This window comes from Nonomuraea sp. K271 (assembly GCF_009908215.1).
GTDB classification, from domain to species: domain Bacteria; phylum Actinomycetota; class Actinomycetes; order Streptosporangiales; family Streptosporangiaceae; genus Nonomuraea; species Nonomuraea longispora.
This window is the reverse complement of record NZ_JAAAHR010000010.1, coordinates 1-57469: the sequence shown is the minus strand read 5'-3', so window position 1 is coordinate 57469 and position 57469 is coordinate 1. Positions and strand designations below refer to the sequence as shown.

At 71.3% G+C, this 57469-nt stretch carries 50 protein-coding genes and 1 pseudogene (1 of these 51 cut by a window edge); 30 read left to right on the top strand and 21 right to left on the bottom strand.

From position 1 onward, the window contains the following. Positions 1-636, top strand: partial view of an NAD(P)-dependent alcohol dehydrogenase gene (locus GUY59_RS05430; protein WP_138199108.1) — the 3' portion only. 405 nt of this gene lie to the left of the window's left edge; 636 of the gene's 1041 nt are visible here — the last part of the coding sequence; its start codon lies beyond the left edge, outside the window; its stop codon occupies positions 634-636. A 10-nt stretch (positions 637-646) separates the two neighbouring features. On the opposite strand, the pseudogene GUY59_RS47315 reads toward GUY59_RS05430, so the two are convergent. From GUY59_RS47315 to GUY59_RS05405, 4 genes and pseudogenes are all read right to left on the bottom strand, one after another. Beyond that, positions 647-2766 (bottom strand): annotated as a pseudogene (locus GUY59_RS47315) (ABC transporter ATP-binding protein). Further along, positions 2763-3677, bottom strand: coding sequence for an ABC transporter permease (locus GUY59_RS05415; RefSeq protein WP_138199105.1), 915 nt, complete (start codon positions 3675-3677; stop codon positions 2763-2765). The pseudogene GUY59_RS47315 and the gene GUY59_RS05415 overlap by 4 nt, the downstream one beginning before the upstream one ends. Next, complete coding sequence (locus tag GUY59_RS05410; RefSeq protein ID WP_132631090.1) at positions 3670-4650, bottom strand: ABC transporter permease; 981 nt, start codon at positions 4648-4650, stop codon at positions 3670-3672. Before GUY59_RS05410 ends, GUY59_RS05415 begins: the two co-directional genes overlap by 8 nt. A gap of 6 nt (positions 4651-4656) precedes the next feature. After that, positions 4657-5784: a serine hydrolase domain-containing protein gene (locus tag GUY59_RS05405; protein WP_161714417.1), complete on the bottom strand. Its 1128-nt coding sequence runs from the start codon at positions 5782-5784 to the stop codon at positions 4657-4659. 219 nt (positions 5785-6003) lie between these two features. Here GUY59_RS05405 and GUY59_RS05400 point away from each other — a divergent pair, with 219 nt between their 5' ends. The 3 genes from GUY59_RS05400 to GUY59_RS05385 are packed head-to-tail and all read left to right on the top strand — an operon-like array spanning position 6004 to position 11155. Further along, positions 6004-7605 (top strand): N-acyl-D-amino-acid deacylase family protein, encoded by a 1602-nt coding sequence (locus tag GUY59_RS05400; protein ID WP_138199103.1) that lies wholly within the window; start codon positions 6004-6006, stop codon positions 7603-7605. 16 nt (positions 7606-7621) lie between these two features. After that, positions 7622-9391 carry a serine hydrolase gene (locus tag GUY59_RS50540; RefSeq protein ID WP_252374822.1) on the top strand — a complete coding sequence of 590 codons (1770 nt, stop codon included), beginning with the start codon at positions 7622-7624 and terminating at the stop codon, positions 9389-9391. A gap of 27 nt (positions 9392-9418) precedes the next feature. Further along, entirely contained in the window at positions 9419-11155 is a 1737-nt protein-coding gene (locus GUY59_RS05385; RefSeq protein ID WP_138199102.1) for an ABC transporter family substrate-binding protein, read from the top strand. A gap of 7 nt (positions 11156-11162) precedes the next feature. On the opposite strand, the gene GUY59_RS05380 is transcribed toward GUY59_RS05385, so the two are convergent. After that, positions 11163-12758, bottom strand: a complete 1596-nt coding sequence (locus GUY59_RS05380) for a helix-turn-helix domain-containing protein (protein WP_236666864.1) — start codon at positions 12756-12758, stop codon at positions 11163-11165. 208 nt (positions 12759-12966) lie between these two features. On the opposite strand from GUY59_RS05380, the gene GUY59_RS05375 reads away from it, so the two are divergent. From GUY59_RS05375 to GUY59_RS05335, 9 genes are all read left to right on the top strand, one after another. Then, positions 12967-13425 (top strand): sensor histidine kinase, encoded by a 459-nt coding sequence (locus GUY59_RS05375; RefSeq protein ID WP_138199100.1) that lies wholly within the window; start codon positions 12967-12969, stop codon positions 13423-13425. Next, positions 13422-14066: a response regulator gene (locus tag GUY59_RS05370; protein ID WP_138199099.1), complete on the top strand. Its 645-nt coding sequence runs from the start codon at positions 13422-13424 to the stop codon at positions 14064-14066. Before GUY59_RS05375 ends, GUY59_RS05370 begins: the two co-directional genes overlap by 4 nt. Positions 14067-14175: 109 nt before the next feature. Beyond that, positions 14176-14868: a GntR family transcriptional regulator gene (locus tag GUY59_RS05365; RefSeq protein WP_161714416.1), complete on the top strand. Its 693-nt coding sequence runs from the start codon at positions 14176-14178 to the stop codon at positions 14866-14868. Then, a complete protein-coding gene (locus GUY59_RS05360) occupies positions 14865-15935 on the top strand; it encodes an ABC transporter substrate-binding protein (protein ID WP_132332195.1) in 1071 nt (356 codons plus the stop codon). Before GUY59_RS05365 ends, GUY59_RS05360 begins: the two co-directional genes overlap by 4 nt. 8 nt (positions 15936-15943) lie before the next feature. Further along, complete coding sequence (locus GUY59_RS05355) at positions 15944-16999, top strand: ABC transporter ATP-binding protein (RefSeq protein ID WP_138199098.1); 1056 nt, start codon at positions 15944-15946, stop codon at positions 16997-16999. After that, the gene (locus tag GUY59_RS05350; RefSeq protein WP_138199097.1) at positions 16996-17856 is read left to right on the top strand and encodes an ABC transporter permease; all 861 of its coding nucleotides are present in this window, start codon (positions 16996-16998) and stop codon (positions 17854-17856) included. The genes GUY59_RS05355 and GUY59_RS05350 overlap by 4 nt, the downstream gene beginning before the upstream one ends. A 9-nt stretch (positions 17857-17865) precedes the next feature. After that, complete coding sequence (locus tag GUY59_RS48325; RefSeq protein ID WP_201760531.1) at positions 17866-18657, top strand: ABC transporter permease; 792 nt, start codon at positions 17866-17868, stop codon at positions 18655-18657. Between the two features lie 33 nt (positions 18658-18690). Next, entirely contained in the window at positions 18691-19338 is a 648-nt protein-coding gene (locus GUY59_RS05340) for an RraA family protein (protein WP_132332200.1), read from the top strand. Between the two features lie 23 nt (positions 19339-19361). Further along, on the top strand, positions 19362-20168 hold the full coding sequence (locus GUY59_RS05335) for a carbon-nitrogen hydrolase family protein (protein WP_171055291.1): 807 nt from the start codon (positions 19362-19364) through the stop codon (positions 20166-20168). A 139-nt stretch (positions 20169-20307) separates the two neighbouring features. Here the strand turns inward: GUY59_RS05335 and GUY59_RS05330 are convergent, their stop codons facing one another. From GUY59_RS05330 to GUY59_RS05315, 4 genes are all read right to left on the bottom strand, one after another. Next, positions 20308-21246 (bottom strand): sulfotransferase, encoded by a 939-nt coding sequence (locus GUY59_RS05330; protein WP_161714415.1) that lies wholly within the window; start codon positions 21244-21246, stop codon positions 20308-20310. A 457-nt stretch (positions 21247-21703) separates the two neighbouring features. Beyond that, positions 21704-22042: a histone-like nucleoid-structuring protein Lsr2 gene (locus tag GUY59_RS05325; RefSeq protein WP_138199095.1), complete on the bottom strand. Its 339-nt coding sequence runs from the start codon at positions 22040-22042 to the stop codon at positions 21704-21706. A 186-nt stretch (positions 22043-22228) separates the two neighbouring features. Beyond that, positions 22229-22525 carry a DUF3817 domain-containing protein gene (locus GUY59_RS05320; protein ID WP_132332205.1) on the bottom strand — a complete coding sequence of 99 codons (297 nt, stop codon included), beginning with the start codon at positions 22523-22525 and terminating at the stop codon, positions 22229-22231. Between the two features lie 32 nt (positions 22526-22557). Beyond that, the gene (locus GUY59_RS05315) at positions 22558-23559 is read right to left on the bottom strand and encodes a helix-turn-helix transcriptional regulator (protein ID WP_138199094.1); all 1002 of its coding nucleotides are present in this window, start codon (positions 23557-23559) and stop codon (positions 22558-22560) included. A gap of 71 nt (positions 23560-23630) precedes the next feature. On the opposite strand from GUY59_RS05315, the gene GUY59_RS05310 reads away from it, so the two are divergent. The 5 genes from GUY59_RS05310 to GUY59_RS05290 all read left to right on the top strand — a co-directional run bounded on the left by GUY59_RS05310 (position 23631) and on the right by GUY59_RS05290 (position 28301). Then, a complete protein-coding gene (locus GUY59_RS05310) occupies positions 23631-24431 on the top strand; it encodes a DinB family protein (protein ID WP_138199093.1) in 801 nt (266 codons plus the stop codon). Positions 24432-24433: 2 nt separating this feature from the next. Next, positions 24434-25108, top strand: a complete 675-nt coding sequence (locus tag GUY59_RS05305) for an alpha/beta fold hydrolase (protein ID WP_138199092.1) — start codon at positions 24434-24436, stop codon at positions 25106-25108. 78 nt (positions 25109-25186) lie between these two features. Continuing rightward, positions 25187-26554: a serine hydrolase domain-containing protein gene (locus GUY59_RS05300; RefSeq protein WP_138199091.1), complete on the top strand. Its 1368-nt coding sequence runs from the start codon at positions 25187-25189 to the stop codon at positions 26552-26554. 44 nt (positions 26555-26598) lie between these two features. Continuing rightward, positions 26599-27336 carry a TetR/AcrR family transcriptional regulator gene (locus GUY59_RS05295; RefSeq protein ID WP_138199090.1) on the top strand — a complete coding sequence of 246 codons (738 nt, stop codon included), beginning with the start codon at positions 26599-26601 and terminating at the stop codon, positions 27334-27336. Further along, a complete protein-coding gene (locus GUY59_RS05290; protein ID WP_138199089.1) occupies positions 27333-28301 on the top strand; it encodes a pyridoxal-phosphate dependent enzyme in 969 nt (322 codons plus the stop codon). Before GUY59_RS05295 ends, GUY59_RS05290 begins: the two co-directional genes overlap by 4 nt. A gap of 22 nt (positions 28302-28323) precedes the next feature. Here GUY59_RS05290 and GUY59_RS05285 read toward each other — a convergent pair whose 3' ends face one another. Continuing rightward, positions 28324-31128 carry an AfsR/SARP family transcriptional regulator gene (locus tag GUY59_RS05285; RefSeq protein ID WP_138199088.1) on the bottom strand — a complete coding sequence of 935 codons (2805 nt, stop codon included), beginning with the start codon at positions 31126-31128 and terminating at the stop codon, positions 28324-28326. A 215-nt stretch (positions 31129-31343) separates the two neighbouring features. Here GUY59_RS05285 and GUY59_RS05280 point away from each other — a divergent pair, with 215 nt between their 5' ends. Beyond that, the gene (locus GUY59_RS05280; protein WP_252374821.1) at positions 31344-31949 is read left to right on the top strand and encodes a pyridoxamine 5'-phosphate oxidase family protein; all 606 of its coding nucleotides are present in this window, start codon (positions 31344-31346) and stop codon (positions 31947-31949) included. Between the two features lie 112 nt (positions 31950-32061). On the opposite strand, the gene GUY59_RS05275 is transcribed toward GUY59_RS05280, so the two are convergent. Next, positions 32062-33210 (bottom strand): PucR family transcriptional regulator, encoded by a 1149-nt coding sequence (locus GUY59_RS05275; RefSeq protein ID WP_138199086.1) that lies wholly within the window; start codon positions 33208-33210, stop codon positions 32062-32064. A gap of 99 nt (positions 33211-33309) precedes the next feature. Between GUY59_RS05275 and GUY59_RS05270 the strand changes: the two genes are divergently transcribed. Genes GUY59_RS05270 through GUY59_RS05255 form a run of 4 tightly spaced genes read left to right on the top strand, consistent with a single transcriptional unit; the run spans position 33310 to position 37914 of the window. Beyond that, on the top strand, positions 33310-34599 hold the full coding sequence (locus GUY59_RS05270) for an MFS transporter (RefSeq protein WP_138199085.1): 1290 nt from the start codon (positions 33310-33312) through the stop codon (positions 34597-34599). Between the two features lie 19 nt (positions 34600-34618). Then, positions 34619-35617: a dimethylarginine dimethylaminohydrolase family protein gene (locus tag GUY59_RS05265; protein WP_138199084.1), complete on the top strand. Its 999-nt coding sequence runs from the start codon at positions 34619-34621 to the stop codon at positions 35615-35617. Between the two features lie 9 nt (positions 35618-35626). Further along, positions 35627-36241 carry an urease subunit gamma gene (locus tag GUY59_RS05260; RefSeq protein WP_138199083.1) on the top strand — a complete coding sequence of 205 codons (615 nt, stop codon included), beginning with the start codon at positions 35627-35629 and terminating at the stop codon, positions 36239-36241. Continuing rightward, a complete protein-coding gene (locus GUY59_RS05255) occupies positions 36238-37914 on the top strand; it encodes an urease subunit alpha (protein WP_138199082.1) in 1677 nt (558 codons plus the stop codon). The genes GUY59_RS05260 and GUY59_RS05255 overlap by 4 nt, the downstream gene beginning before the upstream one ends. A 187-nt stretch (positions 37915-38101) precedes the next feature. Here the strand turns inward: GUY59_RS05255 and GUY59_RS05250 are convergent, their stop codons facing one another. Beyond that, positions 38102-38728 (bottom strand): LysE family transporter, encoded by a 627-nt coding sequence (locus GUY59_RS05250; RefSeq protein WP_138199081.1) that lies wholly within the window; start codon positions 38726-38728, stop codon positions 38102-38104. Positions 38729-38870: 142 nt separating this feature from the next. Between GUY59_RS05250 and GUY59_RS05245 the strand changes: the two genes are divergently transcribed. Then, positions 38871-39794: a LysR family transcriptional regulator gene (locus GUY59_RS05245; RefSeq protein ID WP_138199080.1), complete on the top strand. Its 924-nt coding sequence runs from the start codon at positions 38871-38873 to the stop codon at positions 39792-39794. A gap of 67 nt (positions 39795-39861) precedes the next feature. Here GUY59_RS05245 and GUY59_RS05240 read toward each other — a convergent pair whose 3' ends face one another. From GUY59_RS05240 to GUY59_RS05220, 5 genes are all read right to left on the bottom strand, one after another. After that, positions 39862-41424, bottom strand: a complete 1563-nt coding sequence (locus GUY59_RS05240) for a carbohydrate-binding protein (RefSeq protein WP_442938956.1) — start codon at positions 41422-41424, stop codon at positions 39862-39864. A 115-nt stretch (positions 41425-41539) separates the two neighbouring features. After that, positions 41540-43510, bottom strand: a complete 1971-nt coding sequence (locus GUY59_RS05235) for a beta-galactosidase (RefSeq protein WP_161714414.1) — start codon at positions 43508-43510, stop codon at positions 41540-41542. After that, positions 43507-44343 carry a carbohydrate ABC transporter permease gene (locus GUY59_RS05230; protein WP_161714413.1) on the bottom strand — a complete coding sequence of 279 codons (837 nt, stop codon included), beginning with the start codon at positions 44341-44343 and terminating at the stop codon, positions 43507-43509. The genes GUY59_RS05235 and GUY59_RS05230 overlap by 4 nt, the downstream gene beginning before the upstream one ends. Continuing rightward, a complete protein-coding gene (locus GUY59_RS05225) occupies positions 44340-45215 on the bottom strand; it encodes a carbohydrate ABC transporter permease (protein ID WP_132332220.1) in 876 nt (291 codons plus the stop codon). The genes GUY59_RS05230 and GUY59_RS05225 overlap by 4 nt, the downstream gene beginning before the upstream one ends. Continuing rightward, positions 45212-46495 carry an ABC transporter substrate-binding protein gene (locus GUY59_RS05220; RefSeq protein ID WP_201760529.1) on the bottom strand — a complete coding sequence of 428 codons (1284 nt, stop codon included), beginning with the start codon at positions 46493-46495 and terminating at the stop codon, positions 45212-45214. Before GUY59_RS05220 ends, GUY59_RS05225 begins: the two co-directional genes overlap by 4 nt. A 71-nt stretch (positions 46496-46566) precedes the next feature. Between GUY59_RS05220 and GUY59_RS05215 the strand changes: the two genes are divergently transcribed. The 6 genes from GUY59_RS05215 to dgoD all read left to right on the top strand — a co-directional run bounded on the left by GUY59_RS05215 (position 46567) and on the right by dgoD (position 52363). Further along, the gene (locus GUY59_RS05215; RefSeq protein WP_236666863.1) at positions 46567-47253 is read left to right on the top strand and encodes a FadR/GntR family transcriptional regulator; all 687 of its coding nucleotides are present in this window, start codon (positions 46567-46569) and stop codon (positions 47251-47253) included. Continuing rightward, positions 47250-48806 (top strand): alkaline phosphatase D family protein, encoded by a 1557-nt coding sequence (locus GUY59_RS05210; RefSeq protein WP_201760528.1) that lies wholly within the window; start codon positions 47250-47252, stop codon positions 48804-48806. Before GUY59_RS05215 ends, GUY59_RS05210 begins: the two co-directional genes overlap by 4 nt. A gap of 9 nt (positions 48807-48815) precedes the next feature. Continuing rightward, positions 48816-49496 (top strand): hypothetical protein, encoded by a 681-nt coding sequence (locus tag GUY59_RS48320; protein ID WP_236666862.1) that lies wholly within the window; start codon positions 48816-48818, stop codon positions 49494-49496. Between the two features lie 116 nt (positions 49497-49612). After that, positions 49613-50446, top strand: a complete 834-nt coding sequence (locus GUY59_RS48315) for a discoidin domain-containing protein (protein ID WP_330849135.1) — start codon at positions 49613-49615, stop codon at positions 50444-50446. Then, the gene (locus GUY59_RS05200; protein ID WP_138199075.1) at positions 50443-51183 is read left to right on the top strand and encodes an SDR family NAD(P)-dependent oxidoreductase; all 741 of its coding nucleotides are present in this window, start codon (positions 50443-50445) and stop codon (positions 51181-51183) included. The genes GUY59_RS48315 and GUY59_RS05200 overlap by 4 nt, the downstream gene beginning before the upstream one ends. A gap of 34 nt (positions 51184-51217) precedes the next feature. After that, entirely contained in the window at positions 51218-52363 is a 1146-nt protein-coding gene (gene dgoD, locus GUY59_RS05195) for a galactonate dehydratase (RefSeq protein WP_138199074.1), read from the top strand. A gap of 80 nt (positions 52364-52443) precedes the next feature. Here the strand turns inward: dgoD and GUY59_RS05190 are convergent, their stop codons facing one another. The 4 genes from GUY59_RS05190 to GUY59_RS05175 all read right to left on the bottom strand — a co-directional run bounded on the left by GUY59_RS05190 (position 52444) and on the right by GUY59_RS05175 (position 57186). Next, positions 52444-53787, bottom strand: a complete 1344-nt coding sequence (locus tag GUY59_RS05190; RefSeq protein ID WP_138199073.1) for a High-affinity nickel-transporter — start codon at positions 53785-53787, stop codon at positions 52444-52446. Beyond that, positions 53784-55085, bottom strand: a complete 1302-nt coding sequence (locus GUY59_RS05185) for a tetratricopeptide repeat protein (RefSeq protein WP_138199072.1) — start codon at positions 55083-55085, stop codon at positions 53784-53786. Before GUY59_RS05185 ends, GUY59_RS05190 begins: the two co-directional genes overlap by 4 nt. Positions 55086-55110: 25 nt before the next feature. Beyond that, entirely contained in the window at positions 55111-56487 is a 1377-nt protein-coding gene (locus tag GUY59_RS05180; RefSeq protein WP_138199071.1) for a DUF4331 domain-containing protein, read from the bottom strand. 75 nt (positions 56488-56562) lie between these two features. Continuing rightward, complete coding sequence (locus GUY59_RS05175; protein ID WP_161714412.1) at positions 56563-57186, bottom strand: hypothetical protein; 624 nt, start codon at positions 57184-57186, stop codon at positions 56563-56565. Positions 57187-57469 lie beyond the last annotated feature (283 nt).

Below are 57469 nucleotides of genomic sequence, written 5' to 3'. Positions count from 1 at the left end.
GTCCGCGACCGCTTCGCCTACCCGCTGCCGGCGGGCCTCGACCCGGCCGCCGCCGCTCCGCTCCTCTGCGCCGGGGTCACCGTGTGGGAGCCGCTCAGCGCGCTCGGCGTGGGGCCCGGCACCCGCGTCGCCGTGGCGGGGCTGGGCGGTCTCGGCCACCTCGCGGTCAAGCTGGCCGTGGCGCTGGGCGCCGAGACCACGGTCGTCACCAGGTCGGCGGGCAAGGCCGGCGACGCGCGCGGGCTCGGCGCCCACGACGTGCTCGTCTCCACGGACCCGGACCGGACGGTGGGGGCGCGGGACCGGTTCGACGTCGTCATCGACACCATCTCCGCCCCGCACGACCTCGCCCCCTACCTGCGGCTCGTGGCCATGGACGGGACTCTCAGCCTCGTCGGGCACCTCGGGCAGGTCACCCTGCAGGCGATGGACCTGCTGGTCGGCCGCAAGAAGCTCAGCTCCGCGGGCAGCGGCGGCCGGCCCGGGACCGCCGCCCTGCTGGACTTCTGCGCCGGGCACGGCGTCACCGCCGACGTCGAGGTGCTCCCGTCGGCGCGCGTCAACGAGGCCCTCGACCGCCTCGAACGCAACGACGTGCGCTACCGCTTCGTCCTCGACCTGTCCGACCTGTCGTGAACACCGGCCGTCACCTTGCGGCCTCCGGGTAGTGGCAGGCCGCCGGGTGGCCGTGGCCCCGGTCGGCCAGCTCCGGCGCCTGCTCGACGCAGGCGCGCCGCTCCTCCGTGGTGAGCTGCGAGAACGTGGGACAGCGCGTACGGAACCTGCACCCGCTCGGCGGGCTGACCGGATTCGGCATGTCCCCTTCGAGCACGATCCGCTCGCGAGCTCTGATCCGTTCACGCCGCGGGTCGGGCACGGGGATGGCCGAGATGAGCGCCCGCGTGTACGGGTGCGCGGGCCGGTCGAACAGCTCGTCCCTGTCGCCGATCTCCACCACGCGGCCCAGGTACATCACGGCGACCCGGTGCGCGATGTGCCGCACCACGGACAGGTCGTGGGCGACGAAGAGGTAGGCGAGGCCCAGCCGCCGCTGGAGGTCCTCCAGCAGGTTCACCACGCCGGCCTGGATCGACACGTCGAGAGCCGACACCGGCTCGTCCAGGACGAGCAGCTCGGGCCGCATCGCCAGCGCCCGTGCGATGCCGACGCGCTGCCGCTGCCCTCCGGAGAACTCGTGCGGGTAGCGGTTGCCGTGCTCGGGGTTGAGCCCGACGTCGGCGAGCAGCTCCCGCACCCGGCCGGGTCCGTCCTGCCGGTAGGTGCCGTGGATGCGCAGCGGTTCGGCGATCGCGTCGCTGACGGTCATGCGGGGGTCGAGGGAGGCGTACGGGTCCTGGAAGACGATCTGCATGCGCTGGCGCAGGCGGCGCATCTCCGCGGCCGGGACGGCGCCGAGGTCCTGGTCGTCGAGCAGCACCCGCCCCGAGGTCGGCGGCTGCAGGTTGAGCACGGCCCGCCCGGTGGTGGACTTGCCGCAGCCCGACTCACCGACCAGGCCGAGCGTCTCGCCGTGGCGCAGGTCGAACGAGACCCCGCACACGGCGTGCACGTCGCCCGTCGTCCGCCGCAGAAGACCCTTGCCGCGCACCGGATAGTGTTTGACCAGGTCACGCACGGACAACAGCGGTCGCCCGCTCATGGCGCACCTCCAGCGGCAGGGTCGTCGGCAGCGTGGTCGGCAGCGTGGTCGGCAGCGTGGTCGGCAGCGTGGTCGGCTGGGTCGCCGGACGACGTCACGAAGACGTCTTCTGGCCGCTTCCCTTCCAGGTCGGCGGAGAAGTGGCAGGCGGCCAGGTGTCCGGGTTCCGAGGTGGCGACCGGTTCCGGCTCGGCCGTCTCGCAGACCTCCTGGCGCATCGGGCAGCGCGGCGCGAACGGGCATCCGGGCGGCAGGTCGAGCAGCGACGGCGGCGATCCCGCGATCGGCGTCAACCGCTCGCCCCTGCGGCCGTCGTCGAGCCGGGGCAGGCTGCCGAGCAGACCCAGCGTGTACGGCATCCGCGGCGTGTAGTAGATGTCGTCGACGCCGCCCAGCTCCACGGGACGGCCGGCGTACATGACGAGCACCCGGTCGGCGGCCCCGGCGACGACGCCGAGGTCGTGGGTGATCAGCACCATGGCGGCGTCGGTGGCGGCCCGCGCGGTCTCCAGCGCCCTGAGCACCTGGGCCTGCACGGTGACGTCGAGCGCGGTGGTCGGCTCGTCGGCGATGATGACGTCCGGCGAGTTGGCCATGGCGGTGGCGATGACGACGCGCTGGCGCATGCCGCCGGAGAACTGGTGCGGGTAGTCGCGGGCGCGTTCGCGGGGCCGGGGGATCTGCATCAGGGCGAGGAGTTCGACGGCGCGTTCGCGGGCCTGCGCCGCGCTGACGTCGTTGTGCGCCCTGACCGCCTCGGCGATCTGGTCGCCCACGGTGTAGACCGGGTTGAGCGAGGTCATCGGGTCCTGGAAGACCATCGCGATGCGGCCGCCGCGCAGGGTCCGCATCCGCTTGTCGGGCACGCCGATCAGCTCCTGACCGTGGAACCTGACCGAGCCACCGATCCGCGCCGAGACCGGCAGCAGGCCCATCACCGCCATCGAGGTGACCGACTTGCCCGAGCCGGACTCGCCGACGATGCCGAGCACCTCGCCGCGCCGCAGCTCGTAGCTGACCCCGCGCACTGCCCTGACCAGGCCGTCCTCCGTGGGGAACGACACGGTGAGGTTCTCGACCTGGAGCACCGCCTCGTGTTCGCTCATGAGCGCGCCTTCCGCTGGGTCGGGTCGAAGGCGTCGCGCAGCCCGTCGCCGATGAAGTTGATGGACAGGGCGATCACCACGATGAACGCGCCGGGGAAGTAGAACAGCCACGGCCGGGTGCTGACTGCGGTGTCGGCCTCGCTGACCAGGAGACCGAGCGAGGTGTCCGGCGGCTGCACGCCGAGGCCGAGGAACGACAGGGCCGTCTCGACGAGGATGGCGGCGGCCACGAGGATGGTGACGTTGACGATGATGGGGCCGAGCGCGTTGGGGATCAGATGCCTGAAGATGATCCAGCGGTCGGTGGCGCCCAGCGCGCGGCTCGCCTCGATGTACTCCTTCTCCCGCAGCGACAGCACGACGCCGCGCACGACGCGGGAGACGTACGCCCACTGGAGGGCGGCGATGACGAGCGCGACGAACCACCAGGAGCCGTTGGTCGCGCGGGTCAGCACGGCGGCCACCGCCAGCAGCGGCAGCGTGAGGACGAGGTCGGCGATCCGCATCATCACGCTGTCGGTGATGCCGCGGTAGTAGCCGGAGAAGGCCCCCCACAGCGTGCCGACCAGCCCGGCGAGGAACGCGATGAGCAGCGCGATCTCGACCGAACGTTGGGTGCCGCGCAGCACCTGGGCGAACGTGTCGTGGCCGAGGTTGTCGGTGCCGAACGGATGCTCCAGTGAGGGCGGCTGCGACACCGCCGAGGTGATGTCGGCGTAGTCGTAGCGCCAGAGCGCGCCGCCCGCGAAGGCCAGCAGCACGACGGCGACGAACAGCACCAGGCTGGTCACGGCGGCCTTGTGCCGCAGGAAACGGCGCAGCACCAGTTCGCCCTGGCTGCGCCGGCGCACCACGGCGGCCGGCTGCGCGCTCGATGAGGGGCAGGGCGCCGCCTCGGTGTGCTCACTCATGGCGGATCCGGGGGTCGAGGAGGGCGTACAGCAGGTCTGCGATCAGGTTGAAGACGATGACCGCGACGGCGATCACGAGCAGCCAGGCGAGCACCGCGTAGGCGTCGCGCTGGTTGACGGAGGTGACGAGGAACTCGCCGAGCCCGCGCCACTGGAAGACCGTCTCGGTGATCACGGCGCCGGAGATGAGCGTCGCGAAGTCGAGCGCGGTGACGGTGGTCATGGGGATGAGCGCCGTGCGCAGGGCATGCCGTACGATCACACGCCGCCTCGACAGCCCTTTGGCGCGGGCGAACAGCACGTAGTCGCTGTTGAGCACGTCAAGCATGGACGCCCGCTGGAACCGGCTCCACGCGCCGAACGAGAGCAGCGCCAGCGAGATCGTTGGCAGCACCATGTGGCCCGCGGTGTCGGCCAGCTGCGCCCAGGCGCCGCCCTCGACGATGACGGATCTGTCCCCGATCGTGTACACGACCTGATCGCCGAGCAGGTTGTTGAGCGAGATCCCGCCCTGCTTGAGCAGCACGGCGAACCAGAACGACGGCATCGACAGGAACAGGAACGCGGCGAACGTGAACCCGTAGTCGATGCCCGAATACTGTTTGACCGCGCTGATCACGCCCACGACCACGGCGAGGACGAGGGCGAGGAGCACGGCGACGGCGACCAGCCGCAGGGTGACCCCGAACCGGGCGGCGATCTCGTGGCCGATGTCCACGTTGGTGCGCACGGAGGGGCCGAAGTCGCCCTGCGCCACGCCGGTGATCCAGGTCCAGTACCGCTGCAGCGGCGGCTCGTCCAGGTGCAGCCGTTGCTCCTCGACCGCGATCACCTGCGGCGACGGCGGCGGGTTGCGGCCCTTCAGACCCGCGAGCGGGTCACCTGCCATGGTCACGAGCAGGAAGACGACGAAGGTCGACGCCACGATCACCGGGATGGAGATCAGGAGCCGGCGGAGTGTGTACGTGAGCACGGGTCGCTACCAGATCTCTCGCACGGCGTCGAAAATCTTGGGCGCGCTGCGGTCGATCGCGGGATAGGTGGTCTGGTCGTTGCTCAGCAGGACGACGGAGATGTCCTGGTCCGGGAACAGGGCGTGCATCGTACGGAACCCGCCCATGCCGCCGTTGTGCCAGATGTACGGCTTGCCGTCGTGTTTCTGGACCACCCAGCCGCACGCGTAACCGTCGAGCTCGGGGGTGAACATCATCCGCAGCGTCTCCGGGCGGAACAGGCCGGGACGCGACAGCGCCGCGTCCCATACGGCGAGGTCGCGCGCGCTGCCCGTCAGCCCGCCGGCGCCCGTCAGCCACGGCAGGCTCCACTGGTACGCGCGGCGCACCCCGTCGGTCTCGGCGTAGTAGCCGAGGGCGACGTCCCGGCTGCCGCGCGCCGGATATCCCTGGGTCGTGTCGCGCATCCGCAGGGGACCGAAGAAGTGGCGCTGCAGGAACCGGCCGAGAGGCATCCTGGCCACCTTCTGCACCACCAGCGCGAGCAGCAGGAAGTTGCTGTTGCTGTAGGCGTACTTCGATCCGGGCTCGAACTGGAGCGGCAGCGACTCCAGTTTCGTGACGACCGCCGAGTGGTCGGTCTCCCCGGAGGCGACGAAGGCGTCGTACGCCGGCTGGAACAGCGGAAAGTCGTTGTAGTCGGGAATGCCGGTCACCTGGTGCATCAGCTGGAGCAAGGTGACGTCGGCGGCCCGCCGGTAGCCGGGCAGGAACGTGCCGAGCCGGTCGTGGACCGACAGCTTGCCCCGCTCGTGGAGCAGCAGGACCGCGGCCGCCGTGAACCCCTTGCTGATGGAGCCGAGGTTGTAGACGGTGTCGAAGGCGGGCCGCCGCCGGCCGCGCGGCAGGTCGAGCACCTCGTCGAGCTGCTCCACCTTGAAGAAGTCCTCGCCGGTGAAGCGGTCGGGCAGGCCGCGGTCGCGCAGGCCGTAGCCCTTCGCGAACACGGTACGGCCCTTCTTGCTCACGGCCACGGTGACGCCGACGCCCTCCGGCTCGATGGCGGCGACGATCTCGTCGATGCGACGGTGCCAGTCGGGGCGATGCCGGCCGGACGAGGCGGCCCGCGCCCCCGGGATCACCCCGGCGCTCATCACCGCCCCACCCACACCGGCGAGAGACGCCTTCAACAGCGTCCGCCTCGTGGCTGCGCTCTCCATGCTCGACCTCCGTGTCGTCGTACCGCACACGCCTAGGAGCTCAGTGCAGTCCACCGGCCGGGCAGGCTCTTCGTGGAGAGGGACGTAAAGTCGCCGCCGAGTTCGTGCGATCGGATGAACTGCTGCGTGGTCCCGGCGTCGCAGGATGCTCGCATGTCGACGACCCTGGTGATTCGCGGTGGCACAGTCCATGACGGCAGCGGCGGGCCCGGCCGCGTGGCCGACGTGTTCGTCGAGGGCGACCGGATCCTCGCGGTCGGCCCGGGCGGGGCCGAGGCGGACGCGCCCGTGCTCGACGCCACCGGCCTGGTGGTCGCGCCCGGATTCGTGAACGTGCTCAGCCACGCGTACTTCACGCTGGAGCGGGACGGCCGCGGGTTGTCGGACCTCTACCAGGGCGTCACCACCCAGGTCTTCGGCGAAGGGATCTCGATCGGCCCGCTCACCGCCGCCATCAGGGCGGAGCTCGAACCCGGCATGACGCCCGATGACCCGCCGCTGACCTGGGAGCGCCTGTCGGAGTTCCTCGCCCACCTCGAAGCCAAGGGGGTGGCCCAGAACGTCGCGAGCTTCGTCGGCGCGCACAACATGCGCATGATCGGGGCGGGCGCGGACGACCGGCCGATGACCGCGGCCGAGCTCTCCCACGTCCGGGGCGTCCTCGACGAGGAGATGGCCGACGGCGCGCTGGGCCTGGGGTCGGCGCTCATCTACCCGCCGGGGTGCTTCGCCCCGACCGACGAGCTGGTGGCGTTGTGCGAGGTCGTCGCGCGGCACGGCGGCATGTACATCTCCCACATGCGCAGCGAGGGCGACCACTTCCTCGACGCCGTGGACGAGCTGATCGAGATCGGCCGCCGGGCGGAGCTGCACGCGGAGATCTACCACCTCAAGACGGCGGGCCGGCACAACTGGCCGAAGATGGAGCGGGCCATCGAGCGCATCGAGGCGGCCAGGGCCGCAGGCCGGCCGGTGACCGCCGACGTCTATCCCTACCTCGCCGGGCAGACCCAGCTCGCCGCCTCGATCCCGCCGCAGTTCCACGACGGCGGCCACGGGGCGCTCGTGGCCAGGCTCGCCGACCCGGGCGAACGGGCCCGCATCCGCGAGGCCGTCGTCACGCCGTCGGAGCGCTGGGAGAACCTCTACCTCGCCGCCGGCGGCGCGAGCGGCGTCATGCTGCTTCCCGACCCGGACGGGCCGGTGGCGGAGCACCGCGGGCTCAGCCTGGCGCAGGCGGCTGAGGCGGACGGCGCCGACCCGGTGGAGCTGCTGCTGCGGCTGGTCGAGCAGGAGCCGGCGCTGCACGCGATGTACTTCATGATGAGCGAGGACACCCTGCGGACGGCCCTGCGCGAGCCGTGGGTGTCGGTCTGCTCCGACGCCCCCACGTTCGCCGCCGAACCGCCGGACTCCGACGTGCCCACCCATCCGCGCGCCTACGGCAGCTTCGCCCGCATCCTCGGCACGTACGTGCGCGAGCAGTCGCTGCTCACCCTCGGCGAGGCCGTGCGCCGGATGTCGGGCCTGCCGGCGGGCAACCTCGGCCTGCGCGACCGCGGCGTGCTCGCCCCCGGGAACTACGCCGACGTCGTCGTGTTCGACCCGAGCACGGTCGGCGACGTCGCGACGTACGACAACCCCCACCAGTACGCGACCGGGATGCGGCACGTGGTGGTCAACGGACAGACCGCGCTCGCCGACGGCGTACCCACCGGGCGCCTGCCCGGCCGGGCTCTGCGGCGCCGGCGCTGAGACGACAGGAGAAACCGTGAAGGAGCAGGTGGAGCAGGTTCTCGGCGAGGTCGGCGCGCGGGCGTGGGCGCACGCCGTCGACCTCGACAGCGGCGAGGAGATCGGGTACGGCGAGGACGGGCTGGTGGTGCTGGCCAGCGTCTTCAAGATCCCGGTGCTGGTGGAGTTGTTCCGGCGGTTCGGCGACGGGCGGCTCGACCCCGCCGCGCGGATGGACGTACCCGTCGAAGGGCGTTCGGCGGGTCCGACCGGGTTGTCGGTGATGGCCGACCCGATCGAGCTCTCGCTGCGCGACCTCGCCTACTGGATGATGAGCGTCAGCGACAACGCCGCCACGGACCTCCTTGTGGACCTGCTCGGCACCGGGGCGATCAACGCCACCCTGCGCGAGCTCGGCCTGAGCGTCACCCGGGTGGACGGCACCTGCGACGACATCTACCAGAGCATCTACGAGGACGTGCCGGACCTGCAGGCCGGCCCCGAGGTGTGGCGCGCGGCCCGCGCGGTGGACCCGGAGCGGTCCCTGCAGGCAGGCACCCCCCGCGAGATCACCCGGCTGCTCGCCGCCATCTGGAACGACACGGCGGCGCCTGCCGAGCAGTGCGCCGAGATGCGCCGCATCCTCAGCCTGCAGGCCTGGCCGCACCGCCTGCGCTCCGGGTTCACCGAGCCCGACGCGCGGGTGAGCGCCAAGACGGGCACCCTGCGGTTCTGGCGCAACGAGGTCGGCGTCGTCGAGCTCGGCGGCCGTAGGTACGCCGTCGCCGTCTTCGTACGGTCCGACTCCTACGAATACCGCATCCCCGCCGCGGACGCCTGCGTCGGCACGGTGGCCAGGCTGGCGGTCGACCACCTGCGCGGGACCGCCACCCGCCTGCGGCCCCGGAGCACCGCCAGGGCGGCGACCCCCGGCGAGATCCGCGACCACGCCCGCGAGCTGGGCGCCGACATCTGGCTGCACGCGCGCGACCTGGCGACCGGCAGATCGGTGGGCGTCGGGGAGAGCACTCCGGTGGTCACCGCCTCGGTGCTCAAGGTGCCGGTCGCCCTCGAACTGGCCCGCCAGTCGGTGGCGGGCGAGGTCGACCTGACCGAGCGGATCACGGTGCCGCCTGGCGGAGTGCCGTCGCCGTACGGGTTGTCGGTGCAGCGCGACGACACCGTCATCTCGTACCGGGATCTCGCCCACCTGATGATCGTGATCAGTGACAACGTGGCCACCGACCTCGTGATCGACCGGGTCGGCAAGGACCGCGTGGCGGCGCTGCTGGCCGAGCTGGGCCTCACCGCGACGGCCGTGCCGCAGGACTGCGCGGAGATCCTGGCCTCCCTGGAGGAGGACCTCGGCATCGACTACCGCGACGACGAGCGGGAACTGGCCGGCGTGCCGCTGGAACGCCTCCAGGCGCTGCGGGCGCTGGTGCCCGAGCGTACCTGCCGGACGACGCCCGAGGAGATCACCCGGCTGCTGGCCGGCATCTGGCGTGACGAGGCGGCCCCGCCCGAGGCGTGCGCGCTCGTACGCGGCTGGATGGGCGACCAGATCTGGCCACACCGGCTGACCAGCGGATTCCCCGGGGACGACATCGTGATCAGCGGCAAGACGGGCACCCTCCCGCTGGTCCGCAACGAGGTCGGCGTGGTCGAGTACGCCGACGGCGGCAGGTACGCCGTCGGCGTCTTCACCCGGGCCGGCGACCCCGCACCCAACGCCCCCCACCTCGACGCGCTGATCGGCTGGGCGGCGGCCAACGCCGTCGCGCAGCTGCGCGACGAACGTCCCTGACCCTTCCCTCTGCATCTGGAGCAGACCATGGCTTTCCGCAGGAAGCACTCCCTGGCCCTGACGACGAGCGCCGTGGCACTGCTGCTCGCCGCCTGCGCGGGCGGAGGCGGCACGGCGTCCGGCGACGGCCGCGTCTCCGGCGACGTGAACACGGTGAACACGGTGAACACCGCCAAGGTCGCCACGGGCGGCACGGCGACCTACAGCATCACCTATCCGATCTCCAACTGGAACGTGCTGAACTCCGCCGGCGCGACCTACTCGGTGCTCGACATCTCGGGCGTGCTGCTGCCCAGCGCGTTCATGATCAAGCCGGACCATACGCCGGTCCGCAACGAGACGATCGTGACGAGCGCGGAGAAGGTCGGCGACTCGCCGCAGACGATCAAGTACACGATCGACCCGAAGGCGGTCTGGTCCGACGGCAAGCCGATCACGGCGGACGACTTCGTCTACACCTGGCGCGCCCTCGACCCGCGCGAGTGCCCCAAGTGCCAGGCGTCCAACACGGCCGGGTACAACCGGATCAAGTCGGTCAAGGGCTCGGACGGCGGGCGCACGGTGACCGTCGTCTTCGACAAGCCGTACGTCGACTGGCAGGCGTTGTTCTCGCCGTTCCTGCCGGCCCACGTCGCGAAGACGTACGGGGCGACCGACACCGCCGAGGGCCTGGAGAAGAGCTTCAACGAGGGGTTCGCCAAGTCGGTGCCGAAGTTCTCGGCGGGCCCGTTCCGCATCCAGGAGTACACCTCCGACGGCTCCGTGGTGATGGTCCGCAACGAGAAGTGGTTCGGCCCGCCGCCGAACCTGGACAGGCTGGTCTTCCGGCTCATCACGGATGTCGCGCAGCAGCCGACCTCGCTGGCGAACGGGGAGGTGGACGTCATCTACCCGAACCCGCAGGTGGACATCGTCCAGCAGGTCGAGGAGCTGCCCGGGGTCCGCTACCAGGTGACGCCGGGCGCTTCCGTCCACAAGCTGTGGCTGAACCTCAACGCCCGCGCTCTGCAGGAGGTCGCCGTGCGCAAGGCGATCTTCCAGGCGGTCCGCGTCCAGGACGTGATCGACAAGACGATCGGGCAGTTCGACGACACCGCGAAGCCGCTGCTGAGCCACATGTTCGTGGACGGCGCGCCCGGCTACTCCGACGTGGTGAGCGAGTACGACTACGGCGTCGGCGACGTCGAGAAGGCGAAGAAGACGCTGACCGACGCGGGATACACCGGTGTGGGGTCGAAGCTCGCGGACCCCGACGGCAAGGCCGTGCCCCCGCTGCGCATCGTGGTGCAGGCGGGAGACCAGCTGCGCGCCAGCGAGGCGCAGCTCGTCAAGGCGGCTCTGGCGCCACTGGGCCTGGACGTGCAGGTTGCCACCGTGGCCAACACGATCGAGGCCGTACAGGAAGGAAACTGGGCGATGACGGTCGCCACGGTGACGCAGTCGCCGTTCTCCGCGACCAGCAACATCCCTTACTACCTGAGCTGCCCCGACGACGAGACCTTCTGCCGGTTCAACCTCAACAACTACGGCAACCCCAAGGTCGACCGGCTGCTCAACGAGGCGCTGTCGGCCACCGGCGCGGAGGAGGCGACGAAGAAGCTGCAGGAGGCCGACAGGATCGTCTCGTCGGACTACGCGATCCTGCCGCTCTACCAGAACAGGTCGTTCCTCGCCTACAGCGCGAAGCTCGGCAACGTCCGCGACAACAGCCTGGGGTTCCCGACCTACAACACCGAGCAGTGGGGCCTGCTGGGCGAGTCGTGACGGGTCGTCACCGGGACCGGGCGGATCCATTCTCCTTGACCACGCCCCGGTCCCTGGCGACGCGGAAGAGGCGCAGCTGCAACGTCGCGGCGAGCCGCGCGTCGGCGTCGGTGAGGTCGATGCCGGTGATCTCGCACACGCGGCGAAGCCTGTACCGGAACGAGTTGGGGTGCAGGTGCATGGCGGCGGCCGCCTCCGCGACGTTGCCGAAGGCGTCGAGGTAGGCCGACAGGGTGTCGACGAAGCCGCTATCGTGTTCGGCGTCGTAGTCCACCAGCGCCCCGAGCGAGCCGAGGTGCAGCTCGCCGTCCTCGGCGACGAGGTCGGCCAGGCGCAGGAGCAGCGACTCCACCTGCACGTCGCTGTAGCGGGCGATGCGCCTGCCGCGGCGGTCGGTCTCCAGCACCCGCAGCGCCCGGTCGGCCTCGCGGCGCGAATGGGTCACCTCGGCGAGTGACGTGGTGGCCCGCCCGACCCCGATGACGGCGTCCGTACGGGCTCCCACCCGGGCGAGGAAGTCCACCGCCAGCCGGACCACTGACGCCGTGCCGTCACGGTCTCCGCTCGCGCCGACCGGCAGCACGACGTACGTGGTCCCGCCGAGCAGGGCCGCGGCCGAGCGCGGGTGCACGGCGGCGAAGTGCAGGGCGAGGGCGTCGCGCAGCCGTTGCATGGCCGCCTCGGTGTCCGCGGCGTCGCCCGTGACGACCCGGGCGGCCATCACGCAGAGCCGGCCGTCGGTGAGCCCGAGGCGGTTGGCCGCCTCCGGCGCTCCCGGCCCGCCCTCCAGCACCATGGCCACCAGGTCGGCGCTGAGCCTGCGTCCGACGTCGGCCCCCGCCCTGGCCCGGAGCATGTGCAGCGCCACGATCTTGGCCGAGTCGGCGAAGGCCGCGGCGCGCGCCTCGGACAGCGGCTCCTTGACCACGGCCCACATCGAGCCGAGCACCTCGTCCCCGGCCCTGACGACGATCGCGACGCGCGGCATCATGTCCTCGGCCAGGGGCTCCACGTAGACGGGGGTGCCCTTGGACAGCTCGCGAAACGCCCCGCGCCGCTCCAGCAGCTGCGTGTAGCGGTCGGGCACCTGCCGGCCGAGGATGGTCTCGACCCGGCCCTGGTCGGCGCAGTGCTGGTGGCCGGAGAAGGCCAGCACGCGCGAGGCGCGGTCCTCGATCGTCACCGGCGCGTCGAGCAGCGCCCCCACGGCGTTGGCGAGGGCGAACAGGTCACCGGCCGGCGCCCCGGCGAGCAGGTCGGCCCCGCCGGTGACGTCGGTCGTGGCCGGAGGCAACGCCCTCAGCATGGCGGCCACGTGCGACCACGAGGCTGCGCGGTTGAGCCCGAACAGCGCCACGCCGCTGTCGCGCACCGCCGCGGCGACGGATTCGTCCGCGGTCACCGGGTGCTTGACGACGAGCCCCACCGCACGGTGCTCGCCGAGGCGTCGCAGGAGCTCGGCGATCGCGTCGTTGTCGTGCAGACCCACTCCGAGCACCAGCTCGCCCGGTTCGACGATGAGTTCGTCGCCCGGACCGTAGATCGCCACGCCCGTCAGCTCGCCGTCGAGGTCCCCCGGAGACGCGATGAGATCGAGCAACATGCGTCCGAGGTCGTCGAGCAAGCGCGAGAGCCGCGCTCTTGGTGAAACCATCGCTGCCCGATCCTAAGCCCCACTTCGGGCAAAAGGCCAGGTCTTCGGCGTCCGAGCTCCGCGCGGCCCTCGGTCAGTCCCACCGGAAGAACACGGCCGCGACGACGCCGCCGACGAGGATCGTCGCGGACAGGCTCACCAGGCGCGTCACCGCGACGTGGAGCGGGCCAGGGAGCACGTCGAGCGGGCCAACCGGGTGGCGCGCGACCTGCTGGGCGACGTACGCGCCACGGTCGGCCGGCTGCGCACCGAGTCGTCCGACCTCACGAAGGCCCTGCGGCAGGTCGTGCGTGACCTGCCCGGCCTCGAGGTGTCGATCGAGGTCGCGCCCGAGGTGCAGGCAGGCGAGGAGCACGTCGCGGCGCTCGTACGAGCCGTGCAGGAGATCGTCACCAACACGATCAGGCATGCCGGCGCCCGCGAACTGTGGATCGAGGTCGAGTCCGACGGCGACGCGGTGCGGCTGACCGCGGTGGACGACGGCCGTGGCGCGGCCGATCCGGTGCTCGGCAACGGGCTGCGCGGGCTGGCCGAGCGGTTCGAAGCGCTCGGCGGCGAGGTCAGCGTCGACGGCCGGAGCGGGTTCCGGGTGACGGCTCAGGTGCCGGCGTCGTGACCCGGGTCGTGGTGGTCGACGATCAGACGCTCGTCCGTCAGGGGATCCGCAGCCTGCTGGAGGTCGCCGACGTCGAGGTGGCCGGCGAGGCCGACGACGGGCGGGCGGCGATCGAGGTCATCGCGGCCACCAGGCCGGACGTGGTGCTGCTCGACCTGAGAATGCCGCGCTACGACGGGATCTGGACGCTCGAACGCCTGCGCGAGCGCGGCATCGAGACGCCGGTCCTCGTGCTGACGACCTTCAACGACGACACGCTCGTGCTGCAGGCGCTCCGGGCGGGCGCGCGCGGCTACCTGCTCAAGGACGTGACCTTGGAGCAGCTGACCAGGGCCGTGCGCACGCTGGCCGGCGGGGGCACGCTCGTCGCGCCGTCGATCACCGACCGGCTGCTGCGCGCGATCCGCTCCGGCCCCCCACCGGCCGGCGGCGACGCGGCACCGGTGCGGGAGCTCACCGAGCGCGAGCTCGCAGTGTTGCGGCTCGTGGCCGAGGGCTACGCCAACCGGGAGATCGCCAAGGCGTTGTTCCTGGCCGAGGGCACGGTGAAGAACTACGTGTCCACGATTCTGCTCAAGCTCGACGCCCGTGATCGCACCAACGCCGTGCTGCGCGCCCTGCACGAGGGCATCCTGCGCTGACGGTCCTTCGATGACCGATCGCGGTAGCTGAGCTCAGGGTCTTGACCTGGGCGTGGAGTGTCTCGTACTTTCCTTGTACTTCAGATATATCGAGGGTATACGGATGACCTTGACCGGACGGACAAAGACGGAGCAGGCGTACCACGTGCTGCGCAGGGCGATCGTCACAGGGGACCTCGCCGAGGACATGCCCCTGGATGACGCGATGCTCTCGACCCGCTACGGGTTCGGGCGCACCCCCATCAGGGAGGCGCTCAAGAAGCTGGCCGACGAGCAGTTCGTCAACTACCCGCCGCACCGCACCCCTTACGTGCGCGGGATCCGGGTCAGGGATCTGTCCAGGCTGTACGAGTCGCGCCACCTCCTGGAGGAGCCCGTGGCACGGCTGGCGGCCAGGCGCGCCACCCTCGCGCAACTGGACGAGCTGGAACGGATCTGCGATCGCATCGACGACGAGATCGTGGCCGGCCAGCCGTACGAGGCCATCGAGTACGACCACCAGTTCCACCTGGAGATCGCGAAGTCGACCGACAACCCGTTTCTGGCGGAGGCGGTGAACCGGCTCAACTGCGGATCCCTGCGGATCTGGTACATGGCCCACAGCACGCTCGGCATGGAGAACACCAACGAGGACCACCGGGCGATCCAGGCCGCACTCAAGGAGAAAGATCCGGACAAGTCGGAAACGTTGGTGCGGCAGCACATCGACAAGTCGTATTCACGGCAGATGGCGCTGCAGCAGCTCGACCCCGTGATCGTCGCCCCGTCGTCGGCCCGGTCGTCACAAGGAGAACCACCATGAAGTTGAAGCCGCTGGCCGGCGGGCTGCTCGCCATCGCGCTGGCCACGGTGGCGGGCTGTTCCGGTAGCTCCAGCACCCCCACCAACAACGCGCCCGACTCAGGAACCATCACCGTCAAGGGATATTCGGGAATCTTCGAGGACGTCTTCAAGAAGTCGGTCATCGAGCCGTTCCAGAAGAAATACCCGAAGATCAAGGTGAAGTTCGTCGGCTCGGCCAACTCCGCCGAGAACCTGGCGTCCCTGCGCGCCGCGCGGAACAGTCCCGACACCGACGTCTCGATCATGGACATCTCCACCTCCGGCACCGGTAACAAGTCCGAGGTGTTCCAGCCGCTCGACCCGGCCAAGGTGCCGAACATGAAGGACATCGACCCGCGCGGCAAGGTCGAGGGGAACTACGGCCCCGCGGTGACGTTCGACAGCCTCGTCCTGCTCTACAACGAATCCGTCAGCCCCGCCCCCACCTCGTGGAACGCCCTGTGGGACCCCAAGTACAAGGGCAAGGTCGTGGTGCCGGCCCAGCCGGACATCCAGGGCGCCGGCCTCATGCTCATCGAGAACGCCAAGGCGGGCGGCGACTACACCAAGTCCGTCGACCAGGGCGTGGCCCGGCTCAAGCAACTGGCGCCGAACGTGCAGACCTGGTCGCCCCAGCCCGACTCGTACACGCTCGTGCAGTCGGGGACCGCGGCGCTGGCCGTCGGCTGGAACGCCCGCGGCCAGTACTACGCCGACGAGAGCCACGGCAAGCTGAAAGTGGCCATCGTGGACGAGCAGACCATTTTCCAGATCAACACCATCAACCTGGTGAAGGACTCGCCGTCTCCCGCCGCCGCGCAGACCTTCATCAACTACACGCTGAGCCCCGAGTCGCAGGAATCCTTCACCGAGGCCATGTACTACGCACCCACGAACACCAAGGCGAAGCCGAGCGAGAAGGCGCTGAAGCGCACCTCGCTCGACCCGGCGAAGTCCGCGGAGATCCTCCAGGTCGACTGGACGCAGGTGGCCGCCAACCGCGAGAAGTGGACGCAGCTGTGGCGCCGCGAGATCCTGGCGAGCTGAGGCGACAGATGTCCTTCCTGCAGCTCGACGACATCGTCAAGAAATATCCAGGGGTGGAGCGTCCCAGCGTCGCGGACTTCACGCTGGGCATCGACCAGGGCGAGTTCGTCTCGCTCCTCGGCCCTTCCGGGTGCGGCAAGACGACGACCCTGCGGATGATCGCCGGCCTCATCGAGGCGACCTCGGGCCGCATTCACCTGGACGGCAAGGAACTGACCAGGACCCCCGTCCACCAGCGCGGCATGGGCCTGGTCTTCCAGAACTACGCGCTCTTCCCCCACCTGAACGTCGCGCGCAACGTCGCCTTCGGCCTGGAGATGCGCCGCACCTCCAAGGCGGAGGCCAAGCGGCGGGTCGAGGAGGCGCTCGACCTGGTCAGGCTCGGCCACCTGAGCGGCCGCCGCATCAAGCAGCTCTCCGGCGGCCAGCAGCAGCGGGTCGCGCTCGCCCGCGCCCTGGTCATCGAGCCGGCGGTGCTGCTGCTCGACGAGCCGCTGTCCAACCTGGACGCCAAGCTGCGCGACACCATGCGCGAGGAGATCCGCTCGATCCAGCGCAAGCTGGGCATCACCACCGTCTTCGTCACCCACGACCAGGACGAGGCGCTGGCCGTGTCCGACCGCATCGTGGTCATGTCGGAGGGCGTCATCGAGCAGGTCGGGACGCCCGAGCAGATCTACGAGCACCCCGCCAACCGGTTCGTCGCCAACTTCATCGGCCGCGCCAACCTCTTCGACGCCCAGATCACGCACACCGCGGGCGGCGTCGCGGAGCTCGACGTGGCAGGGCTGGGACAGATGCGGGCCGTGGACGACCAGGGCGCGAAAGGGCCCGCGACCGTGCTGGTCCGCCCGCACCGCATGCAGGTGAGCAAGGCGGCGGCCGACGACGCCCACGGCACCGTCGAGACGGTCGTCTACGTGGGCGACTCCATCGAGTACGGCGTGCGGGTCGGGGACAACACCGTGTCCGTCCAGTCCGTGGCCGGCGCGGCGGAACGCCTGGAGCGCGGAGCGACCGTGCGGCTGTCCTGGCAGACCGAGGACGCCCTGGTACTGACATGAGTGCGAAGACCCGCTCCGCCCGGCTGACCGTGCTGGGCCTGACGGTTCCCGGGCTGCTCGGCCTGGCCGTCTCCTTCGTGCTGCCGCTGGCCTGGCTCCTGCGGATGAGCTTCAACCGCGGGGACTCCACCGGATACATCGAGGAGACGTTCACCCTCGACTCGTACGCGCAGTTCGTCGGCGACTCCTACTACTGGGACATGGCGTGGGAGACCACGCTGCTGGGCCTCGGCGTGACGGTGCTGACGATCGTGGTGTCGTACCCGATCGCGTTGTTCCTGGTCAGGACCGAGTCCAGGTTCAAGGGCATCCTGGTGGCGCTGGCCGTCGCGCCGCTGCTGACGAGCTCGGTCGTCCGTACGTACGGATGGCTCGTCCTGCTCGGCAACCAGGGTGTGGTGAATGAGGCGCTCATGGGCGCCGGCCTGGTCGACCAGCCGCTCGCGCTGATCAACAACCGGATCGGTGTGTACATCGCGCTGGTCGAGATCATGATGCCTTACATGATCCTCTGTCTGCTCGCGGGCTTCGGCCGGTTCAATCCGGAGCTGGAGCACGCGGCGCAGAGCCTCGGAGCCAACCGCTGGCGCACCTTCTGGCGGATCGTGTGGCCGCTCAGCATGCCCGGCGTGCTGACCGGGGCGCTGCTGGTGTTCGTGCTGACGATCAGCTCGTTCGTCACGCCGCGGCTGGTCGGCGGCGGAAAGGTCTTCTACCTGGCCACCGAGATCTACGACCAGGCGACGGCGACGCTCAACTGGCCGTTCGCGGCGGCGATCGCGTTCATCCTGCTCGCGCTCTTCGCCGTCGTCATCGTCATCTACCAGCGGGCGCTGCGGCGCATCGAGGCCCAGTAGGGGGACGGCGTGACATCCAAGTTCAGAGGCTGGCCGACCAGGCTGGTCGTGACCCTGCTGTACCTGTTCCTCCTGGCGCCCATCCTCATGGTGCTGGTCATCTCGTTCGACGCGCAGTCGACGATGTCCTTCCCGCCGCGGGGTTTCACCTTCCAGTGGTACGAGCGCCTGGCCCAGAACGCGGAGTTCATCCACGGCTTCCAGGTGAGCGCCGTGGTGGGCGTGGGGGTGGCGCTGCTGGCGCTGCTGATCGGGGTGCCCGTCGCGATAGCGCTGACGCGGCACGAGTTCCGGTTCCGCGAGGTCATGTCCGGATTTTTCCTGTCACCGCTGATGGTGCCGGCCATCGTCCTCGGGCTCGCGCTGCTGCTGGTCCTCGCCCCTCTCAAGATCACCGGCACGTACGGCGGGCTCATCGTCGCCCACCTGGCCATCACGGTGCCCTACGTCGTCAGGACCACCTCGATGAGCCTGATGACCATGAACCGCTCGTGCGAGGAGGCCGCCCGCACCCTGGGGGCGTCCCCCTGGCGCACCTTCACCCGCGTGACCCTGCCGCTCATCGCCCCCGGGGTGCTGGCCGGCGGCGTGATCGCCTTCCTCATCTCCTTCGACGAGGCGGTGATCTCCCTCTTCGTCGTCGGGCCGCAGGCCACCACTCTGCCCGTCGAGATCTTCCACTACGTGGAGAGCCGGACAGATCCGCAGATCGCGGCGCTGTCGGTCGTACTGATCGCCATCAGCGTGCTGTTCATGGTGATCATCGAACGGGCGGCCGGCCTGAAGAAGGTCCTGCGCTAGGACCTGCAGATATCAGTTGTCAGGAGTTGTTTCATGTTCGTCCGTCATCCGTCCGCCCCCTCGATCGATCCCCGCATCGCCGAGGCCCTGAGCCAGGTCTGCACCTCGACCCTCGGCCACCTGCGCGATCACGGTTTCCCCCGAGGGCTGACGCCCAACGGGCGGCCGCTGAAGTTCGTCGGCACCGCGGTGACGGTGCGCCTGCCGCATCTCGACTCGACCGCCGTGCACGTCGCGGTCGACGACCTGCGGCCCGGTGACGTCCTCGTCGTCGAGCAGAGCGGTGACGAGCAGCGGTCGTGCTTCGGCGGGCTGGTGTCGTTCACGGCCAAGACCAGGGGAGCGGTGGGCGCCGTCATCGACGGGCGGATCAACGACATCGAGGAGATGGCCGGGTACGGGTTCCCCGCCTACTCGCGGGGTATCGCCGCCCACACCACGCGGATCTCCGGCATCGAGGGGTCCATCAACGTGCCCGTGTCGATCGGCGGCGTCGTGGTGTCCCCGGGTGACGTGGTGTTCGCAGACTCCGACGGGGTGGCGATCCTGGACCCGGCCGAGGCACTGGAGATCGCGGCGGTGCTGAAGAAGAAGGAGGACGCCGAGATCCCCGCCCGCGAGGCGATCGCGGCGGGCGGCCGCATTTCCGACTACTCAGGCGCGGCCAAGTACTTCGCGTGACCGCCGTTCGTTAAGGAGTTCAGATGAGCATCAAGATCGCTGTGGCCCAGTTCGGCGCCACCACCGACAAGGAGTCGAACCTCGCGAAGGTGCAAGGGCTGATCGAGCGCGCCGCCGGCGAGGGGCTCGACCTGGTCGTGCTGCCCGAGAACGCGATGTACAGCAACCCCGACGTCACCGCCGACATCAGCGGCGCCGTGGAGACGCTGGACGGCCCGTTCGTGTCCGCGGTCGGCGAGGCCGCCAAGCGCCACGGCATCGCGGTCGTCGCCGGCATGACGGAGAAACTGCCGGAAAACCCGCGCGCCTCCAACACCGTGGTCGCCTTCGACGCCGACGGCCGGCGCATCGGCGTCTACCGCAAGGTGCACCTCTACGACGCCTTCGGCTACAAGGAGTCCGACCGCATCCAGCCCGCGGAGTTCACGCCGCTGACCTTCGCCATGGGCGGGCTCACGTTCGGCGTGATGACCTGCTACGACCTGCGCTTCCCCGAGATCGCCCGGCTGCTCGTGGACGCCGGCGCGAACGCCGTCATCGTGCCCGCCGCCTGGGTGGCCGGCCCCGCCAAGGAGGACCACTGGATCACGCTCGCCCGCGCCCGCGCGATCGAGAACACGTCCTACATGGTCATGGCGGGCCAGTCCGGCCCCAACTGCACCGGCCAGAGCATGATCATCGACCCGATGGGCACGATCGTCGCGTCGGCCGGCGAGTCGGAGGGCCTCGCGTCGGGCCCCCTGTCGGCCGAGCGGATCGAGCAGGTGCGGGCCAAGAATCCCAGCCTGGCCAACCGCCGCTTCACGGTCGCCGCCCTCGCGTCCCCGTAAGGCGGGGGCCGGCGCTCACTCGCGTGGCAACGGCGGCAACCGGCCCCTCCAGGGCCGCGGCCGCGGAGGGGAAGTGCTGCCGCGGCACCCCTCGGCCTGACGACGGTCACGGTGGGCCGGCGCCCCGCCGGTGTACGGGTCAGCGCAGCGGGTAGCCGTAGCGCAGCATGCCGGGGGCGGTGAAGGCGGTGACCATGCGGCGGCGGGACGGGCGCATCGCCGAGCGCCACTCCTCGTCCGCCCTCAGCGGCACCACACCCGTACGGATGCGCATCGGGTTGCCCGCCACGCTGTGGTCGGCGGGCAGGTCGATCGTGCCGTCACCGAGGAACTGGGTGCCGGCCCCCGGTAGGCCGGCGAACTCCAGCACCCGCGACAACTCGCGCTGCGGCCGGGCCACGAAGTCCTCGTAACGCAGGAGTGTCCAGGGGGTGCTGGTCAGGCGGAACGCCTCGATGGCGGCGTTGAAGGCCAGCCACTCGGCGGCGGTCTGCGCCGGTGAGTGGGTGGCCATCAGCCTGCCGTTCTTGTCGGCGCGCTGGACCTTGCGCGACCAGGAGTGCACGACGCCGTGCGGGCCGCGTACGAGCTGGACGATGCGCAGGTCGATGCCGGAGACTCGGCGCAGCAGCAGCGCCGAGGTGGGGAACTTGGAGGAGTCGACGATCAACCGGCTCCCGCTGACCTCGGCGATTCCCCGGTAGACGGCGGCCATGGTCTCGGCGTACCGGTGGACGCGTTGGCCGAAGGCTCCCGTGGAGCCCGGCAGGACGTGGCGCGGGACGTGCCTGATGCGCATGACGGAGCGGTGCAGCCGGGCCATCTCGGCGGCGTCGACGTTCCGCCAGCCGCCGAAGGCGGCCTGGCCGACCTCCTGCCAGAAGGCGCACCGGCGGAACCTCTTGCTGCATCCGCAGAGCTGGTTCTTGGTCACGCCCTGGGTCCAGAGGTAGCGCAGTTCGCCGACGCAGGTCGCGCCCTCGGCCGCGCCGAGCGCGCGGGAGACCAGGGTGCTGCCCGACCTGCCATGGCCTCCGACGAACAGGATGCGGATCGGCTGCGGGGGAGTGGGTGCCATGGTCATACCTGAGGGCCCGGTGAAGGGCGGGTGGCGGATGGACAACTGGGGGAATGAGTGGTGTTCGGGGTCATCAACACCCCAACGTAGGGTCCAACGCCCGCTGCCCGATACCGCTTCTGAGATTTGGGGCCCGTGGCCCCACGCGGGAGTGGTGACGTCGAGGCGGCGAGGTCCGCGGTCGGAAGGGCCGGCACCGCCGGTCTCAGGGCCCGTCGACAAGCCAGGCGTCGCCCGCGGTGAAGGGCCGCCGGCGCGGTCGCGATTAACCTTTATTCAAAGCGGCGCCGGTAAACCGCTGGCTGCCTTTGTTCTGCACCGGCGGCGGTGGGCCGTGCTCCATGAACTCGGCTCTGGCCGCAATTCCCTGACTTATGGAGATGCGCTCGCCCGCGCGGCTCGATGGTGCCGGCGGCTCCGTTTCCAATAGGGCGGCGCCGGGCCCGGGCGTGTCCGCTCAGTGGGCCGCTTCGTACTGCTGCACGATGGTGGCGGCGATGCGGCCGCGCTCGCTCACCGGGAGCCCCTGAGCCTTGGCCCACCGCCTGATCTCGGTGGACTTCTCACGGCTGATGGACCGGGACGAGCCGCCGGTGCCACGCCGCCCACGGGTCCGCTCCGCGCGGACCGCCCGGGCCTTGGTGATGAAGGGCGCCAGGGCCTTCTCCAACTTCTCCCTGTTCTCGCCGGACAGGTCGATCTCGTAGTTAGTGCCGTCGAGGGCGAACGCGGTGGTCCCCTCGGCTTCACTTCCGTCGATGTCGTCGATAAAAGTTTCAACGATGCGCTTCGCCATGATGCTGCTCCAAGGACGCTATGGTTGCAGCGTACTGTAGCCGCCTTCAGCACTATATGCATCGTCCGGGGCCAGGTGAGCCGCGTTTCACATGACCTGTCCGAGAGGCGCGGAGATCGGTGAAGTTGAAGAAATATTCAGGACGCCCCTATTCACAAGGGGAACCGGCACTGGTGGCCGGTGCGATCAGGCGGTCCGGCCGACCGCGGCGCGCGCCGCCATCCGGCGTTCGAACCACAACGAGGTGAACGGCGGCACCGAGCACGCCAGGCCCAGCACCACGGCGCCCCTGCTCCAGCCCGCCTCCCGCGCCGAGAGCACCACGCCGAGCCCGTACAACACGAACATCGCCCCGTGGATCGGCCCGAACACCTTCACGCCGAGCTCGCCGGTGGCGGTCACGTACTTGAAGAACATCCCGGCCAGCAGGCCCGCCCACGAACACGCCTCGGCCACCGCCACAATACGGAACCAACGCAGCATGCTTCACCTTTCGCCCGAACGGAGTTCGTACTCTACAGGTCGTAGAGCTCGGTTGGCTCGGTGGGCCGCCGGGCGGGATCGTCCGCCACGGCGGCGGCGAAGCGGGAGGCCAGCGCGGCGGCCGCCGCCCGCAGCTCCGGTCCGCCCTCGACGCGGAAGGCGAGCGGTACGCAGGCCAGCCACTCCTGCGCGTACATCGTGGGGTTGCTGGTGCTCCCGGTGAGCACGCACCCTTCGCCCAGCGGTTCGAGGCGTCCCATGGGAGGCCGGATCCAGGGCGCCACCTCGGCGGGCGGGGCGTCGAACACCACCCGCGTGGGGAACTTCCATCCCGTGCCCAGGTTCTCCTCCAGCGCCGCGACCGGGTCGAGGTCATCGGGCGGCTCGAACGTGTACGCGGTCCGCCGCAGCCCGCGGATCCGGTCGACCCGGTAGGTACGGATCGCGCCCGCGTGGTGGGAATGGCACAGCAGGTACCAGCGCCCGTGGCGGACGACGACCGCCCAGGGATCGACGTCGGCCTCCCACTCGTTGCCGGACTCGCTCCGGTAGGCGACCACGAGGCGGCGCCGGTCCGCGACGGCGGCGACGAGCGCGCTGGTGGTGGCCGGGTCAGGCCGGGCGGAGCGCGGGTCGGGCGCGGCCGACGCGTGTTCGCGCAGCGCCGCCGCCTGCCTGCCGACGCTCTCGGGAAGAGCACGGATGACCTTGCTCAGGGCGGCGCCGACGAGGTCGTCGGCGTCGGCGGCGGCCGGCTGGCCGTCGAGCACCGCCATGACGAGGCCGAGGGCCTCGGGCTCGGTGAAGGCCACGGGCGGCAGCCTGGTGCCGCGCCCGAGCCGGTAGCCGCCGTAGGGGCCCCTGGCCGACTCGACGGGGATGCCCGCCTCCCGCAGGATGCCGATGTACCGGCGTGCGGCCCGCTCCGTGACGCCCAGGCGGGCGGCGAGCTCTCCGGCGGTCACGCCGGGGCGGCCCTGGAGGGTCTCCAGGGCGCGCAGGGCCCGTGCGGTGGGGCTGAGGTCGGCCGGCACACGAGCAGACTAAGTGGTCGTGGCGGGAACCGGAAGTAAATCGTCCGGAACCGGTCCTATCGTCTGGTCGCATGACGGAGTTCCACGAGCAGAACCTCAGCGGCGCACGCTTCGAACGCGTGAAGCTCCGCGACGCCACCTTCGCCGGCGTGTCACTCAACGGCGCCCGCCTGCGGGGGGTCGACTTCAGGCAGGCCGACATCCGCGACGTCATGTTCAACGGCAGCCGCCTGCGCGGCGTCGAGCTGGTCGACGTCGAGATCACCGGCGAGTTGCGCAACGTCGTCGTGAACGGCGTCGACATCGCCCCGCTCGTCGAGGCCGAGCTGGACCGCCGCATGCCGGAGCGGGCGAAGATGCGTCCAGAGGACGTCGACGGGTTCCGGGAGGCGTGGGCGGTTCTGGAGCGGTTGTGGGAGGGCACGGTCGCGCGTGCGCGGACGTTCCCGGAAGCGGCGCTCCACCGCGGCGTCGACGAGGAGTGGTCCTTCATCCAGACGCTGCGGCATCTCAACTTCGCGAGTGCCGCCTGGGTGGGCCGGATGGTCCTCGGTGATCCCTCGCCGTGGCACCCGCTGGACCTGCCGTGGGACGACGCCCCCGGGTGGGACGGCATCCCGTGGGACCGCGAGGCGCGGCCCTGCCTCGACGAGGTGCTCGCGGTCCGGCGCGAACGCCAGGCGATGGTCCGCGGCGTCATGGAGACGCTCACGGACGAGCGGCTCGCGTCGAAGGTGACGCGTACGGAGCCCGGCTGGCCCCAGGAGGAGAACTTCCCGCTCAAGGGCTGTCTGGCCATCGTCCTCAACGAGGAGTGGGAGCACCGGCTCTACAGCGAACGTGATCTGACCGCACTGCAGAAAGAAGACTGACCATGGACATCGTGCTCATCGGCGGCCTGTGGCTCGACGGATCGACGTGGGACGAGGTCATGCCCGAGCTCAGGGCGCTCGGCCACCGTCCCGTGCCGGTCACCCTGCCGGGCCAGGGCGACGGATCCGTGTCGGCCACGCTCGACGACCAGGTGGCGACCGTGCTCGCGGCCGTGGACGCGGCGCCGGGCAGGCCCCTGGTGGTGGGGCACTCCGCCGCCTCCACCCTGGCGTGGCTCGCCGCCGACGCGCGGCCGGAGCGGGTCGCCAAGGTGGCGCTCGTCGGCGGTTTCCCTGCCGCCGACGGCGACCGCTACGCCGACTTCTTCGAGGTGAAGGACGGCGTCATGCCCTTCCCCGGCTGGGGTCCGTTCGAGGGGCCTGACTCCGCCGACCTCGACGAGGAGGCCAGGCTGCGCTTCGAGGCCGCCGCGATCCCCGTCCCCGAGGGGGTGTCCAAGGGGCTGGTACGCCTGACGGACGAACGACGCTATGACGTGCCTGTCGTCCTCGTGTGCCCCGAATACACCCCCGCCCAGGCGCGGGAGTGGCTGGACGCCGGCGACCTCCCCGAGCTGGCCAGGGCCAGGCACGTCGACCTGGTCGACATCGACTCGGGCCACTGGCCCATGATCACCAGGCCGGCCGAACTCGCCCGGCTGCTCGCCGCGGTCTGATCAACCTCATTTGCACATAGTTCAGAAACTGCGTAACCTCCGTGTTTAACTAAGTTCAAATCACGGAGGTGCACGCGCATGGCACAGGAGGAACTGGCCGGCTTCGTCACGGAGGCGGCCACGGAGTTCGGGCTTCCCGGCGCGGCCGCCGGGGTCCTGACGGGCGGCAGGGAGTTCCACGCCTCCCACGGCGTGACGAGCCTCGACAACCCGCTGCCGGTCGACGAGCGCACGTTGTTCCACATCGCGTCCGTGACCAAGACCTTCACGGCGACGGCGCTGATGCGCCTGGCCGCCGAGGGAAAGGTGGCGCTGGACGCGCCGGTGCGCCGGTACGTGCCCGCGTTGAGGCTCCCCGACGAGCGGGCCGCCGCCCGGATCACCGTGCTGCAACTGCTCAACCACACTGCGGGCCTGGACTGGAACGTGGTCGACACCGGCGACGACGACTCCCTGGTCGCGTTCGTGGCGAAGCTGGCCGGGCTCAAGCCGATCGCGGCGCCCGGGGCCAGGGCCTCCTACAGCCAGGCCGGCTACAACCTGGCGGGGCGAGTCGTCGAGCAGGTCACGGGCTCGCCCTTCGAACAGGCCGTCGCCTCGCTGGTCCTCCGACCGGCCGGGCTGTCGAACACCTTCTTCGAGCCGGACGACGTCATGGTCCGGCGCTTCGCCGTGGGCCACAACCGGGCGGAGGACGGCGGCCTCCGGTTCGCCCAGCCGTGGGGGGCGTGGCGGGCCGGCTCGCGTGCCAACCGTCCTGGCGGAGGCATCGTGTCCTCGGTGAGCGACCTGCTGCGCTGGGCCCGGTTCCACCTCGGCGACGGAGGCGGCGTGCTGCCCGCAGTGACGCTGCGCCGCATGTGGGAGCCGACGGCCGAGCTGCGGGCGAGCACGCTCGGCGATGCCTTCGGCATCTGCTGGTTCCTGCGCGACGTGGACGGCGTCCGTACGATCGGGCACGGCGGGTCGGGCAACGGCCAGTTCGCCGAACTGCTCATCGCGCCCGAGAACGACTTCGCCGTGGTCTCCCTCGCCAACGCCGGCCCCGAGGGCTACCTCTTCAACCAGGCTGTCGTCCGCTGGGCGCTGGAGCATCACCTCGGCGTGACCGAGCGCGACCCCGTGCCGATCCCGTACGACGAGGCGAGGGCGCGGGCGGTCGCGGGCCGCTACGAGAACGACGCCATGAACCTCGACGTCGCCTCCGACGGGCTCAGGCTCACGCTCGCGGTCGGGATCAAGCCGGAAATCCGCCAGGCGTCGCAGGTCGACATGCCCCCGGACCATCCGCCGGCCGCCCTCGGCCTGCTGCCGAACGAGGAGTACATCATCACCGAGGGTGGACTGAAGGGGCAGCGTGGCTTCTTCACCCGCGACGGGAGCGGCGCGGTCACGGGCGTGGACCTGGCCGGCCGAATCTTCGGCCGGGTCGGCGCCACGACGTGAGCGTACGTGCCGAGCACGGGCAGGAGCTCCGATAGCCTCACGTCATGCCGCGTGACACCCTCACCAAGGAGCAGATCGTCCGGGCGGCCATCGAGGTGCTGGACGCCGAGGGCGTGCACGGGCTGAACATGCGGCGGCTCGGAGCCCAGCTGGGCTGTGCCGCCACGGCGGTGTACTACCACGTGCGGAGCAAGGACAAGCTGGTGGTGCTCGCCGCCGACCACGTCTTCGGCGAGATCGCCCTGCCGGACCTCGAAGCGGTCGGATGGCGCGAGGCGGCGGCGGCGCTCGCCCGCGGGGCCTACTCCATGATCACCCGGCATTTCTGGCTGGTGCCCGCCATGAGCACGCACATCATCTACGGTCCCGGCAAGGCCCGCTACGACGAGCACTGCCTGGCCGTCTACGAAGCCGCGGGCTTCACGGGCCAGGACATCGAGCACGCGGCGGCGACGGTCCTGATGTTCGTGATCGGCGCCGCGCAGGGCGAGGTCGCCGAGTCGGCCTGGCGGGCGCGGCTGCGCCGGGCGGGCGCGGACGAGGAGCAGGACCTGCGCGACACCCTCGCGTACATCACCGAGACGGCTCAGCGGTTCCCGCGGCTGCGCGCCCGCGCCGGAGCCGCCATGGACGCCGCCACGACGCGACCGGCCGACGCCGCGTTCCACTTCGGCCTGCACGCGCTCCTCGACGGCCTGCAGGCCCGGCTCGCACCCGGTTCGACCAGTGGTCACGCGCTCGCGTCCGGACATCCGGGCGCCACGAAGGGAGACACCGCATGACGTCCGTTCCCCCGGTCACCCTGGACGACGTCCGCGACGCCGCGGCGCGGCTCGACGGGGTCGTGCACCGTACTCCCGTGCTGTGCTCGCGCACGCTGGACGAGCTGGTGGGCGCCGAGGTGCTGCTGAAGTGCGAGAACTTCCAGCGGGTCGGGGCGTTCAAGTTCCGCGGCGCCTACAACGCCGTCTCGCGGCTGCCGCGCGGGCAACTGGCCAAGGGCGTCGCGGCCTACTCGTCGGGCAACCACGCACAGGCCGTCGCCCTGGCGGCCCGGGTGCTCGGCACCAACGCCGTGATCCTCATGCCCGAGGACGCTCCGCGCTCGAAGCTGGAGGCGACCGCCGGCTACGGCGCCGAAGTCGTCACGTACGACCGTTACACCGGTGACCGCGCGGCGCTCACCGAGGAGCTGGCCGCCGAGCGTGGGCTCGCGCTCATCCCACCCTACGACCATCCGCATGTGATCGCCGGGCAGGGCACGGCGGCGCTCGAACTGCTGCAGGAAGCGGGGAGGCTCGACCTGCTGCTGGCACCGGTCGGCGGTGGCGGACTGATCGCGGGTTGCGCGACCGCCGTCAAGGGCCTGGACCCCGCCATGCGCGTGGTCGGTGTCGAGCCGGAGGCGGGCGACGACACCAAGCGCTCGCTGGAGGCGGGGCGGCGCGTCGTCATCGACGTGCCGCGTACCGTCGCCGACGGCCAGGCCGTGGCCACGCCGGGCGAGCTGACGTTCGCGATCAATCAGCGGCTGGTCGAGGCCGTGGCGCTGGTCACCGACGACGAGATCCGCGAAGCGATGCGGTTCGCGTTCGAACGCCTGAAGATCGTCGTAGAGCCGAGCGGCGCCGCCGGTCTGGCGGCGCTGCTGGCGGGGCGCGTGGAGCGCTTGCCCGGTCGTGTCGGCGTCGTCGTCTCGGGCGGCAACGTCAGCGCCCGGCGCTTCGCCGAGCTGTGCGTGGGCTGACCCGGACGTACGGACGCGCGGCTCAGAGCTGGTTCCTGATGGGCAGCGGCACGTCGGGTACGGGTTGCGCGAGCAACTGGAGCACCTCCTCCGCCGCGAGGAGGTTGGCGTCCCGCAGGAGGTTCAGCGAACGCCGCCACGACTCCCGCGCGTCGTCGTGCCGGCCGAGGTCGTACAGCGTCTGGCCGAGCCACCAGGAGGACACCGCCTCCCCGAGGTACTGGCCGGTCTCGTGCTGGATGCGAATGGCCTCCCGGTAGCGACCGGCGGCCTCGGTGAGCCGGCCCGCAGCCCGGCAGGCGTCGGCGAAGGTGTCGTGCCCTATCCCTTCTCCTGACGGGATTCCCAGCTCGCTCCAGAGGTCGAGGACCCGGCGGCCCTCCTCGATCGCCTCCTCGAACCTCCCCTGCCGGTAGAAGACGTGGACGCGGTTGTTGCGCACGGCCGCCTCGTGGGCCCGGCGACCGCTCGCCCGGGTCATGGCGAGGCCGTTGTCCAGGGCGTCCAGCGCGTCGTCGTACTTCTGGAGCATGGTGTACGTGATGCCGAGGTCGTTGTACGAGCCGGCCTTGCGACCGAACTGTCCCGTGCGATCCCAGCAGGCGAGGGATTCCTTGAGGTGATGGACGGAGGCCGCGAAGTGGCCCTGCTCCTGGAAGACGGCCCCGATCGCCGTGTGCCCCATGGCCAGGCCCACCTCGTCGCCGCTCCGCTCGGCGACGTCCAGCGTCTTCTCCAGCAGCCCGGGGAGTTCCGTGAGCCACCCCTTGCGCCAGAAGAGCCAGTAGATGGCTTGCGCGAGACCGATCGCAGTGCCGGCAGCACTGGTGTCGGCGGCCTGGTGGGCGGCGGCGAGGAGGTTGTCCCGCTCACTTTCGGCCCACGCGTTCGCCGCCTCGACGGTGGGCAGGTCGGCGCCGGGCCTGTCGGCCGGGTACGAGTTCGTCGGCGCGTCCGTGCCGGGATCGATCAGCAGGTTCGCGGCCTGGGCGGTGGCCAGGTAGTGCTGGAGCGTGCGGTGGACTGCGGCGGCGCGTTCGGAAACGGGGATGTCCACGGCGGCCTGCTCGCGGGCGTAGAGGCGGACCAGGTCGTGCACCCGGCAGCCGCCGTGCTGTGCGGGTTCGAGGATGCGGGCGTCGAGCAGCCGGTCCAGCGCGGCTTCGGCTCTGAGCACCGGCCAGCCGACCAGGGCGGCGGTGGCGCCCGGGGTCAACGTGGGAAGGTCGAGGAGCCCCAGGAAGGTGAACAGGTGGGCGGCGTCGTGGCCGGTGGGCTCTTCGCGCAGGTGGTGATGGCTGACGGCGATGGAGGCGCGGACGGCCAGGTCGGCGTGTTCGAGGGCGTCCAGGCGGCGGGCGGCGTCGGTGAGGCGGTCCGCGAGGTAGGACAACGTCCAGTCGGGGCGTGCGGCCAGGCGTGCCGCCGCGATGCGGACGGCCAGGGGGAGGCCGTCGCACAACCGTGCGATCTGCTCTGCTGCCTGCGGCTCGGCCTGGACGCGGCCGGGGTCGGCGATGCGGGCGAGCAGGGCGACGGCGTCGGCGTGGTCGAGACCCGTCAGGTGGAGATGGTGCGCGTTGTCCAGCGAGACCATGGCCTGCCGGCTGGTGACGATGACCGCGCAGGCGTCACCGGAGGGGATGAGCGGGCGCACCTGGTGGGCGTGGCGGGCGTTGTCGAGGATGATCAGCAGGTTGCGGTTGGACGTGAGGCTGCGGTAGCGGGCCGCGGCCTCCTCCAGCTCGGGCGGCACGGCCGAGCCGTCGAGCCCCAGGGCGCGCAGTAAGTGGCCGAGCGCCTCGATGGGCTGCAGCGGCGGGCGCCCGGCAGCGGCGCCGTTGAGGTCGACGTACAGCACGCCGTCGGTGAAGCGGTGGGCCATGGCGTGGGCGGCGTGGACGGCCAGGGCCGACTTGCCGATGCCTCCCGCTCCGTCGATCGCGGCGATGGCCGGCGCACCGGGCGCGGCGTCGGCGATCGCCTTGTCGAGCCAGGCGACCTCGGTGGCACGGGCCGTGAAGACCTGCGTGTCGGACGGCAGCTCGGCCAGCACGCCAGGCGGGCCGGACCCCTGGGAGGCCAGGTCGAGCGCCGGGTCCCCGGTGAGTACCGCGCGCTGGAGCCGGCGCAGCTTGGCTCCCGGCTCGACGCCCAGCTCGTCGACCGTGACGCGCCGGCCCTCCTGGTAGGCCGCGAGCGCGTCGGACGGTCGGGAATCCCGGTAGAGCGCCAGCATCAGCTGGGCGCGCGGGCGCTCCCGCAGCGGATGCCGCCTGACGTGCGCGGCGAGCTCGGCCGCCACCGCATGGTGGTCGCCGGCGGCCAGGCGCAGGTCGACGTGGTCCTCCTCAGCCGTCAGGCGCTCCTCCCGGAGACGGGCGGCCTCGATCTGCGCCCAGGGGGCCGTCATGTCGGCCAGCGCGTCGCCCCGCCACAGCGCGAGTGCCTGCCGGAACAGCTCGCTCGCCGTCGCGCCGTCATGCCGCGCCCCCGCCTCCCGCGCCTGGCGGACCAGACGCGTGAACCGGTGGGCGTCGACGTGCTCCGGCGCGAGGTTCAGCCGGTAGCCGCCGGGGACGGTCTCGATGATGTCGTCGGACAGCAGCTCACGCAGCTTCGACACCACGATGTGCAGCTGTTTGCCGGCGGTGGACGCCGTGCTCTCGCCCCAGACGTCGGCGAGGAGTCGTTCGGAGGAGACCGGTTGCCCGGCGTTCAAGGCCAGCCGGGCGAGGAGGCCGACCCGGCGTTCGCCGGCCAGCTTCAGCGACCCGCCATCCAAGGTGACCTCGAACGGCCCAAGAACCTTGATCTCCAGCGTCATAGTGCTCCCGTCTCTCGCTCGGTGAGGCCATTATCGGCAGTCCATGCCAGCGGTACGCCTGATGCCGGCTTGCAACCCGCTGTCAGGAACTGCATCCCGGCCGGCCGACCCGTGCCCCACGCCTCCGGGCGGTACCCGTGGCATGGGGCGATCTCGACACCCCGGTCGGTGAGGCTTACCTTGTTCTGATGGTTAATCCTTCTGATATCCGTACGGTGACGACCGAGGCCGAACTCCGGGAGATCGTGAAGGAACCATCCCGATCCATCTGGGAAAAGGACATCGCGCGCATCGACGAGCACGCGCGCACGATCATCGCCCACTCGCCGTTCGTGCTGCTGTCGACCGCCAACGCCGACGGGATCTGCGACGTCTCACCCCGGGGAGACCCCGCCGGGTCGGTGCTGGTGCTCGACGACCACCGACTGGTGCTCGCCGACCGGCCAGGCAACCACCGGGTCGACAGCTTCCGCAATGTGCTGGAGAACCCCCACGTCGGGCTGCTGTTCATCGTGCCGGGCATGAACGAGACCCTGCGCGTGAACGGCCGCGCGACACTCGTGTCGGACGCCCCCTTCTTCGACGACCTGGTGGTACGGGGCAAGCGGCCGCGGCTGGCGCTCCTCGTCGACGTCGAGGAGCTCTACATGCACTGCGCGAAGGCGTTCCTGCGCTCGTCGTTGTGGGACACCACGACGTGGCCCGACCGCGGGCGCCTGCCCACGCTGGGGCGGATCGCCAAGGACCACATGGGCCTGAAGGTTGCCGCGGAGGAGATCGACGCCGGGCTCGCCCTGGACGCCAAGACGAACCAGTACTGACCCGCCGCGCCCACCCGCCACCGGAGGCCGCCGGGACGCCCAGCAGGGCAACCGGTACGGCACTTCGCGCCCGCTCTTGGATCGCAGCCCGAAGTGCGCCACGAAGAACAGGTCACTCGTACGTGCGGGCCCGAAGCGCCAGGGTGACGACGGTGGCGTCGGCCGAGGACATGACGTCGCGGCCGGTGGCGGCGGCGAACTGGTGCAGCCGGTTGAGCACCGTGTTGCGGTGGCAGTAGAGCTGCCGGGCCGTCGCCGCGACCGACCCGGTGCGCAGATAGCGCTCCACGGTCTCCAGCACCCTGGTGACGTCGCGGTCCGGCAGCTTGCCCAGCCCGCCGAGCGCGTCGCGGACGAGATCGGTCCTGAACTCGCCGAGCATCCCCGCCGCGATCGCCGGCCACAGGTCGCGGGTGGCGGTCGGCCCGGACGTGTCCGGCGGCAGCGCGTACAGGGTCAGCTCGGCCAGCCGCACGGCCCTGGGCACCTCCGCGAGCCCTTCGACGGCCGGGCTCACGGCGCACCGGAGACCGCGGAACCAGCCCTCCGCCGCGCCGGGACCCGCCCGCTCGGGCACCTGCAGCACGACGATCGGCCCGGCGGGCCGGTCCTGTTCGTGCGCGCGGACGTCGAGGACGCCGAGCCGCTCGCGTACGGGCCGGAGCGCCGCGAGGCGGCCCGGCGGGAACGCCACGACCACGAACGACGCGCCCTCGTCGAGCCCGAGCACGGTGGACACCTGCCGCCGGATGTCGGGATGGCGCCCGTCGCACTCCAGCAGCCGGGCGAACCACCGCGCCCGCTCGTCCTGCCGGGCCTGGGCCATCTCCAGCACCCGCTGCTGGTAGGCGGCCATGATGCCCATGGAATGGTGCTCCACCGCCTCCCACACGCGCGGCGCCTGCGCCACCAGGCTGGACAGGTCGCCGGGGCCGGCCCGCCGGCACAACGCGTCCCAGACGACCCGGGCGTCGAGGCGTACGGCCTGCAGCAGCCTCTCCAGCGGCACTCCCGCCTCCGCCCGCGCCGCGCCGATCTCGGCGGACGCGCCCGCGACGTGCTCCGGCACCGGCAGCCGCCCGATCAGCCGCAGGATCAGCTCAAGGCTGCGGCGGGCGTCGGCCAGCAGCGTCTCCTCGGGAACGACCGTCCCGGCGTAGGGGGCGCCGGTGTCGATCATCTCGGCGACGAAGCGGTCGGCGAGCGGGGCGACGTCGCGCACGAGCTCGCGCGAGAGCCGGTCGACCACGTCGGACGTCATCCGTGACCCCTCCCGCTGTGCAAGTGCACAGTCTAACGACGCCACCCGGGTGCCGATTGGCGATTGAACCGCAGATCAGAGGCGCGACAGGGTGTCATCATGCAACCCACGGCTCACCCCCGGCGGCCGGAAACCAACCCCAGAACAGTCGCGCTGGGCGCCTTCGCGGGCACCGCGCTGGAATGGTACGACTACTACGTCTACGGCGCCGCGGCGGCGCTGGTCTTCAACAGCCAGTTCTTTCCCCAGCTGAGTCCGCTCGCGGGCACGATGGCCTCCTTCGCCACGTTCGGCGTCGGCTTCGTGGCCAGGCCCTTGGGAGCGGCCATTTTCGGCCACCTCGGCGACCGGTACGGCCGGCGTCGCATCCTCATGGTGACCGTCGTCCTCATCGGCGTCGTCACCGGGTGCATCGGCCTGCTGCCGACGTACGCGCAGATCGGGGTGGCGGCGCCGATCCTGCTCGCCACGCTCCGCCTGCTGCAGGGCCTGTCCGTCGGCGGCGAGTGGAGCGGCGCCGCGACGCTGGCGGTCGAGCACGCGCCGAAGGAGAAGCGCGGCATCTACGGAGTCATGCCGCAGATGGGCTCCCCGGTCGGCTCGCTGACGGCCACGGCCGTGTTCGCGCTGGTCAGCGTCCTGCCGGACGCGCAGTTCGACTCGTGGGGCTGGCGTGTCCCGTTCCTGCTGGGCTTCCCGCTGCTGCTGGTCGCGCTCTGGGTGCGCAGCAGGGTGGACGAGTCGCCGGTGTTCCGGGAGATGCTGGCCGGGCAGCGCGCCGCCAAGCGGCCGCTCGTCGAGCTGATCCGCGGCGGCGGCGGGCGCCTGGCGGTGGGCGTCGCGGTGTCGTTCGTCGGGATCGGCGGCTATTACCTGTGCGGTACGTTCCTCGTCAACTACGGTTCGGACACCGTGGGCGTCGACCGTACCGTGCTGCTCAACGCGGCCACCCTCGGGTCGTTCATCAACCTGTGCCTCTACCCGGTGTTCGGCCGGATCGCCGACCGCGTCGGGCCGGGGCCGGTGGCCGTGTGGGGCGCGGCCGCCTCGGCGCTGGCGGCGTTCCCGATCTTCTGGCTGGTCGGCCTCGGCAGCGCGGCGGGCGTCGCGGCCGGGCTGGTGCTCGGCGTGGTGCTGGTGTCGGTCAGCTACGCGGCGTGCGGGCAACTGCTCAGCGAGATGTTCGCCCGCGAGGTGCGCTATTCGGGGGTGGGCCTGTCGTACAACCTGTCTGGGGCCATCAGTGGGTTCGTTCCGCTGGCCGCGACCGCGCTGCTGGCCGCGACCGGGGAGAACCTGTGGACGGTCGCGGCGATGTTGTGCGTGTTCTCGCTGATCACCCTGTTCGCCGCCGTGGCGGCCAGGCGGCTCCGGGTGGCGGAGTTGTGACGTACGGAAAGGAACGAGCATGAGCACCATCGCCGACGACGGAGCGCAGCCCGAGCACTACTACCACAAGCTGGTCGGCCCCGAGCCGAAGCCGCCCTTCCAGGACCCGGCCGAACTGGAGCGTTACTGGGGCCGTCGCTGGGGCGCCGCCGACGAGGTGAGCCGTCTGCGCTCCGTGCTGGTGCGCCGTCCGAGCAGCGGCCTGGCCGCGATCACCGCCGACGCGTGGGACCCGCGCGCCGGAGCGCTGGTCGATCCGGGGCGGCGGTGGTACTGGCGCGGTGACAAGGCGCCGAACATGGACCTGGTGATGGAGCAGCACGCGACGCTGGTGGCCGCGCTGCGGGCCGAGGACGTCGAGGTCGTCGAGGCGCCCGAGATGCCCGATCACACCAAGTCGGTCTTCACCCGCGACCCGATGCTGACCGTGCCGGGCGGCGCCGTGATCACCCGTCTGGCCCCGAGGATGCGGCGCGGCGAGGAGGCGTCGGTGACCAGGACGATCGCCGCGCTCGGCATGCCGATCCTCGGCACGGTCATCGGTGAGGGGCTCGCTGAGGGCGGCACGTTCGTCAAGCTCCGGCGCGACCTGGCGGTGTTCGGCCTGTCGATCCGGTGCAACCCCGAAGGCGCGCGGCAGCTCGCCCGGATGCTCGAACCGCTCGGCGTCGCGCTGGTGACCGTGCCGCTGCCCGGCTATACGATCCACGTGGACGGGCAGTTCCACATGGTCGACGAGGATCTGGCGCTGGCCAACACCCACCGCCTGCCGCACACGTTCCTGGCCCGGCTGGACGACCTCGGGATCAAGGTCGTCTCGCCGCACCCGGACGAACAGTACGCGTGCAACTCGCTCACCGTCCGCCCGCGGCGGCTGTTGTTCCCCGCGCACTGTGTGCGCACCGCCGACCGGCTGGCCGCCGAGGGCGTGGAGATCGTACCGGTGCCGTACGACGAGATCCTGAAGAACGGCGGCGGCATTCACTGCTCGACCATGGAACTCGTCCGCGACTGGTAGAGGTGGCCGATGCATCTGACCCCGGCGGAGCACGACCGCCTGACCGTCTTCACCGTGGCGGAGCTGGCCCGCCGCCGCCGCGCCAGGGGCGCTCCGCTGTCCGCGCCTGAGGTCGTGGCGCTGGTCGCCGACACGGTGTACGAGGCCGCCTGGGACGGGCTGCCGATGGAGGCGGTGATCGCGGCGGGCCGCGGCGCGGTGCGCGCCGAGGAGGCCGCGCCGGGCGTCCCGGCGCTGGTCCGCCGGGTCGAGGTGGACGCGCTGTTCCCGGCCGGTACGGCGCTCGTGGCCGTCGACGACCCCTTGGGCGCGGAGCCGGACCCCGCGGAGCCGGGGGCCGTCCTCCCGGCGGCGGAGCGGGTGGCGCCGGCGCCGGGGCGTGCCCGGGTGGAGATCGAGGTGACCAACACCGCTGACGTCGACGTGCACGTGTCGTCGCACTACCCGTTCTGGCAGGCCAACGCGGCGCTGTCGTTCGACAGGGACGCGGCCCGCGGCCACCGGCTGGACGTGCCGGCGGGCAGCAGCCTGTGTTTCCCGCCCGGGGTGACGATCACCGTGCGGCTGGTCATGCTGGGGGGCGCGGCCACCGCGCCCCGGCTCACGCTGGGAGGCGAAGGATGAGCTTCGACAGGGCGACGTACGCGGCCGTGTACGGACCGACCACCGGCGACCGGGTGCGCCTGGCCGACACCGGCCTCGTGGTGGAGGTGGAGCGTGACGACACCGAGGCAGGCGACGAACTGCTCGGAGGTTGCGGCAAGACCGTGCGCGAAGGGCTGCTGCTCACCAGCGCCCCCCGGGACTCGGAGCTGGATCTCGTCGTCACCAACGCGCTCGTCCTCGACCCGCTGCTCGGCGTGGTCAAGACCAACATCGGCGTCAAGGACGGCAGGATCGCCGGGCTGGGCCGCGCCGGGTCGCCGGACGCGGTGAACGACGTGGAGCTCGTGGTCGGCCCGCACACGGCGATGATCCCCGCCGAGGGAATGATCGTCACTCCCGGCATCATCGACTCGCACGTGCACCTGTCCAGTCCGGCGCTGCTCGACGTGGCGCTCTCGGCCGGAGTGACCACCGTGGTCGGCATGGGTCTCGGCGGCGTGTGGGACATCGGCGTCAACCCCCGGCGCAACCTGCACCTGATGATCGAGGCCTGGCGGGAGGTGCCGGTGAACGTGGCGTTCCTGGCCCGCGGCTCATCGGTGCGGCCGGCGCCGCTGGAGGCGGCCGTCGTCGCCGGGGCGGGCGGGTTCAAGGTGCACGAGGACTTCGGCGCGCAGCCCGCCGTCGTCGACACATGCCTCGCGGTGGCCGACGCCGCCGACCTGCCCGTGGCGCTGCACACCGACTCGCTCAACGAGTCGGGCCTGCTTTCGGACACGATCGGGGCGACGCGGGGGCGTACGGTGCACGCCTACCATGTCGAGGGCGGCGGCGGGCATCCCGACCTGCTGGAGGTTCTCGCCCACCCGCACGTGCTGGCCTCCTCGACCACGCCCACGCTGCCGTACACCGTCAACACCGTGGCGGAGCTGTACCCGATGACGATGACCGTCCACCGGCAGAACGCGCTGCTGCCCGGCGACGCCGACGTGACGAGGAGCCGCGTGCGGGCGAGCGCGATCGCGGCGGAGAACGCCCTGCACGACGTGGGCGCGGTCAGCATCGTCAACTCCGACTCGATGGGCATGGGACGCGTCGGCGAGACGGCCCGCCGCACGTGGCAGCTCGCGGCGCACGCCAAGGCGGTGTCGGAGCGTCACGGCCGCCACGACAACGAGCGGGTCCTGCGTTACCTCGCCAAGATCACCATCAATCCCGCGATCGCGCACGGGATGGCCGGCCAGATCGGCGGCATCGCTCCCGGCAAGGTCGCCGACCTCGTGTTGTGGCATCCCGCGTGGTTCGGCGCGAAGCCCGAGCTGGTCGTGAAGTCGGGGTTCGTGGCCTGGGGGGTGAGCGCGTCCGGCGCGGCGTCCACCCGGGCGGGTCAGCCGCGGGCCTACCGGAAGTTCTTCGGCGCCATGGGCGACGCGCCCCGGCGCCTCGCGCACGTCTTCGTCGCGCGCGAGGCCCTGGAGGACGCGGCCGCGCGGCGGGCGCTGCCGTCCGGGGCGAGCTACCTGCCGATTCGCGGCTCGCGAGGGCTGGCCCGCGAGGACATGGTCCGCAACACGCGGGTCCCGCACGTACGGGTGCCGCGCGACGGCGGCCCCGTCCTGGTGGACGGGATGCCCGTGGGGCTGCCGCCGGCGAGCCGGCTCCCGCTCACCCAGGTGCACCATCTCGCGTGAGCCTCGGTCCGGCGGTGTCGGCCGGCAGGGTCACGGCATCGTCACGCCGGACGACCCGAAGCAGTACTGGGCGTTCTCCGGGACCCAGTACATGAAGATCCGCGTCACCGACGGCCGCTACGACGACACGATGGTCGAGGGTCCCGGAACCCTGCGCGACTGGAGCACGCTGGGATGATCCGGGCGGTCAGCCGCCCACCACCATGCCGGCGCCCATGGCCATGATGAGGATGCCGGACACGACGGCCGTGACGGTCCTGCCGCGCGGCCCGGTCAGCAGCCTGCCGAAGACGGCGCCGCCGCACGCGAGCAGCAACTGCCAGCTCGCGGACGCGACGACGATCGCGCCGGTGTAGGCGGCCGACTCCGCGGCGGTCATCGCCGTCGGCGCGTGGCGTCCGAGGATGAGGGCCACGTAGTAGAGGACAGGCCACGGGTTGAGCACCGTCAGTCCCAGGAAGAGCAGGTACGAGCGGAGCGGGCTCATCCCGCGCCCGCCGCCCGGGGGCGCGCCCGCGCGGTCGCGGGGGCGGAGCGCGGTGACGAGGATGCGGACCGCCATGGCGGAGAGCAACAGGAACGCCGCCCAGCGCAGCGGTTGCGCGAACGGCTGCAGCGCGTTCGCCGCGGCGGCGCCGCCCACGACCGCGAGCACGGCGTAGAGGGCGTCGGCGGTCGTGGCGCCCGCTGCCGCGGACGCGCCCACACGGAACGACGTCCGCGCGGTCATGTCGATCATGAGGATCGCGACAGCCCCGACCGGGATGGACAGCCCGTAACCCGCCCACAGGCCCGCGAGGATGGCGTCGAGCATCGGCTTCCCCTTCACTTCTCACGTCCTGGTCGTGAAGGGCCCGGGCCTTCCCCGCCATTGTGACCCGCGCGAATTGTTCAGGTCTATCGAAAGGTTGTGTAGCGTATCGTTCGATGTAGCTACACAATCTCTGGGGGACCGGGTGATCGACCACCGTCTCAGGACGCTTCGCGTCCTGCACGCCGAGGGCACGGTCACCGCCGCCGCGGCCAGGCTGCATCTCACCCCCTCCGCCGTGTCGCAGCAACTCCGGCTGCTCGCCGACGAGCTGCGGGTGCCGCTCCTGCAGCCGGAGGGCCGCCGCGTACGCCTGACCCCCGCCGCCCTGGCGCTGATCCGGTACGCGGAGACGTTGAGCAGCCAGTGGGAGGAGGCCGACGCCGCCCTCGACGCCTACCGCACGGGAGAGGCGGGCCACCTGCGCATCACCGGCGTGGCGACCGCGGTGGCCGCGATCATGGCCCCCGGGATGGCCAGGTTGCGCACCAGGCACCCGCACATCACGTTCGACCTCGGCGAAGACCTGGCGGAGGACCGCTTCACCCTGCTGCTCGCCGATCAGGTCGACATCGTCGTCGGCATCCTCACCCAGGACACGCCGCCGCCCGGCGACCCGCGCTTCGACCAGCGCCTGCTGCTCGAAGAACCCCAGGACCTGCTGGTTCCGGAGCACCACGCGCTCGCCCGGCGTCCTTCAGCCGAGTTGTCCGACGCCGCCCGCGAGATGTGGATCCAGGCAGGTGATCCGCGCGACCAGCACCGGCTGTTGCTGCAGGCGGCGTCGGCGGCCGGCTTCACCCCGCACGTCCGGCACAGCGCGGTCGACTGGTTCGCCATCGCCTCCCTCGTGGCGCACGGGCACGGCGTCTGCCTGATGCCCCGGCTGGCCCCGTTGCCCGCCGGCCTCCCCGTACGCCGGGTGCCGCTCACCGGCGACGGCGTGCCCACCCGGAAACTGATCGCGTGTTTCCGGCGGGGCAGCGCCGAGCAGGGCGTCATCGCCCGCGGCCTGGCCGCCCTGCGGGAAGCCGCGGACGAGTGGCTGGCCGGGCAGCGGGCCGGATGAGGGCCTGGCCTCCCCGTGACCGGCCGCGGACGGCGCGGCCGGCCCGGGGACCAGGCGGTGAGTCTTGCTAGGGCGTCACCTGCCTGCCGCCGAAGGTCACGACGAGACGGCCGTCCGAGGCGAACGACCAGCTCAGCGAGCCGCTGTAGGACGAGCAGCGGGACCCGTTCGAGCCGGACCAGAACTGGTTCGAGCCGTCGGCGTCACCGATGATCCGGTCGTTCGACCCGCTGTCGCACGAGGTGTTGTCGCGGAATACCGAGTAGCCGCCGTCGAAGTTGAAGTTGCGTTCCTCGTTGCCGATGCTGACGTTGCCCGACACGGTCATCCTGCCGAGGTTGCGGTTGTAGGTGAACCCGTGCTTGCCGTTCTCGTAGGCGATGTTGCGCCGGATGACGTGGTCGACCCCGATGTCCTCGCCGCCGAGCTTGTAGCCGTTGCGGTCACCGTTGCCCGCCTGGCTGCCGTCGCTCAGGGTGCCGTTGTCGTAGGCGAGGGAGTCCTCGATGGTCACCGCGCCGATGGGTCCGGTGTCGTCCTTGGTGAACAGGTCGTAGCCGTCGTCGATGTTGTTGTGGGACACGGTGTAGCGGAAGACGTTGCCGGGGCCGACGGTGAGCTTCGGGGCGAAGCCGTCGGCGTCCTCGCCGTCGGAGTCGGCGTTGTCGTGTGACACCGTGCTCAGGACGAGGTTGCCGGAGGGCCACTGGTCCGCGGGCGCCCCGGCGACCAGCCGCGACAGCTGCAGGCCCGAGTCGCGGTTGAAGCGTGTCACCGTGCGCTCGATGATGTTGTTGTTGCCGGCGAGGAGGATGCCGTTGTCACCGGCGCGCTCGACGACGATGCCGTGGATGTGCCAGAACGACCCGCCCACGGCAAGCCCGCGGTTCGCCGAGTCCTCGCTCTGGGCCGAGAAGTTCAGTACCGGCGTCTCACCGGGATAGGCGAACAGTTCCGTGCGGTCGCCCGAGGTGCCGTCGTTGCCCGGCGGTATGGTGACCGTCTGCGAGAACCGGTAGGTGCCGCCGCGCATGTAGATCGTCCCGCCGGAGGCGACGCGGGAGATCGCGGAGGTGAGGGTCGTCGGGTCCGACTCCGTTCCGGCCGCGCCGTCGCCGCCGTCCGGGGCCACGTACAACGTGTCGGCGGGGGGCTGCGTCGTTCCGCCCGCTTCCACGTCGATGTAGTCGATGTTGGGCAGGCCGTTCGAGGTGGTGGGGCTGAGCCGGATGGTGTTGCTTCCGGCGTTCAGTGGCACGGTCAGGGTCGTGGTGGTCCAGGTGGTCCAGGCGCCGGTGGCCGAGAACGGGACGGTCTGGGTGGTGGCGCCGTTGACGATCAGGCCGGCGGGGCGGCCGCTCGTGGTGCCGTTGGCGTGGCGAATGGCGAGGGTGGTGGTACCGGCTGTGGCGGCGTTGACGGTGAACTGGGCGTAGCCGCCGGTGCTGTTGTCGCCGTTGCAGAATGCGCTTCCCGAATATCCGGAGTGGTCGCTGTCGATGCTGCCGTTGCAGACGGCGGGCGAGGTCTCGGCCTCGTAGCGGGTGGGTGCGGCGTGTGCTGGTTGCGCGACGGCGAGCGTGCCGGCTAACAGGCCGGTGCAGGCGAGGACGGATGTCAGGCGCATCATGTCTCTCCAATGGTCGGTACTGCGTCCTTGCCCGGGCAGAGCGTGAACGGATGCCACGGTAGGAAAGCGCTTTCCCCTCGTCAACCATCGCTGAAACTTTCATCCGGCGCCCGGGCTACCCTCCGGCCTGCCTCAGCACGGCGGCCCCGCGAGGCGGCAGGACGAGCACGCCGCCGGACCGCTCGCCGTCGAGCAGCACGCTCCCGCCGTCCGGGACCGGCACGCGGCGTTCCTCGAAGGTGTGGTTGAGCAGGAACACATGACGTACGCCGTCCGCGCCGGCCCGGGTGACCGCCTCCACGCCCTCCGGCAGCCCGGGCAGCGTCACGCCGGCCTCGGCGGCGATGCGGCGAGTCAGCTCCCGCATCACCGCGGGGTCCGGCCGGGTGCCGAGATACCAGGCGACGCCTTCGCCGTAGGCGTGCCGGGTGACGGCCGGGCCGCCGTCGCCGAACGAGGCCACCGCCTCGGCGCCCTCCAGCGTGATGCGCTCCGACCACAGCGTGGCCCGCGAATCGGCGCCGTCCAAGGTGATCGGGACGGTCGCCCCCGTGTGCAGCGGGTCGAACTCGGTGATCGACAGGCCGAGCAGTTCGCGCAGCGGCCCCGGATATCCGCCCAGCCACACCCGGTCGTTCTCGTCGACGATGCCGGAGAAGAACGACACCACCAGGTGCCCGCCCCGCTCGACGTACGCGGCCAGGTTCGCCGCCGCCTCCGCCGTGAGCAGGTAGAGGTTGGGCACCACCACCAGCCGGTAGCCGCTCAGATCGGAGGTGGACCGCACCACGTCGGTGGTGACGCCGAGCCGCCACAGCGGGTCGTAGTGGTCGCGCAGCCGGTCCATCATGCGGATCCGGTCACTCGGGTGCGACTCCTGCTCGACCGCCCACCAGTTGCGCCAGTCCAGCACGAGCGCCGTCTCGGCCCGAACCCGCGATCCCTCGACCGCGCCCAGCGACCGCAGGTCGGCGCCGAGGTCGCGGACCGCCTGGTGCAGCGGATGATCGGGACCCGCGTGCGGGACCATGGCGGAGTGGAACTTCTCCGCGCCGCCCCGTGAGGCCCGCCACTGGAAGAACACCACGGCGTCCGCGCCTCGGGCCACCGCCTGCAGGCTGTCCAGCCGCATGCCGCCGGGCTTCTTGGCCGGGTTGGTGCCCATCCAGTTGACCGCGGAGGTGGCCTGCTCCAGCAGCCACCACGGCCGGCCGTCACCGAGCCCGCGCCACACGTCGAAGAACAGCGCGCTCTGCAGCTGCGGCTCAGGCTCCCGCTGGTCGGGATAGCAGTCCCCGCTGACCACGTCCATCTCCGCCGCCCAGGCCGGGTAGTCGGTGGTGGGGGCGACGTTGCACAGGTTGGTGGTGACCGGGACGCCCGGAGCGGCCTGGCGTACCACGTCGGCTTCGAGCCGGTAGCAGTCCAGCAGCGCGTCGGAGCAGAACGCGGTGAAGTCCAGCGTGTGCGCCGGGTTGGGGATGCCGGTGGTGCGGCGGGGCGGGAGGATCTCCTCCCAGGCGGAGTAACGCTGGCTCCAGAAGGTCGTGGTCCACGCCTCGTTGAGCCCGTCGAGGGTGTCGTACCGGCGCCGCAGCCAGCCGCGGAAGGCCTCGGCGCACAGGTCGCAGTAGCACTTGGGCACCTGGCAGCCGTACTCGTTGCCGATGTGCCAGGCGGCCAGCGCCGGGTGGTCCGCGTACCGCCGGACGAGCTCGGTGACCAGGGCCCGCGCCGCCTCCCGGTAGGCGGTGGACGACGGGCAGATGTGGCAGCGCGACCCGTAGCTCAGGCGTACGCCGCCGTCGTCGACCGGCAGCGACTCCGGGTTGCGGTGGCCCAGCCACGGCGGCGGGGAGGCGGTCATCGTGGCCAGGCACACCGCCACGCCGTTCTCGTGCAGCAGGTCCATGACCTCGTCGAGCCACGCGAACCGGTAGTCGCCCGGGACGGGCTCGACCTGTGCCCAGGCGAAGATGCCGAGCGTCACGAAATTGACGCCGGCGTGGCGCATCAGCTTCGCGTCCTCCGCCCAGACCTCGCGCGGCCACTGCTCGGGGTTGTAGTCCCCGCCGTAGAGGATCACTCGCGTACGCTCCCTTCGGTCAGACCGGCCCGCCAGAACCGCTGGAGGGCCCCCGACAACACGATCAGGGGGATGACCGACACGAACGAGCCGACCACCACCAGCGTCTGGAGGATCGGCTCCCGGTCGGCGAAGCCCTGCCAGCTGGTGAGGCCGAGGGTGAGCGGGTAGAGGCTGGTGTCCGACAACATCACCAGCGGCAGGAAGTAGTTGTTCCAGATCCCGATGAACTGGAACAGGAAGATCGTCACCATCGCCGGAGACATGATTTTCAGGGCGATGGTGAGGAAGATCCGCCATTCGCCGGCGCCGTCCGCCCTGGCGGCGTCCAGCACGTCGTCCGGCACCGTGGCCGCGTACACCCGCGACAGGTAGACCCCGAACGGGCTGACCAGGCTGGGCAGCAGGACCGCCCAGTAGGTGTTGGCCAGGCCGGCGTCGGACATCAGCAGGAACAGCGGCAGGCCGATGGCGGTGGTCGGCAGCAGCACCCCGGCGAGGATGACGTTGAACAGCGCCTCCCTGCCGCGGAACTCGCACTTGGCCATCGCGTAGCCGGCGCACGCGGCGATGAGCGTGGCGCCGGCCGCGCCCAGCCCTGAGTAGATCACCGAGTTGAGGATCCACCGCAGGTAGATGCCGTCGCCGAAGGCGAACAGGTCGCCGAGGTTGGTCCACAACTGCGGGTTGGCGAACCACAGCGGGCTGGAGTTGATCAGGTCGCCGGTGTTCTTGGTGGCCGCCACGATCAGCCAGTACAGCGGCAGCAGGAAGTACGCCGCGAGCACCAGCAGCAGAACGGTGGTTAGCCAGCGCAGGCCGACCGTCCTCATCGGCGTCCCCTTCCCACGAAGCGCAGGAACCCGAAGGACAGCACGGCTGTCACCAGCGCCAGGATGATCGATTCGGCGGCGGCCAGCGCCATGTCGTTGCTGTTGAACGCGTCGTGGTAGGCGGTCAGCGTGGGCGTGTAGGTGGTGGAGATGCCGCTGGACAGCTGGAGCAGGACCAGCGGCTCGTTGAACAGTTGCAGCGAGCCGATGATGGTGAACACGGTGATCAGCACCAGCGCGGGGCGGAGCAGCGGGATCTGGATCCGCCAGGCGACGCCCCAGCGTCCGGCGCCGTCGATCCTGGCCGCTTCGTACAGCGTGCGCGGGATCGACTGCAGTTGCGCCACCACGACCAGCATGTTGTAGCCGACGAACAGCCACACCACGATGTTCATGATGGACCAGAACACGGTGCCCGGCCCCAGCAGGTCGGTCTCGATGCCGAACGCGGCGAACACGGGGGTGAACGGTGAGGTGCCCGGCGCGTACAGGAAGCCCCACATGATCGAGGCGATCACGCCGGGGATGCCGTACGGCAGGAAGAAGCTGGTGCGGAAGAACCGCGGCCAGCGCGCCATGCCGGCCTCCAGGATCAGCGCCAGCACCGTGGAGCCGACCACCATCAGCGGCACCATGATCGCCGCGTAGAGCAGGATGCGGCCGAGGCTCTCCACGAATCCCGGGTCGGACAGCGCCTTGCCGTAGTTCGCCAGGCCGGCGAAGCGCGTGCTCTGGCCGTGCAGCCCGAGCAGGCCGGAGCGCTCGACGGCGGTGAAGCTCTGCGCCAGCGCGTACAGGATGGGTGCGACGAAGAACCCGGCGAACAGCAGCACGAACGGCGCCAGGAAGACCGCGGCGGTGCGTTTCCTCATTGGGCCTTCAGCCCTTTCTCCCTCAGTTGCTCGACCACCTGCGTCTGCGCCGCCCGCAGCGCGCCGGAAAAGGTGCCCTCACCGGCGAGGGCCCGCGGAAAGCTGTCGTTGAGCGTCTGCCGGGTCTCGTCGTAGCCGGGCCACCACACCCAGCCGCGCGGCACCTGGTTGGACGCCTCGGTGAACAGCTTGTCGGTACGCTGCCCGCCGAGGAACGCGGAGGGCTTGGTCAGCGACGGGCTGGACATGCCGTCGAGCGCGGCGGGCCAGCCGTAGCCGCTCTCGATCAGCATCGCGACGCTGCCCGGGTCGCGGTTGATCCACAAGGCGAACTCGGCGGCCTCGCGGGGATGCTCGCAGCCGCGCAGCAGCGCGGTGGACGAGCCGCCGTTGCTGGCGGAGGCTTTGCCGCCCGCCTCCCACTGGGGCAGCGGCGCGGCCCGCCACTTGCCGGCGGTGTCCGGCGCGTTGGCCGCGAGGATGGCCTCACCCCACTGGGCGAGGGGGATCGCCACGAGGTTGCCGGACGCGAGGTCCTTGTACCAGCCCGGCGCGAAGTGCGGGCCTACCTTGACGAGCCCGTCCTTGATCATGCCTTGCCAGTAGTCGGCCACCTTCAGCGTCTCCGGGCTGGTCATCTTGGCGTTCCAGACGCCGCCGCGGGTGTCGAACCACGGCGTGCCGGCCTGCCAGGCCAGGCTGATGAAGGGCGAGGCGTCGTTGGCGGGGAAGTTCGTGACGTAGGCGTCGGGGTCGGCCGCGCGGACCTTGGCGGCCGCCTCGCGATACTCCGCCCAGGTCGTGGGTACCTCGATGCCCCACTTGTCGAACAGGTCGGCCCGGTAGTAGAGGGCCATCGGGCCGGTCGCCTGCGGCACGGCGTAGGTGCCGCCCTCGTACGTCACCAGGTCCCAGGTGTTCTGCTGGAAGCCGGCCCGGTCGGCGTCGGTGAGGTAGGGGTTCAGGTCCGTCAACTCGGCGTTGAGCAGGAACGACGGCAGTTCCTGGAACTCCATCTGGGCCAGGCAGGGTGCGTCGCCGGCCAGCACGGCAGCGTGGATCTTCGCGTACCCGCCCTCCGGTCCTGGCGGGATGTTGTCCAGTCTGACCTGGACGTCGTCATGGGTGCGGTTGAACAACTCGACGGCTTTGTCCATCCCCGGAACCCACGCCCAGAAGGTGAGCTGGACGGGATCCCGCCCGGTCGTGTCGGCGCCGCCCCCACAGGCGCTCACGAGCAGCATCGCCGCCGCGGCCAGGCTGAGGAGGGGGGATCCCAAGCGGCGTGGCCAAATAACCATAAAATATGCTTTTATCATCTTCACAGGGAGATCGGAAGGGATGTGCGGCCTTGAGCTATCCACGGCGCGGGATGCACGGTGAGGTCGTCGAGGATCTGGGCCGGCGCATTCTCGGAGGCGATCCCGATGCCGGCGGAACCCTCGACCCGACCGCCCTGGCCAGGCATTACGGCGTCAGCCACACGGTCATGCGCGAGGCGCTGAAAACCCTCGCGGCCAAGGGGCTGGTGGACGCGCGGCCCAAGCGCGGCACGTTCGTCAGGCCGCGCGCCGAGTGGTCGATGCTCGATCCGGACGTCCTGCGGTGGCGGTTCACCCAGCGCGGTGACGAGGGAATGCTCCGCGACCTCGCCGAGGTCCGGGCCGTGGTGGAGCCGGCCGGCGCACGCCTGGCCGCGCAGCGCCGCACCGACGAGGACCTGGAGGTCCTGGAAACGGCACTGGCCCGCATGGCCGACACCGTCTCCGACCCCGTCACGCACACCGAGGCCGACATCGCCTTCCACCGCGCCCTGCTCGCCGCCGCCCGCAACGAAGTGCTCGACTGCCTCCAGGTGGTGATCGCCGCCGCGTTGTACGCGCGGGACCGCCTGGTGCACGCCGGCGGTGAGCGTACCGGGTTCGCCGCCACTCACAGGGCGGTCCTGGACGCGGTACGCCGCGCCGATCCCGACGCCGCCGAATCCGCCATGCGAGACCTGCTCGCGCAGGCCGGAAAGGACGAAGCCGCAATATGACCACCCCCCACATGACGTCCAGGCGGCGCATGCTCGCCTACGCCGCAGGGCTCGCCGGGCTGGCCGCCGTCGCCCAGGTGCCCGGCGGCTGGACCGACTCCTCACCCGCCCTGCCCTCCTCGCCGTTCACCCTCGGCGTCGCCTCCGGCGACCCCCGCCCCGACGGCGTGGTGTTGTGGACCAGGCTCGCCCCTCAACCGCTCGCCGACGACGGGCTCGGCGGCATGCCGCGCAGCCCGGTGCCGGTGCGCTGGGAGGTCGCCGAGGACGACGGGATGCGCAAGGTCGTCCGCAGGGGCGTGGCAACGGCCCGCCCCGAGCTGGCGCACGCCGTGCACGTGGAGGTGCGGGGGCTGCGCCCCGGCCGCGTGTACTGGTACCGGTTCACCGTCGGCTCCGACGACAGCCCGGTCGGCCGCACCAAGACCGCGCCGGATCCCCGCCGGGCCGTGCCGGTGAGCTTCGCCTTCGCCTCCTGCCAGGCCTGGGACATCGGCTTCTACACGGCGTACCGCGACCTGTCCGGCCAGGACCTCGACCTCGTCGCGCACCTGGGCGACTACATCTACGAGAACGGCGTCGCCGCCACCGGAGGCGCCCGCGGCACGCCCCTGTCGCCCGCGCACGGCGAGCTCGTACAGACCCTCTCGCAGTACCGGCTGCGGCACTCGCTCGTCGGCACCGACACCGACCTGCAGGCCGCCCGCGCCGCCGCCCCCTGGCTGTTCACGCTCGACGACCACGACGTGGAGGACAACTGGGGCGCCGACCGGTCGCCCACCGGCGCGACCCCGGAGAACTTCCTGCGCCGCCGCGCCGCCGCGTTCCGCGCCTTCTACGAGAACAACCCGATGCGTCCCTCCGCGCTGCCGGTCGGGCCCGACATGGCGATGCACCACCGGGTCGGCTACGGGCGGCTGGCGAACTTCTTCGTGCTGGACGCGCGGCAGTTCCGCAGCCCCATCGACATCGGGGCGCGGCTCGACCCGTCCCGCACCATGCTGGGGGAAGAGCAGGAACGCTGGCTGCTCAAGGAGCTCGCCGACTCGTCGAGCACCTGGAACCTGCTGGCCAACCAGGTCATGATGTTCCAGCTCGACCGGCTCACCGACCCGGGGCTGCAGCAGCTCAACCCCGACACCTGGGACGGCTACGCGGCCGCGCGCGCCCGGCTCTGGGCCGGCATCGGCGAGCGCCGCGTGTCCAACCCGGTGGTGCTCACCGGCGACGCCCACGTCAACTGCGCCGCGGAGCTCAAGGCCGACTTCGCCGACCCGGACTCGCCGAGCGTGGGCGTGGAGTTCGTGGGCACCTCGATCACCTCCGGCGGCGACGGCTCCGACAGCACGCCGGGAGGCCAGGAGTGGCTGGCGGCCAACCCGCACCTGAAGTTCTTCAACAACCAGCGCGGATACGTGCGCTGCCGGGCCGACGCCGACACGCTGACCACCGACTACGTGGTGGTGGACAAGGTCACCACGGCCGGCGGTGCCGCGTCGGTGCGCAGGTCGTTCGTCGTCGAATCCGGCCGCCCGGCCCTGCAGGACATGTGAGGCAGGATCATGAGAAGGACGTACCACGCCGCCGCAGCGGTGGCGATCTGCTCGGGCCTGTTCACGACGCCCGCCGCGTCCGCCGCGGGATCCGTCTCCGCACGCCTGCCCGCCACGCCGGCGGGCCAGGTGCTGGTGGTGCAGGCCAACCTCCAGGACTCCGTACGCCAGGCGGACGCCCGCGACACCCGCGACCTGGACAACTTCGCCAGGCGGTTGGCCGAGAAGGCGCCGGCGGCGCCGGACGCCCTGCTGCTCACCGAGGTCCTCGGCCCCGGCGCCCGGCATCTGGCGCACGCGCTGAGCCGGGCCACCGGGCAGCGCTACCGGGCCGAGGTGGCGGGTGAGCGCTCAGCCTTCCTGCCCGACGGCGCGGTCAGACAGAACGCGATCATCCTGAACACCCGGACGATGACCGCGAAGCCGCCGCGCGCGGCGGCTTCGAACGGGTGCAGGACGAGGACCAGGCCTACGTGGTGGCCGCCCGGCGGGACGGCACGCTGCGCGTACCGCTGGTCGCCGCGCACCCCGGCGGCGATCCGGCGCCGGCCGCGGCCTGGCTCGCCGATCGTTTCGCCCGCGAGGACGGCGTCACCGTGCTCGGCGGCGACTTCCGCGCCGGGCGCTGCGCCGTGCCCGCGCAGGACCAGACCATCGGGTGCGAGCCGCAGGCGTTCTGGGCGGATCTGACCGGGCCACGGGCCTACACCGACGCCTACTTCGAACGCGGCGACGCGCAGGCACGCCCGCACAGCGGGTACGTCTTCGCCAGGGGTGACGTGCTGAAAGCCGCGATCGACACCGACATGCCGGACGTCTCGGACTGCAAGGCGGCCTTCGACGCCGGACGCTCGCACGCCGCGGATCGGGACTGCCGGGACGCGTACTACGCCGACGAGCCGTTCGGGTGGGCGCTGCTCGGCGCCGCCCGCGACGAGCAGCAGTCGGTAATCCCGGCGAAGCTCGCGCTGGATCACTGCGAGCTGGCCGTGCGCACCACCGGCGTGATGGCCAGGGTCGTCAACAACTCCGGAGCGCCGCTGTCCCGGCCGGTCCGCGTCACCGCGCCCGAGCCGCTCACCGCCGCACCCGAGCAGGCCACCCTCGACGTGCCCGCCGGCCAGGCCGCGAACGTCGTCGTGACCGTCACCGCGCCCAGGGACACCGAGCCCGGCGAGCACCGCGTCACCGTGACGATCGGCTCGACCGAGCAGGAGATCCCGGTCACCGTCACCGAGGAGTGCGTCGAGCCGAAGGCGTACGCGAGCAGCTTCCATGCGGGCTTCGGCCCCGAACTCGCGGTGGACGACGACATCGCGACCCACTGGCACTCCGAGTATCAGCCGCCGCACCCGCTGCCCCAGTCGATCACTCTCAACCTGGGCGACACCAAGCGGATCAGCGCCGTGGACTACCAGCCGAGGTTCGACGGCAACCTCAACGGCACGATCCTCGACTACAAGGTGTACCTCAGCACGGACGGCCAGACCTTCACCGAGGTCGCCGACGGCTCGTGGGCGGCCGACGCCCGGCTCAAGACCGCCTCGTTCGAGGCCGCGGACGCCCGCTACGTGCGTCTGGAGGGCACCCGGGCCAGCGGCGGACCCTATCTGTCGGCGGCGGAGGTGAGCGTCCGATGACCAGGTTCGCGGGACGGACGGCCGTCGTCACGGGTGGCGCGCGGGGCATCGGCGCCGCCACGGTTCGCCGGCTGGCGTCGGAAGGAGCCTCGGTGGTCGTCGCCGACATCGACGAGGCGGCGGGCAGGCAGGTGGCCGACTCCGTCCCCGAGGCCGTGTACGCCGCCTGCGACGTGGCCTCGCCGCAGGCATGGAACGACCTGCGCACGCTGGTCCTCGACAGGTTCGGGCGGCTGGACGTGCTCGTCGGCAACGCGTACCTGCTGCGGCAGGGACCCGCCGACCAGGTGGGGCCGGACGACTGGAACGCCCAGCTCGCGGTCAACCTCGGCGGGTTCTACCTCGGCGCGCGCACGTTCATCGGCGAGTTGCGGCAGGCACGCGGAGCCCTCGTGGCGGTCTCCAGCGTGCACGCCGGATTCGGCCTCCCCGGCCGCCCGGCCTACGCCGCGTCCAAGGGCGGACTGCTCTCGCTGACCAGGCAGCTCGCCGTGGAGTACGGCCCCGAGGTACGCGCCAACGCGGTGGTGCCCGGCCCCATCCTGACCGGGGCGTGGGACGGCATCGACGAGGCCGGCCGGGAGCGCTCCGCCCGCGCCACGGCGGCCGGCCGGCTCGGCAGCCCCGACGAGGTGGCCGCCGCCATAGCGTTCCTCGCCAGCGGCGAGGCGTCGTTCATCACCGGCGCCTCGCTGACCGTCGACGGCGGCTGGAGCGTCACGAAGGACTCCGACTGAACCCGCCGAACCGCAACTGATCGAAAAGGAACTCATGCGCATCGTCTCGCTCACGACCTACCTGGTGGCGCCCCGCTGGTTGTTCCTGCGCGTCGACACCGACGAGGGGATCACCGGCTGGGGCGAGCCGGTCATCGAGGGCAGGGCGGCCACGGTGGCCGCCGCCGTCGCTGAACTGTCCGACCACCTGGTGGGCGCCGATCCGCTGCGCATCGAGGACCACTGGCAGGTGCTCACCAAGGGCGGCTTCTACCGGGGCGGGCCGGTGTTGTCCAGCGCGGTCGCCGGCATCGACCAGGCGCTGTGGGACATCGCCGGCAAGGCCTACGGCGTGCCGGTGCACCGGCTGCTCGGCGGGCCCGTCAGAGAGCGCGTCCGCGTGTACGGCTGGGTGGGCGGCGATTCGCCCGCCGAGGCGTCCGACGCGGCGGTGGGGCTGGTGGAGGGCGGGTTCACCGCACTGAAGATGAACGCCGCGGGCATCCTGCGCGCCATCGACACGGCGGCCTCCGTCAAGGCCATCGTGGACCGGCTCGCGTCGGTGCGCGCCGCGGTCGGTGACGAGGTGGACATCGCGCTGGACTTCCACGGACGGCTGAGCCTGCCCATGGCACGCAGGGTGTTGCCCCTGCTGGAGCCGTACCTGCCGTTCTTCGTGGAGGAGCCCGTCGTGCCGGAGCTCACTGCCGAGCTCGCCGCGGTCACCTCGGCCACCAGCATCCCGATCGCGGCGGGAGAGCGGCTGTACTCGCGGTGGGAGTTCCGCCCCGCGCTGGAGGCGGGCATCGCGGTCGCCCAGCCGGACGTCTCACACGCGGGCGGCATCTCGGAAATCCGGCGCATCGCCGCCCTGGCCGAGGTCTACGGCGCCGCTGTCGCCCCGCACTGCCCGCTCGGCCCGATCGCCCTGGCCGCCAGCCTGCAGACCGGCTTCGCCACCCCGAACCTGCTCATCCAGGAGCAGAGCCTCGGCCTGCACTACAACGAGCCCGCCGACCTGCTCGACTACCTGGTGGACCCGTCGGTGTTCAGGTACGCCGACGGGCACGTGCCGCTGCCGACCGGCCCCGGCCTGGGCATCGAGATCGACGCCGCGGCCGTCGAACGCGCGGCCGAGATCGGCCACCGCTGGCGTTCCCCCATCTGGCGCCGCGACGACGGCGGCCTCGCCGAATGGTGACCTGTCGTGGCCGGGCCGTCGTCACGTGCCGGACATCGACACGCCGCCGTTCCCGTATCGCCCGCCGGCGGCGCGGACGCTCACACCAGGGCGGCGACCGCGCGCAGGGTGACGCCCGTGCCGACGAGCAGGACGAGTGTGGCGGTCATGGCGGCGCTGTACGGGCGCAGGCGCTGCAGCCGCCCCAGCAGGGTGAGGTCACCCAGCTTGCGCAGGGCGAGCGCGGCGGTCAGCAGCGTCAGCGCCATGCCGAGCCCGTAGCAGACGACGGTCATGACACCGAACACGGTACGTCCCAGCGCCACCGCGCCGAGCAGGACCACCAGGGCGGACGGGCTCGGCACCAGCCCGCCGGCCACGGCCAGCGCCACCACCCCACCGGACCGCCGCCCGTGCCCGTGCCCATGCTCATGCCCATGCCCATGGCCGTGGTCGTGGCCGGGGGTGGAGTCGCGGCGGCGGGCGGAGCGGAGCAGGCCGGCGCCGATCAGGGCGATGATGAGCCCACTGGCCACTCCGAGCCAGCTCAGAACCGCCTCCCCCGAGAACGACGCGGTGAGCGTGACCAGCACCCCCAGGACCAGCACCCCCGCCGTATGGGTGGCGGTGACCGTGGCCGCGACCGCGACCGTGTCCCGCAAACGTCTGTCCCGCCCGGCGAGGTAGGCGGCCATGACGGTCTTGCCGTGGCCGGGCATCGCCGCGTGCACGGCTCCGAGCAGCAGCGACAGGAACAGGGCCAGCATGCCGAGCGGCACGGTCAGCCGGTCGGCGCCGACCAGCGTGTTCAGCCGGTCGGCCAGCAGAGCGGTGTAGCGGGTGACGATGTCCACGCCCGGCACGGTCACGGACGTCCCGGCGTCTCCGGTGCCCGGCTCGACCGTGACGCGCGCATGGCGTACGTCGAGCGGGGATCTGAGCAGGTCAGCGGGGTAGTCGCGCAACTCGCCCGACACGCTGTGCGCGGGCACGCTTGAGGCGCTGAGCCGCACGCCGTCCCCCCGGGCCGTGATCTCGCGCCAGCCCACGGTGCCGGCGCGGTGGGCGTTGGCGAAGGTGAGGGTGAGCGGCCGGTCCACCCGCAAAGGCGCGCTCAGGCGGCACGTCAGCCTGCTGGTACGCAGCCCCGCGGCCCCCGCCTGGTAGGCGAAGGACGTCTCGGTGACCCGCCAGGCCAGCGGCCGTCCCTCCACCGTGCCTTCGACGGTGTCGCGCAGCCGCGCGCAGGCACGACGGGCGTGGGCGTCCACGGAGCCCCGCACCGTGTCTTGCAGGGTCGGGATCTCGGCGCTGTCCACGATCGCGACGTGCTCGATCCGGTCGCGGTGGATCGTCAGCCCGTCGTAGTGGTTGACGCTGAAGTTGCCCAGCGGATGCGCGGCCAGCGCCGCGGACACCAGAGGGGCGACCAGTGGAGTGATCATGCCGTCGCCGCCAGCAGCTCGCGCGCCCGCGCCGCCCCGGCCGGGGAGAAGTGCGGGTTGAGGGACAGGGCCCTGGTCAGGTGGGCGCGGGCGGAGGCGGTGTGCCCGAGCGCCTGCTCGATCTCGCCGCGGTGGTAGGCGAACAGCGCGTGGTGCCCGCCGAGCCTTTCCGCCCGTGCGGCGTACGTGGCGGCCTCGGCGTGGCGGCCCGCCCGGTGCAGTGCCCAGCCCAGGGCGTCGGCGACCTCGATGCTCTGGCGCCGTTTCCACTCCGCCCGCAGGTGCCGGACCGCGGTGTCCGGATCGCCGTGATCCGCTTCGTACGTGCCCATGGCCAGGTGGTCGGCGTTCCCGGCGGCGGCGAGGAGCTTGTGCTGGGCGGTGAACACGGCGTACTGACGCCTGGCGCCGGCCCGGTCGCCGAGGTGTTCGAGCAGTTCGCCGTACTCGACGACGAACGACGGGGCCCTCGCGACGACGGAGGCGTAGCCGCGCCGCGCCTGGTCGACGTGGCCGAGCGCGGCCTGCGCGCGGGCCCTGCCCGCCTGCGAGGGCACGTGCCCGGGGTCGGCGGCCAGCGCCTCGGCGTAGGCGGTGAGCGCGGCGCGCGGGTCGCCGGTGTGCCAGGCCAGGTCGCCGAGTTGCCCTTGGCAGAAGGCGTACTCGGCGGGGTCGCCGGCGATCTCGCACGCGCGGTGCAGCAGCTCGCGCGCGGGCCCCGGCCGCCCGTGCACCCGCTCCAGGCGTGCGGCCCTGGTGAAGGAGGCGAAGTCGGGGCGGCCGTCGAGCATGTGCCGCAGCGTGCTCTCGGCCTGCTGGTAATGGCCGAGTTCGAGGTGGGCGTCGGTGAGCACGCCGTACAGCGGCCAGCGGTAGGGGGCGGCCTCACGGGCTCGTTCGGCCCACCGGACCGCGCCGGCGAAGTCGTGCCCGGCGTTGGCCAGCGCGCCCATGCCGATCACGGCGTCGATGTACGGCTCACCGTCGCCCGTGGGCAGGCGCATCGAACGTTCGAACGCGCCCCGAGCCTTGGCGTGGTAGGCGCCGTCGGCGGTGCGGCGGGCCTGTTCCAGATACAGGAAGCCGAGGGCCGCCCAGGCCGCCGCGTCGTCCGGGTGACGGTGCAGGCGGTCCTGGGCGTCCTCTATCGACCCGGCCAGGTCGTACGGCGACCGCCCCGCCTGTTGGGGAGGCGGTTCGTCCCGGCGCAGCGCGCCGCCGGGGGCGTACAGGGCCAGCAGCACGCACCCCAGCAGCAGGCATACCAGCAGGGGCAACGATCGCCGTACACGACTCATCTGATCGGGTGTCCTCGGTGTGGGCTCAGCCGGCGGTGACGGGCAGGGCCAGGTAGGGGAAGCTGCCGGAGATGGGTTTGTACAGGAACGCCGGGTTGTCCTCGGCGATGAGACCCGGAGCGCCGGGACCCGCGGGCTCGCCCAGGAGCATGCGCAGGTTGACGGTCACGACGTCGTCGACGAGGCGGCGGCCGTTGGGGTAGCCCTGCTCGTCGCCCTTGAGGAGGCCGTACTTGTCCGGCTCGGCGGCGACGGGCGTGCTCATGTTGAGGCGCAGCTCCTCCGCCTTGACGATGCGCGAGACGTCCCGGTTCAGCAGGTGGGAGTTGAGGTCGCGGTCGATCGGCCCGTCGCCCCGTGCGGTCAGGCCGGTGAGGTAGATCGCCTCCAGGTCCTTGCGCGGGGCCGGCGGCGCCGCGACTTTGGCCTGTTTCGCGACGACCTTGGCCTGGTCGGGATCGAGCGTGGACGGCACGACCAGCCCGCCGCCCTCGTCGCCGTCGGGCCGCAGCGTGTTGAAGCGGTCGCGCTGCTTCAGCGGAATGATGACCTCGTTGAAGTTGGGGTTGCCCAGCCGCGAGACCTGCTTGAAGCCGGCCTGCCCCGAGCCGAGCACGCCGCTGGACCTGCGGGAGGCGGTGGTCCAGACGCCGATGACGGGGTTGGCCGCGGGGTCGCCGCCGAGCGCCAGCTCCGACTTGGGGATCTGCAGGGCCAGCGAGCTGACGTTGAGCGGCACGCCGGTCTTGACCGGGAAGAACGGCAGCCCGAACCTGAGCAGGTTGACCGCGTGGTTGTCGGAGTAGAACGGGTCGGCGGCCGTGCCGGTGAAGACCTTGCCCCCTCCCGGCAGGTCACGCACGGCCTTGCGGCGCAGCTCCGGATAGTCGGGCGTGGCCAGGGCGCCCATGTCGGCGGGAGCGACATAACCGTCCCGGACGAGCGTCTCCCACTTGCCGTCGCGCAGCCTGGTCAGCGTGTAGCTCTGCTCGACCAGGGCGTCGGCCGGCCCGGCCTGGTGCTTGCGGACCAAGGAGGGCACCGGCAGCCCCTTGGTGGTGAACGTCCACCGGTAGGTGACGGCGGCCCGGCCGGTGCCGGTGTTGTCGATGTGCACCTCGTAGCGGGCGCCGGTGTCGAACTGGTAGGGCTTGTTGGGCACCTGGAAGGGGATGTAGTTGGCCACGATCGTGACCGTGTCCTGGCGTTCGGGGCTGGTGAAGGCGTACAGGTCGGTCGCGTCGACCTGCTTGTCCCGGGTGGTCGCGGGGGCGTCCCAGTGGCTGGTCGCCGTGCCCTGCCGCATCGAGGGGCCGAGCAGCACCGTGGTCGTCAGCATGGCTATGGCGGCGCCGCCGGCGGCGGCCCACGTCCACCGGCTACTCGCGCTGGTCACTCGCATCTGTCTCTCGTTTCGCTGGTACCCGGCCGTGCCCGCGGGCACGGCCGGGCGGATCTCAGGTCAGGGGACGTCGCCCTACGGCACGTACTGGACGACCGCGTCGAGGTTGGCCAGGTAGGCGCCCTCGTTCAGCGGGATGCCGGTGAGCTGCCTGACGGTCCGGCTGAGGTAGGGGCTGACGTAGAACGGCCAGTGCTTGGGCCCGATGCCGCCTTCGAGCGGCCGCGGCGTCGGGACGTACGGGGCGAACTCGGGCAGCCGGTAGGTGGCCACCAGTTGCTCGCCCTGGGGCTCGCCGTCGATCTCGACCTGAGCGTGCGCGCCGTCGGGGCGCAGGTAGATGTCGTGGATGGCGGCCCTGTGCCCGCTCCTGACGTCGTTGAGGGCGAACCCGCCGGGGTAGTAGACGCCGTTGCACGGGTCGATGTGGTCCTGCTTCCACCCGATAGGCATGTAGATGCCCCTGTTACCGGGCTTGGCCTGCATGGGGGCGAGACCCTCCACCCGGATGCCGCGCTCGTCGAGGAGCCTGACGATGTCCTGGCCGAAATCGAAGTTCGCGTGCCCCTTCGGACCGAAGTAGGGGAACTTGAAACACGTGGCGCTCGGCGGCTGAATGGACGGACTGCCGGGCGCGCCGGGGAATGGAGCGGCCCCCGCGGGGGTGGCCGTCGCCGCGATTATCGCGGCGCCGATCACTAGTGTTCGAGTAATGCGGGAAAGAACGCGCATGGCTGTCGGCCTTTCGTTGTCACGAGACGATCGAACGCCTCTGACCTGCGATGACTCGCCCAACGTAGTGAAGATGTCACTCTTTGTAAAGGGAACATAAAGCAGTCGTCGAAAGGCTCGAACCGGTAAAACGGATGCACAAAACAATGCTTGGCGTGACCGGTTGTGCGGGGTGTAAAAAGGAGAAGGCGCCCGGTGGTGAGGGCGCCTTGTGGTGGGCTCAGTTTCCGATGGCCGGGAAGGGTGGGGC

Coding starts and splice junctions, on each gene's coding strand:
- GUY59_RS05240 (WP_442938956.1), bottom strand. CDS start 41,424: ATGATGCGCCTGACATCCGTCCTCGCCTGCACCGGCCTGTTAGCCGGC.
- GUY59_RS05185 (WP_138199072.1), bottom strand. CDS start 55,085: ATGAGTCGTGTACGGCGATCGTTGCCCCTGCTGGTATGCCTGCTGCTG.
- GUY59_RS05400 (WP_138199103.1), top strand. CDS start 6,004: ATGTCGACGACCCTGGTGATTCGCGGTGGCACAGTCCATGACGGCAGC.
- GUY59_RS05180 (WP_138199071.1), bottom strand. CDS start 56,487: ATGCGAGTGACCAGCGCGAGTAGCCGGTGGACGTGGGCCGCCGCCGGC.
- GUY59_RS05285 (WP_138199088.1), bottom strand. CDS start 31,128: ATGACGCTGGAGATCAAGGTTCTTGGGCCGTTCGAGGTCACCTTGGAT.
- GUY59_RS05225 (WP_132332220.1), bottom strand. CDS start 45,215: ATGAGGAAACGCACCGCCGCGGTCTTCCTGGCGCCGTTCGTGCTGCTG.
- GUY59_RS05295 (WP_138199090.1), top strand. CDS start 26,599: ATGCCGCGTGACACCCTCACCAAGGAGCAGATCGTCCGGGCGGCCATC.
- GUY59_RS05340 (WP_132332200.1), top strand. CDS start 18,691: ATGTTCGTCCGTCATCCGTCCGCCCCCTCGATCGATCCCCGCATCGCC.
- GUY59_RS05210 (WP_201760528.1), top strand. CDS start 47,250: ATGACCACCCCCCACATGACGTCCAGGCGGCGCATGCTCGCCTACGCC.
- GUY59_RS05300 (WP_138199091.1), top strand. CDS start 25,187: ATGGCACAGGAGGAACTGGCCGGCTTCGTCACGGAGGCGGCCACGGAG.
- GUY59_RS05330 (WP_161714415.1), bottom strand. CDS start 21,246: ATGGCACCCACTCCCCCGCAGCCGATCCGCATCCTGTTCGTCGGAGGC.
- GUY59_RS05200 (WP_138199075.1), top strand. CDS start 50,443: ATGACCAGGTTCGCGGGACGGACGGCCGTCGTCACGGGTGGCGCGCGG.
- GUY59_RS05290 (WP_138199089.1), top strand. CDS start 27,333: ATGACGTCCGTTCCCCCGGTCACCCTGGACGACGTCCGCGACGCCGCG.
- GUY59_RS05415 (WP_138199105.1), bottom strand. CDS start 3,677: ATGAGTGAGCACACCGAGGCGGCGCCCTGCCCCTCATCGAGCGCGCAG.
- GUY59_RS05405 (WP_161714417.1), bottom strand. CDS start 5,784: ATGAGCGCCGGGGTGATCCCGGGGGCGCGGGCCGCCTCGTCCGGCCGG.
- GUY59_RS05335 (WP_171055291.1), top strand. CDS start 19,362: ATGAGCATCAAGATCGCTGTGGCCCAGTTCGGCGCCACCACCGACAAG.
- GUY59_RS05270 (WP_138199085.1), top strand. CDS start 33,310: ATGCAACCCACGGCTCACCCCCGGCGGCCGGAAACCAACCCCAGAACA.
- GUY59_RS05350 (WP_138199097.1), top strand. CDS start 16,996: ATGAGTGCGAAGACCCGCTCCGCCCGGCTGACCGTGCTGGGCCTGACG.
- GUY59_RS05255 (WP_138199082.1), top strand. CDS start 36,238: ATGAGCTTCGACAGGGCGACGTACGCGGCCGTGTACGGACCGACCACC.
- GUY59_RS05265 (WP_138199084.1), top strand. CDS start 34,619: ATGAGCACCATCGCCGACGACGGAGCGCAGCCCGAGCACTACTACCAC.
- GUY59_RS05320 (WP_132332205.1), bottom strand. CDS start 22,525: ATGCTGCGTTGGTTCCGTATTGTGGCGGTGGCCGAGGCGTGTTCGTGG.
- GUY59_RS05325 (WP_138199095.1), bottom strand. CDS start 22,042: ATGGCGAAGCGCATCGTTGAAACTTTTATCGACGACATCGACGGAAGT.
- GUY59_RS05250 (WP_138199081.1), bottom strand. CDS start 38,728: ATGCTCGACGCCATCCTCGCGGGCCTGTGGGCGGGTTACGGGCTGTCC.
- GUY59_RS05275 (WP_138199086.1), bottom strand. CDS start 33,210: ATGACGTCCGACGTGGTCGACCGGCTCTCGCGCGAGCTCGTGCGCGAC.
- GUY59_RS05360 (WP_132332195.1), top strand. CDS start 14,865: ATGAAGTTGAAGCCGCTGGCCGGCGGGCTGCTCGCCATCGCGCTGGCC.
- GUY59_RS05305 (WP_138199092.1), top strand. CDS start 24,434: ATGGACATCGTGCTCATCGGCGGCCTGTGGCTCGACGGATCGACGTGG.
- GUY59_RS05355 (WP_138199098.1), top strand. CDS start 15,944: ATGTCCTTCCTGCAGCTCGACGACATCGTCAAGAAATATCCAGGGGTG.
- GUY59_RS05260 (WP_138199083.1), top strand. CDS start 35,627: ATGCATCTGACCCCGGCGGAGCACGACCGCCTGACCGTCTTCACCGTG.
- dgoD (WP_138199074.1), top strand. CDS start 51,218: ATGCGCATCGTCTCGCTCACGACCTACCTGGTGGCGCCCCGCTGGTTG.
- GUY59_RS05380 (WP_236666864.1), bottom strand. CDS start 12,758: ATGTTGCTCGATCTCATCGCGTCTCCGGGGGACCTCGACGGCGAGCTG.
- GUY59_RS48320 (WP_236666862.1), top strand. CDS start 48,816: ATGAGAAGGACGTACCACGCCGCCGCAGCGGTGGCGATCTGCTCGGGC.
- GUY59_RS48315 (WP_330849135.1), top strand. CDS start 49,613: ATGCCGGACGTCTCGGACTGCAAGGCGGCCTTCGACGCCGGACGCTCG.
- GUY59_RS05230 (WP_161714413.1), bottom strand. CDS start 44,343: ATGAGGACGGTCGGCCTGCGCTGGCTAACCACCGTTCTGCTGCTGGTG.
- GUY59_RS05190 (WP_138199073.1), bottom strand. CDS start 53,787: ATGATCACTCCACTGGTCGCCCCTCTGGTGTCCGCGGCGCTGGCCGCG.
- GUY59_RS05310 (WP_138199093.1), top strand. CDS start 23,631: ATGACGGAGTTCCACGAGCAGAACCTCAGCGGCGCACGCTTCGAACGC.
- GUY59_RS05385 (WP_138199102.1), top strand. CDS start 9,419: ATGGCTTTCCGCAGGAAGCACTCCCTGGCCCTGACGACGAGCGCCGTG.